57 protein-coding genes, 1 other RNA gene and 1 other annotated feature (2 of these 59 only partly in view) are annotated in these 57,384 nt (G+C 51.4%); of the genes, 31 read left to right on the plus strand and 27 right to left on the minus strand.

Annotated features, from left to right (window positions below; all coding sequences use genetic code 11):
- Positions 1–13: the final stretch of a murein lipoprotein Lpp gene (gene lpp, locus HV334_RS13555; RefSeq protein ID WP_003029373.1), read on the plus strand. Its footprint begins 224 nt before the window's first position; the window shows 13 of its 237 coding nt (coding positions 225–237); the start codon falls outside the window, past its left edge; its stop codon occupies positions 11–13.
- A gap of 68 nt (positions 14–81) precedes the next feature.
- Here the strand turns inward: lpp and HV334_RS13560 are convergent, their stop codons facing one another.
- The 7 genes from HV334_RS13560 to sufA form a co-directional block, all read right to left on the minus strand.
- Entirely contained in the window at positions 82–1,086 is a 1,005-nt protein-coding gene (locus HV334_RS13560) for a L,D-transpeptidase family protein (protein ID WP_181220488.1), read from the minus strand.
- Between the two features lie 118 nt (positions 1,087–1,204).
- Entirely contained in the window at positions 1,205–1,621 is a 417-nt protein-coding gene (gene sufE / locus HV334_RS13565; protein ID WP_103766237.1) for a cysteine desulfuration protein SufE, read from the minus strand.
- Positions 1,622–1,633: 12 nt separating this feature from the next.
- A complete protein-coding gene (gene sufS / locus HV334_RS13570; protein WP_016156370.1) occupies positions 1,634–2,854 on the minus strand; it encodes a cysteine desulfurase SufS in 1,221 nt (406 codons plus the stop codon).
- Positions 2,851–4,122 (minus strand): Fe-S cluster assembly protein SufD, encoded by a 1,272-nt coding sequence (gene sufD / locus HV334_RS13575; protein WP_181220489.1) that lies wholly within the window; start codon positions 4,120–4,122, stop codon positions 2,851–2,853. Before sufD ends, sufS begins: the two co-directional genes overlap by 4 nt.
- Positions 4,097–4,843: a Fe-S cluster assembly ATPase SufC gene (gene sufC / locus HV334_RS13580; protein ID WP_019076682.1), complete on the minus strand. Its 747-nt coding sequence runs from the start codon at positions 4,841–4,843 to the stop codon at positions 4,097–4,099. The genes sufD and sufC overlap by 26 nt, the downstream gene beginning before the upstream one ends.
- Before the next feature lie 16 nt (positions 4,844–4,859).
- On the minus strand, positions 4,860–6,347 hold the full coding sequence (gene sufB, locus HV334_RS13585) for a Fe-S cluster assembly protein SufB (protein WP_016152906.1): 1,488 nt from the start codon (positions 6,345–6,347) through the stop codon (positions 4,860–4,862).
- A gap of 8 nt (positions 6,348–6,355) precedes the next feature.
- The gene (sufA, locus tag HV334_RS13590) at positions 6,356–6,724 is read right to left on the minus strand and encodes a Fe-S cluster assembly scaffold SufA (RefSeq protein ID WP_016152905.1); all 369 of its coding nucleotides are present in this window, start codon (positions 6,722–6,724) and stop codon (positions 6,356–6,358) included.
- 724 nt (positions 6,725–7,448) lie between these two features.
- Between sufA and HV334_RS13595 the strand changes: the two genes are divergently transcribed.
- Positions 7,449–7,931, plus strand: a complete 483-nt coding sequence (locus HV334_RS13595; RefSeq protein ID WP_016156368.1) for an Hcp family type VI secretion system effector — start codon at positions 7,449–7,451, stop codon at positions 7,929–7,931.
- A complete protein-coding gene (locus HV334_RS13600; protein ID WP_181220490.1) occupies positions 7,928–8,407 on the plus strand; it encodes a DUF2778 domain-containing protein in 480 nt (159 codons plus the stop codon). The genes HV334_RS13595 and HV334_RS13600 overlap by 4 nt, the downstream gene beginning before the upstream one ends.
- Positions 8,408–9,109: 702 nt before the next feature.
- On the opposite strand, the gene HV334_RS13605 is transcribed toward HV334_RS13600, so the two are convergent.
- Positions 9,110–9,997 carry a LysR family transcriptional regulator gene (locus HV334_RS13605; protein WP_029139523.1) on the minus strand — a complete coding sequence of 296 codons (888 nt, stop codon included), beginning with the start codon at positions 9,995–9,997 and terminating at the stop codon, positions 9,110–9,112.
- Between the two features lie 122 nt (positions 9,998–10,119).
- Here HV334_RS13605 and HV334_RS13610 point away from each other — a divergent pair, with 122 nt between their 5' ends.
- A complete protein-coding gene (locus HV334_RS13610) occupies positions 10,120–10,971 on the plus strand; it encodes a Vmh family MBL fold metallo-hydrolase (protein WP_181220491.1) in 852 nt (283 codons plus the stop codon).
- Between the two features lie 67 nt (positions 10,972–11,038).
- Here HV334_RS13610 and HV334_RS13615 read toward each other — a convergent pair whose 3' ends face one another.
- The 3 genes from HV334_RS13615 to HV334_RS13625 all read right to left on the minus strand — a co-directional run bounded on the left by HV334_RS13615 (position 11,039) and on the right by HV334_RS13625 (position 14,768).
- Positions 11,039–11,227, minus strand: coding sequence for a YdiH family protein (locus HV334_RS13615; protein ID WP_029139522.1), 189 nt, complete (start codon positions 11,225–11,227; stop codon positions 11,039–11,041).
- 77 nt (positions 11,228–11,304) lie between these two features.
- Positions 11,305–11,715 carry a 1,4-dihydroxy-2-naphthoyl-CoA hydrolase gene (menI, locus tag HV334_RS13620; protein ID WP_016152900.1) on the minus strand — a complete coding sequence of 137 codons (411 nt, stop codon included), beginning with the start codon at positions 11,713–11,715 and terminating at the stop codon, positions 11,305–11,307.
- Positions 11,712–14,768: an FAD-binding and (Fe-S)-binding domain-containing protein gene (locus tag HV334_RS13625; RefSeq protein WP_181220492.1), complete on the minus strand. Its 3,057-nt coding sequence runs from the start codon at positions 14,766–14,768 to the stop codon at positions 11,712–11,714. The genes menI and HV334_RS13625 overlap by 4 nt, the downstream gene beginning before the upstream one ends.
- A 213-nt stretch (positions 14,769–14,981) precedes the next feature.
- Here HV334_RS13625 and ydiK point away from each other — a divergent pair, with 213 nt between their 5' ends.
- The 9 genes from ydiK to HV334_RS13670 all read left to right on the plus strand — a co-directional run bounded on the left by ydiK (position 14,982) and on the right by HV334_RS13670 (position 24,243).
- Complete coding sequence (ydiK, locus tag HV334_RS13630; protein ID WP_016156362.1) at positions 14,982–16,091, plus strand: AI-2E family transporter YdiK; 1,110 nt, start codon at positions 14,982–14,984, stop codon at positions 16,089–16,091.
- Between the two features lie 184 nt (positions 16,092–16,275).
- An RNA gene (gene rprA, locus HV334_RS13635) (antisense sRNA RprA) lies at positions 16,276–16,383 on the plus strand.
- A gap of 158 nt (positions 16,384–16,541) precedes the next feature.
- A complete protein-coding gene (locus HV334_RS13640; protein WP_016156361.1) occupies positions 16,542–16,898 on the plus strand; it encodes a YdiL family protein in 357 nt (118 codons plus the stop codon).
- 48 nt (positions 16,899–16,946) lie between these two features.
- Positions 16,947–18,167: an MFS transporter gene (locus tag HV334_RS13645; protein WP_181220493.1), complete on the plus strand. Its 1,221-nt coding sequence runs from the start codon at positions 16,947–16,949 to the stop codon at positions 18,165–18,167.
- A 240-nt stretch (positions 18,168–18,407) separates the two neighbouring features.
- Positions 18,408–19,643, plus strand: a complete 1,236-nt coding sequence (locus tag HV334_RS13650; RefSeq protein WP_047417810.1) for an MFS transporter — start codon at positions 18,408–18,410, stop codon at positions 19,641–19,643.
- 21 nt (positions 19,644–19,664) lie between these two features.
- Positions 19,665–20,531, plus strand: coding sequence for a quinate/shikimate dehydrogenase (ydiB, locus tag HV334_RS13655; RefSeq protein WP_181220494.1), 867 nt, complete (start codon positions 19,665–19,667; stop codon positions 20,529–20,531).
- 36 nt (positions 20,532–20,567) lie between these two features.
- Entirely contained in the window at positions 20,568–21,326 is a 759-nt protein-coding gene (gene aroD, locus HV334_RS13660) for a type I 3-dehydroquinate dehydratase (RefSeq protein WP_019076674.1), read from the plus strand.
- Positions 21,327–21,482: 156 nt separating this feature from the next.
- Positions 21,483–23,078 (plus strand): acyl CoA:acetate/3-ketoacid CoA transferase, encoded by a 1,596-nt coding sequence (locus HV334_RS13665; RefSeq protein ID WP_181220495.1) that lies wholly within the window; start codon positions 21,483–21,485, stop codon positions 23,076–23,078.
- Between the two features lie 13 nt (positions 23,079–23,091).
- On the plus strand, positions 23,092–24,243 hold the full coding sequence (locus tag HV334_RS13670) for an acyl-CoA dehydrogenase (RefSeq protein WP_003836610.1): 1,152 nt from the start codon (positions 23,092–23,094) through the stop codon (positions 24,241–24,243).
- 54 nt (positions 24,244–24,297) lie between these two features.
- Here HV334_RS13670 and HV334_RS13675 read toward each other — a convergent pair whose 3' ends face one another.
- The gene (locus HV334_RS13675; protein ID WP_016152891.1) at positions 24,298–25,188 is read right to left on the minus strand and encodes an AraC family transcriptional regulator; all 891 of its coding nucleotides are present in this window, start codon (positions 25,186–25,188) and stop codon (positions 24,298–24,300) included.
- Between the two features lie 505 nt (positions 25,189–25,693).
- On the opposite strand from HV334_RS13675, the gene HV334_RS13680 reads away from it, so the two are divergent.
- The 5 genes from HV334_RS13680 to fadK all read left to right on the plus strand — a co-directional run bounded on the left by HV334_RS13680 (position 25,694) and on the right by fadK (position 30,778).
- On the plus strand, positions 25,694–26,458 hold the full coding sequence (locus HV334_RS13680; protein WP_181220496.1) for an electron transfer flavoprotein: 765 nt from the start codon (positions 25,694–25,696) through the stop codon (positions 26,456–26,458).
- Between the two features lie 21 nt (positions 26,459–26,479).
- Positions 26,480–27,415 (plus strand): electron transfer flavoprotein subunit alpha, encoded by a 936-nt coding sequence (locus HV334_RS13685; protein ID WP_016152889.1) that lies wholly within the window; start codon positions 26,480–26,482, stop codon positions 27,413–27,415.
- 53 nt (positions 27,416–27,468) lie between these two features.
- Positions 27,469–28,758, plus strand: coding sequence for an FAD-dependent oxidoreductase (locus HV334_RS13690; protein ID WP_181220497.1), 1,290 nt, complete (start codon positions 27,469–27,471; stop codon positions 28,756–28,758).
- Entirely contained in the window at positions 28,755–29,048 is a 294-nt protein-coding gene (locus HV334_RS13695; protein WP_016152887.1) for a ferredoxin, read from the plus strand. Before HV334_RS13690 ends, HV334_RS13695 begins: the two co-directional genes overlap by 4 nt.
- Positions 29,049–29,131: 83 nt before the next feature.
- Positions 29,132–30,778 (plus strand): medium-chain fatty-acid--CoA ligase, encoded by a 1,647-nt coding sequence (gene fadK / locus HV334_RS13700; protein ID WP_181220498.1) that lies wholly within the window; start codon positions 29,132–29,134, stop codon positions 30,776–30,778.
- Positions 30,779–30,873: 95 nt separating this feature from the next.
- Here the strand turns inward: fadK and ppsA are convergent, their stop codons facing one another.
- Positions 30,874–33,252, minus strand: a complete 2,379-nt coding sequence (gene ppsA, locus HV334_RS13705) for a phosphoenolpyruvate synthase (protein WP_019076667.1) — start codon at positions 33,250–33,252, stop codon at positions 30,874–30,876.
- 328 nt (positions 33,253–33,580) lie between these two features.
- Here ppsA and ppsR point away from each other — a divergent pair, with 328 nt between their 5' ends.
- The 8 genes from ppsR to HV334_RS13745 all read left to right on the plus strand — a co-directional run bounded on the left by ppsR (position 33,581) and on the right by HV334_RS13745 (position 41,663).
- Positions 33,581–34,414 (plus strand): posphoenolpyruvate synthetase regulatory kinase/phosphorylase PpsR, encoded by an 834-nt coding sequence (gene ppsR / locus HV334_RS13710; RefSeq protein WP_016152884.1) that lies wholly within the window; start codon positions 33,581–33,583, stop codon positions 34,412–34,414.
- A gap of 126 nt (positions 34,415–34,540) precedes the next feature.
- Positions 34,541–35,587: a 3-deoxy-7-phosphoheptulonate synthase AroH gene (aroH, locus tag HV334_RS13715; protein WP_181220499.1), complete on the plus strand. Its 1,047-nt coding sequence runs from the start codon at positions 34,541–34,543 to the stop codon at positions 35,585–35,587.
- Between the two features lie 178 nt (positions 35,588–35,765).
- Positions 35,766–35,942, plus strand: a complete 177-nt coding sequence (gene hemP, locus HV334_RS25495) for a hemin uptake protein HemP (RefSeq protein WP_137367684.1) — start codon at positions 35,766–35,768, stop codon at positions 35,940–35,942.
- Between the two features lie 74 nt (positions 35,943–36,016).
- Positions 36,017–38,002, plus strand: coding sequence for a TonB-dependent hemoglobin/transferrin/lactoferrin family receptor (locus tag HV334_RS13725; protein WP_047500312.1), 1,986 nt, complete (start codon positions 36,017–36,019; stop codon positions 38,000–38,002).
- A gap of 47 nt (positions 38,003–38,049) precedes the next feature.
- Entirely contained in the window at positions 38,050–39,081 is a 1,032-nt protein-coding gene (chuS, locus tag HV334_RS13730) for a hematinate-forming heme oxygenase ChuS (protein WP_131345459.1), read from the plus strand.
- The gene (locus HV334_RS13735; protein WP_101700822.1) at positions 39,078–39,899 is read left to right on the plus strand and encodes a hemin ABC transporter substrate-binding protein; all 822 of its coding nucleotides are present in this window, start codon (positions 39,078–39,080) and stop codon (positions 39,897–39,899) included. The genes chuS and HV334_RS13735 overlap by 4 nt, the downstream gene beginning before the upstream one ends.
- A complete protein-coding gene (locus tag HV334_RS13740) occupies positions 39,899–40,891 on the plus strand; it encodes an iron ABC transporter permease (protein ID WP_032947022.1) in 993 nt (330 codons plus the stop codon). Before HV334_RS13735 ends, HV334_RS13740 begins: the two co-directional genes overlap by 1 nt.
- The gene (locus HV334_RS13745) at positions 40,884–41,663 is read left to right on the plus strand and encodes a heme ABC transporter ATP-binding protein (RefSeq protein WP_181220500.1); all 780 of its coding nucleotides are present in this window, start codon (positions 40,884–40,886) and stop codon (positions 41,661–41,663) included. Before HV334_RS13740 ends, HV334_RS13745 begins: the two co-directional genes overlap by 8 nt.
- Here the strand turns inward: HV334_RS13745 and selO are convergent.
- The 6 genes from selO to btuC form a co-directional block, all read right to left on the minus strand.
- A complete protein-coding gene (gene selO, locus HV334_RS13750) occupies positions 41,660–43,102 on the minus strand; it encodes a protein adenylyltransferase SelO (RefSeq protein WP_181220501.1) in 1,443 nt (480 codons plus the stop codon). The genes HV334_RS13745 and selO overlap by 4 nt on opposite strands.
- Before the next feature lie 61 nt (positions 43,103–43,163).
- Positions 43,164–43,877, minus strand: coding sequence for an EAL domain-containing protein (locus HV334_RS13755; protein WP_181220502.1), 714 nt, complete (start codon positions 43,875–43,877; stop codon positions 43,164–43,166).
- Between the two features lie 319 nt (positions 43,878–44,196).
- Positions 44,197–44,661, minus strand: coding sequence for an NlpC/P60 family protein (locus HV334_RS13760; RefSeq protein WP_003832591.1), 465 nt, complete (start codon positions 44,659–44,661; stop codon positions 44,197–44,199).
- A 77-nt stretch (positions 44,662–44,738) separates the two neighbouring features.
- The gene (btuD, locus tag HV334_RS13765) at positions 44,739–45,488 is read right to left on the minus strand and encodes a vitamin B12 ABC transporter ATP-binding protein BtuD (protein WP_181220503.1); all 750 of its coding nucleotides are present in this window, start codon (positions 45,486–45,488) and stop codon (positions 44,739–44,741) included.
- The gene (locus tag HV334_RS13770) at positions 45,488–46,039 is read right to left on the minus strand and encodes a glutathione peroxidase (protein ID WP_181220504.1); all 552 of its coding nucleotides are present in this window, start codon (positions 46,037–46,039) and stop codon (positions 45,488–45,490) included. The genes btuD and HV334_RS13770 overlap by 1 nt, the downstream gene beginning before the upstream one ends.
- Before the next feature lie 59 nt (positions 46,040–46,098).
- Positions 46,099–47,079, minus strand: a complete 981-nt coding sequence (gene btuC, locus HV334_RS13775; protein WP_032931198.1) for a vitamin B12 ABC transporter permease BtuC — start codon at positions 47,077–47,079, stop codon at positions 46,099–46,101.
- A 304-nt stretch (positions 47,080–47,383) separates the two neighbouring features.
- On the opposite strand from btuC, the gene HV334_RS13780 reads away from it, so the two are divergent.
- The 5 genes from HV334_RS13780 to HV334_RS13800 all read left to right on the plus strand — a co-directional run bounded on the left by HV334_RS13780 (position 47,384) and on the right by HV334_RS13800 (position 51,822).
- Positions 47,384–47,542 carry a DUF1427 family protein gene (locus HV334_RS13780; RefSeq protein ID WP_049268801.1) on the plus strand — a complete coding sequence of 53 codons (159 nt, stop codon included), beginning with the start codon at positions 47,384–47,386 and terminating at the stop codon, positions 47,540–47,542.
- Between the two features lie 86 nt (positions 47,543–47,628).
- A complete protein-coding gene (locus HV334_RS13785; RefSeq protein ID WP_181220505.1) occupies positions 47,629–48,843 on the plus strand; it encodes a PfkB family carbohydrate kinase in 1,215 nt (404 codons plus the stop codon).
- Between the two features lie 31 nt (positions 48,844–48,874).
- Positions 48,875–49,609 (plus strand): outer membrane protein OmpK, encoded by a 735-nt coding sequence (locus HV334_RS13790; RefSeq protein ID WP_047500289.1) that lies wholly within the window; start codon positions 48,875–48,877, stop codon positions 49,607–49,609.
- Between the two features lie 17 nt (positions 49,610–49,626).
- Positions 49,627–50,589, plus strand: a complete 963-nt coding sequence (locus HV334_RS13795) for a nucleoside hydrolase (protein WP_080858713.1) — start codon at positions 49,627–49,629, stop codon at positions 50,587–50,589.
- A gap of 3 nt (positions 50,590–50,592) precedes the next feature.
- On the plus strand, positions 50,593–51,822 hold the full coding sequence (locus HV334_RS13800) for a NupC/NupG family nucleoside CNT transporter (protein ID WP_047500286.1): 1,230 nt from the start codon (positions 50,593–50,595) through the stop codon (positions 51,820–51,822).
- A gap of 40 nt (positions 51,823–51,862) precedes the next feature.
- Here the strand turns inward: HV334_RS13800 and ihfA are convergent, their stop codons facing one another.
- The 8 genes from ihfA to thrS form a co-directional block, all read right to left on the minus strand.
- On the minus strand, positions 51,863–52,162 hold the full coding sequence (gene ihfA, locus HV334_RS13805) for an integration host factor subunit alpha (RefSeq protein ID WP_003030571.1): 300 nt from the start codon (positions 52,160–52,162) through the stop codon (positions 51,863–51,865).
- Positions 52,163–52,166: 4 nt separating this feature from the next.
- The gene (pheT, locus tag HV334_RS13810; protein WP_181220506.1) at positions 52,167–54,554 is read right to left on the minus strand and encodes a phenylalanine--tRNA ligase subunit beta; all 2,388 of its coding nucleotides are present in this window, start codon (positions 54,552–54,554) and stop codon (positions 52,167–52,169) included.
- Between the two features lie 15 nt (positions 54,555–54,569).
- Complete coding sequence (gene pheS, locus HV334_RS13815) at positions 54,570–55,553, minus strand: phenylalanine--tRNA ligase subunit alpha (RefSeq protein ID WP_016152865.1); 984 nt, start codon at positions 55,551–55,553, stop codon at positions 54,570–54,572.
- A 167-nt stretch (positions 55,554–55,720) separates the two neighbouring features.
- Positions 55,721–55,845 (minus strand) — a sequence feature (Phe leader region).
- Positions 55,796–55,840, minus strand: a complete 45-nt coding sequence (pheM, locus tag HV334_RS25175; RefSeq protein ID WP_001386830.1) for a pheST operon leader peptide PheM — start codon at positions 55,838–55,840, stop codon at positions 55,796–55,798. (Overlaps the previous feature by 45 nt.)
- 120 nt (positions 55,846–55,965) lie before the next feature.
- Positions 55,966–56,322 carry a 50S ribosomal protein L20 gene (gene rplT / locus HV334_RS13825; RefSeq protein ID WP_003030578.1) on the minus strand — a complete coding sequence of 119 codons (357 nt, stop codon included), beginning with the start codon at positions 56,320–56,322 and terminating at the stop codon, positions 55,966–55,968.
- A 55-nt stretch (positions 56,323–56,377) separates the two neighbouring features.
- On the minus strand, positions 56,378–56,575 hold the full coding sequence (rpmI, locus tag HV334_RS13830; protein WP_003030583.1) for a 50S ribosomal protein L35: 198 nt from the start codon (positions 56,573–56,575) through the stop codon (positions 56,378–56,380).
- Between the two features lie 96 nt (positions 56,576–56,671).
- A complete protein-coding gene (gene infC, locus HV334_RS13835; protein ID WP_181221898.1) occupies positions 56,672–57,214 on the minus strand; it encodes a translation initiation factor IF-3 in 543 nt (180 codons plus the stop codon).
- A gap of 3 nt (positions 57,215–57,217) precedes the next feature.
- On the minus strand, positions 57,218–57,384 hold the 3' end of the coding sequence (gene thrS, locus HV334_RS13840) for a threonine--tRNA ligase (RefSeq protein WP_047500283.1). The gene runs 1,762 nt beyond the window's last position; 167 of the gene's 1,929 nt are visible here — the last part of the coding sequence; its start codon lies beyond the right edge, outside the window — the gene reads right to left on this strand; its stop codon occupies positions 57,218–57,220.

The raw sequence follows: 57,384 nt of genomic DNA on the forward strand, positions 1-57,384 counted from the left end.
ATACCGCAAGTAATAGTATCTGTGTAATAAAAATGGCGCACATTGTGCGCCATTTTTTTTGCTCTGAATTTCCCTTCCCTGTTATTGCGTAGCGCGCACCTCTGCATCCTCTCCCGGCACGCCATTCTGTGCAGACTTCACTTCCGTGCCATTGCTTACGACCGACGCTTGCCCGGCCGTTACGGTGACCGGATAGCCCGCACGACGATACAAGGCTCTTTCCACCAAACTGTTATCCACGGCTTTATTGTCTTTAAACTGGGTAAAACCGGCTGGCAGCACATACGGCATGGTCTGGACGTTTTGCTCCTCTTCCGGCGACAGCGGTCGATGCACCTCGACATAGCGCATTCCGTTCGGCTCTATCGAATATTTTATCGGCTCATTAATCACCCGAACCGGCGTTCCTGTCCGGACCTGAGCAAACAGTGCTTTGATGTCCGGCGCGTTCATGCGAATACACCCAGAACTTACGCGCAGTCCCACGCTGTCAGGCGCACTGGTGCCATGGATCAGATATTCACCGTTTCCATGCGCCAGACGCAGTGCAAAGCGTCCTAACGGGTTATTTGGCCCGGCAGGTACTACCGGCGGTAATGTTATGCCGCGCTCCAAAGAGCGTTTACGGATGCCTGCTGTAGGGGTCCAGTTCGGATTCGGGATTTTCTGCCCAACCCGGGTTTCCATTACTGGCGTTTCCAGCCCCTGCAAACCGATACCAATTGGGAAAACCTGAACAATATTCTCTCCCGGCGGGAAGTAATACAGACGCAATTCCGCCAGATTCACAATAATGCCTTCTCGTGGTGCATCCGGTAGCAGTAATTGCGAGGGAATAGTAATCAGCGTTCCGGGTTTAGGTACGGGGGCAATAGTATTATTGGCTTCAAGGATCAGCATTGCGGCGGTATCAAACTTACGGGCAATCGCCTGTAGGTTTTTATCGCCTTCCTGCACGGTGTAAGTTTGATTTTGCCCAACAAGACGGCTGTTCGCCTGAGGCAAAGGATAATCGACCGCCCATGCGGCCTGAATAGCGCTGTAAGCGCCGATTAGCATTAACGTAATAACAGACGCGCGTTTCATACTCACCCCCCTGGCGTTCCTGCCGGACGGCGTCGAGCGCCCGATCCGGCCTACGAGTCACTGCGTTGCACTACCTCACTCTTTCACGTCGAGCTGAAAATTGACGTGTTTTATCAGTTTAGCTAAGAGTTGCGGCTTTGGTGCGAATAGCCCGAATCATCGCCTCCAGCCCTTGTGAACGAGACGGTGTGAGATGCTGTGCGAGCGCCATTTTTTCAAACCACGGACGCACATCAAAATTCACAATATCCTGGGCGGTCATGCGGTCATATAAAATGAATACGACAGCGATAAGCCCTTTCACAATTGCCGCATCGCTGTCGCCCTGTAATTCAATAATTCCTTCAGCATTCTGACGCATGACAATCCATACCTGACTTTGACAGCCCTGGATGCTATTTTCCGTATTACGATCGACGTCGTTTAATTCCGGCAAACGCTGACCCAGTTCAATAATGTACAGGTATTTCTCTTCCCAATTAGCGCAACGCAGAAAATTACGCAACAACTTTTCTTTATCCGGTAGCGCAGCCATAAGGCCTCCCTGTTATCCCAGTAAGTGATGAATACGCTTGAGGCCCGTTACCAGGCGATCCACTTCTTCGTGGGTGTTGTACATGGCAATCGACGCCCGGCACATCGCAGGAACGTTATAGTAGGCCATCAGCGGCATGGCGCAGTGATGCCCTGTCCGCACGGCGATGCCATAGTTATCAAGAAAACTCCCGACGTCATAGGCGTGATGTTTGCCGAGGTTAAACGCAATCACCCCCAGACGATTATCCGGCCCGTAGAGCGTTAAATCCGGCACATCCGCCAGCTGTTCCAGCGCATAGCGCATCAGGAATTGTTCATATTCGCTGATTTCAGTAAGCCCCAGCGCGGAAACATATTCAATAGCCGCGCCGAGTCCAATAATTCCCCCGGTGTTTGGCGTTCCGGCTTCAAACCGCCAGGGGGCTTTGGCCCACGTCGTCCCCTGGCTCAGGCTCACCGTCGCAATCATCGACCCACCGCCTTCCCACGGCGGCATCTCCTGCAGCAACGACTCTCTGGCATACAGAACGCCAATACCGGTTGGCCCGTAGAGCTTGTGCCCAGAGAAAACATAGAAGTCGCAATCCAGCGCCTGCACATCCACCTGATGATGCATAACTGCCTGTGCGCCATCCACCAGCACTTTCGCGCCGTATTGATGCGCCAGCTCAATCATCTCAACCAATGGGTTTTCCGTGCCCAACACGTTAGACACATGGGTAATCGCCAGCAGTTTCGTGCGATCGTCAAACAGCGTCGGCAGCGTTTCCAGTTGCAACGTACCTTCTGTATTGAGCGGAATAACGCGCAGTTCTGCACCTACGCGAGCGCACAACATCTGCCAGGGCACAATATTGGCGTGGTGCTCCATTTCGCTGATGATAATGTTATCGCCCGCCCGCACATTGCTGCCGCCCCAGCTGTTAGCCACCAGGTTAATACCTTCCGTTGTGCCGCGAACAAACACCAGTTCTTCAGCTGAACGGGCGTTGATAAACAGCGAGGCGAGCTTGCGTACATTCTCCATTTTTTCCGTGGCCTGCGCGCTCAACGTATGGATCCCGCGGTGGACCGCGGCATAGCCGTGACGGTAAAACTCGGCTTCGGCATCAATCACCTGGTTGGGCTTTTGCGCGCTGGCGGCGCTATCCAGATACGCCAACGGTAAACCGTTCACTTCACGCGTCAGGACCGGAAAATCAGCCCGCACTTTTTCAATGGGAAATGTCATGCTACGCCTCCCGGCAAGCGTTGGGCGATCCGTGCCATGACCTGTTGTTTCAGCGTTTCCTCGCCCAGGGCTTCAGTCAGCTCAGCGGCAAACGCATAGAGAATCATTTGTTGGGCATCCTGCTGGCCGATCCCGCGCGAACGCAGATAGAACATCTGCTCGTCGTCGATCCGCCCTACCGTCGCCCCGTGGCTGCATTTCACGTCGTCGGCGTAAATTTCAAGCTGCGGCTTGGTATCCACTTCCGCCAGTTTTCCGAGCAGCAAATTATTGTTGGTCATCTGACCGTCGGTTTTAATGGCGTGCTGAGCGACGTTGATCAGGCCATTGAATACCGCGCGCCCCTTATCGCTGACAATCGTTTTATGCAGTTGTCGACTGTTGCAATATCCCTTGTTGTGCGCAAGCCAGGTGCGGGTATCGCAGACTTCATTTTTCACCGGCATCGCCAGGCTGTTAAGCCGAAGCGTGGTGTTTTCGCCGTTAAGCTGGGTGCTGGTGTTATGGCGCAACACCGCATCACCGAGTAAAAAGCTGTGGCTGGCGGCCGTGGCATCAGCGCCCAACTGAATATCATTATGCGCGAAGTGGTGGCTGAGCGGATTCTCAAACGCCAGTTTGATGTGGCGCAAGTGTGCGTTTGCCGCGACGTTCATCGTTAATCGTGCACCGGTAAAATGGCGATATTCGCTGAGGCTGACATAGTGTTCAATGACGGTGGCTTCTGCGCCTTCTGCCAGATCCAGATGGTGGCGATAGTGCGCCGTGTTCACCTCATCACCCGCCAGCCCCTGGGTAATGTGCAGCAGCAGCAATGGTTTTGCCGGTCGCTGGTTACGCTTCACCTGAATGTGCGTTACGCTGCGGGAGAGGCTTTCGGTCAGGTGCAGAAAGACTTCCGGTTGGATAGCCGCCGGTAGCGACTGGCGCACATCATCAACGGTAATGTTAAACCCGCTACCTTCTGCGCTGTCGCTGAGCGTTGGACAGAATTGCCCGTCAACAAACACCAGGCGGACAGCATCAATAGCCGGCGCTAACGCTTCACACTGGGCGGACGTTATCTCAGTGACATGACTGACAAACTGGCTGTTGGTTAATCCTTCCAGCGGTGTGTATTTCCAGTCCTCATGCTTACGCGTTGGCAGTCCCAGACGCAGCATCTGCTGCAGGTGCTGCTGGGCATGGTGCGAGCGCGTCTCCCCTTGCGTTTCAAACAGATGATGCCACTGTTGCAGCACGTTACTGCTGTTCGCTAAGCCAGCCATAACCTTGCTCCTCCAGTTGTTTGACCAGCGTGAAATCGCCGGATTTCACAATTCGCCCTTGGTAGAGAACGTGCACATAATCGGGTTTGATGTAATCCAGGATGCGCTGATAGTGGGTGACAATAATGAATGAACGTTGCCCGTCGCGCAGCGAGTTCACGCCATCCGCAACGACTTTCAGCGCGTCGATATCCAGCCCGGAGTCCGACTCATCAAGAATGCACAGTTGAGGTTCCAGCACCGCCATTTGCAAAATGTCATTACGCTTTTTCTCGCCACCGGAGAAACCAACGTTGACCGAACGCGTTAACAAATCTTCCGGCATCTTCAATAACGCGATTTTCTCTTCCATCAGATCCTGGAAGTCAAACCTGTCCAGCGACTCTTCGCCACGGTAGCTGCGCACCGCATTCAGTGCCGTTTGCAGGAAAAACTGATTACTGACGCCGGGGATTTCTACCGGATACTGAAATGCCATAAAGATCCCTTCACCGGCCCGGTCTTCGGGTGACAGTTCCAGTAAATCCTTACCGTTGAATTCTACCGTCCCGCCGGTGACTTCGTAGTCATCGCGCCCGGCGAGCGTTGCGGAAAGCGTACTTTTCCCGGAACCGTTCGGCCCCATAATGGCGTGCACCTCACCTGGGCCAATATCCAGGCTCAGCCCACGCAGGATCGCCTTATCTTCCACACTGACCTGTAAATCTTTAATGCTTAACATGTGCTTTCCTTAAATTTTAACCGACGCTGTGTTCAAGACTTATGGCGAGAAGTTTTTGCGCTTCAACGGCAAATTCCAGCGGCAGTTCAGAGAACACGTCTTTACAGAAACCATTAACGATCATCGAAATGGCATCCTCTTCGCTGATGCCGCGCTGCAAACAGTAAAACAGCTGGTCTTCACCAATGCGCGAGGTCGTGGCTTCATGCTCAAGCTGGGCGCTGTTGTTACGACACTCCACATACGGGAAGGTGTGCGCTCCACAATCCGCGCCAATCAGCATCGAGTCGCATTGGGTATAGTTGCGGGCGTTGGTTGCGGTTGGCATGATCTTCACTAAGCCGCGATAGCTGTTTTGACTGTGTCCCGCGGAGATCCCTTTCGAGATAATGGTCGATTTGGTGTTCTTGCCGATGTGGATCATCTTGGTGCCGGTATCGGCCTGCTGATAACCACTGGTCAGCGCGACGGAGTAGAATTCGCCGATAGAGTTGTCGCCGCGCAGAATACAGCTTGGGTATTTCCAGGTAATGGCCGAGCCGGTTTCCGACTGCGTCCACGACATTTTGCTGTTTTCGCCTTCGCACAGAGCGCGCTTGGTGACGAAGTTCAAAATGCCGCCGGTGTTACCGTCACCAGGGAACCAGTTTTGTACCGTCGAGTATTTCACTTCGGCATCTTTGTGGATAATGACTTCCACCACCGCGGCATGCAGTTGGTAGCTATCGCGTACCGGGGCTGAACAGCCTTCGATATAGCTGACGTAACTGCCCTCATCCGCAACCAGAATGGTGCGTTCAAACTGACCGGTTTTTTCCGCATTTATACGGAAATAGGTCGACAGTTCCATTGGGCAACGCACACCTTTCGGGACATAAATAAACGTGCCGTCGGAGGCCACCGCCGCATTCAGCGCCGCAAAGAAATTGTCATTACCCGGGACAACCGTACCCAGATATTGTTTTACCAGCTCAGGGTGATCGTGAATCGCCTCACCAAACGAACAGAAAATAATGCCCTGTTCCGCCAGTTTATCGCGATAAGTTGTCGCCACCGACACCGAGTCAAAAATGGCATCAACCGCCACCTCTTTGCCTTCGCGGACCGGCACGCCAAGCTGCTCGAATGCGTCCTCAACTTCTTTACTTAAAAACGCATTCGCCCCCGTTTGCTGCACCGCGCCCGGCTCAGACGCGCAGGTTTCATCGCAATTACCGCAGGACGGCGCGGAGTAATAACTGTACTCCTGGTAGTTCAGCTTATCGTAATGCGCTTTTAGCCAGTGCGGCTCTTCCATGGTCAGCCACGCTTTAAAGGCATTCAGGCGAAATTCCAGCATCCAGTCGGGTTCATTACGTTTTGCCGAAATCGCGCGCACGACATCTTCGTTAATCCCTTTCGCCAGCTCATCGGTTTGTAGATGGGTGAAGAAGCCCTCTTTGTAATTAAGGTGCCCGCCAGCCCAGGTGTTGACATCGTCAGTTGCTTCAGTATTACGAGACATAGTACCGCCTATACCCCAAAACTTTCGCCACAGCCGCATTCGTTCTGGGCTTTCGGGTTATGAAATTTAAATAGCTGATTTAATCCTTCGCGCACGAAATCGACTTCTGTGCCGTCGATGAACGGCATCGCCTGTAACGGTACATAAAGTCTGGCCCCCTCCGTTTCAAACAGCAGATCGTCTTTTTCCGCCTGGCGAACGGTGTCCAGCACGTAGCCAAATCCCGCGCATCCCGTTTGCTTCACGCCTAAACGCACGCCTAACATGTCGGGTTGCTTTGCCACCAGCTCGCGGATGTGCGCCGCAGCCGCTGGCGTTAACGTCAGACCACGCCAGGCAAAATCGTCCGGGTTAAATGTTCCTGAATGCAATTCCATAGGGTTACCTCGAGTCACTAGCTTTCAAGCTATAACAACATGTTAGTGATAATGATTATCACTTCAACCCCTCAACAGCAGGGGCATTCGGGTTAATCGCCCTTTTTGCCCCCTTTTACTAAGCATAGACCCTGCTGCGTGGGTTAACAGGGATGGATTTTTTTGTTCAATGCATTGATTAATAATGGATTTTAACAATTGAATCGTACAGACAGGTCAAAGGCTAAAAGATGTATAGATAATGTCTATTTAAGTGATAAGTTTTAAAAATTTCATGAAATCATACGACTATTGTATAATCATTAACTTAATCTCTTCTTGTTATAGACAAAAACGGACTAGTTAATCCTCTAAATTGCGCCCCAGCGCGTTTTTGCCCCCCAAACTTCACCCTTTTTCATGCGCCCTCTGCGCGTGATTTATCCAAAACACCACAACGCCTTCCGAACAAAATCGACAGTACGGTTTGCGCGTCTACTTTTAAGATCCTGCTTGATAGCATTACAAAGACTTTCTCAATATCAGAATTAAGCAATATATTTCGCTTCAAAATCTCACTATTCTTATATGTGCACCATTACTATTCTTTTTTAATTCTAAGCTTTTTATTTCTCTCATAAATATCAATAAAACATAATAAAAATGTATGACATTTATTGCCTTGCGTATTCATGCGTCATGTCGTTTATTACAGTTTCCTTGCGTATGTGAAATGGAGTTTTAAATGGCTATACCTGCGTATTTGTGGTTAAAAGATGATGGAGGAGCAGACATCAAGGGTTCTGTAGATGTTCGCGACCGTGTGGGGAGCATTGAGATCTTAGGGTTTAGTCATGGCCTGCACCTCCCTACCGACAACAACACAGGGAAAATAACAGGAACACGAGTACACACCGCTCTTATATTTGAAAAGGAGTTTGATAGCTCCAGTCCATATTTTTACAAAGCAGTAGCCACTGGACAAACCCTTAAAGAGGCCGAATTTAAATGGTACAAAATCAATGATGCAGGACAGGAAGTTGAATACTTCAATATGCTACTCGAAACAGTGAAGGTGGTTTCAATTTGTCCTCTAATGCATGACGTGAAAAACGCAGCCACTGAAAAACACAATCACCTTGAAAGTATTGCTCTTAGATATGAACGAATAACCTGGAAACACTGCGACGGGAATATAATATTTTCTGATTCCTGGAGTGAACGGTGATTCGTTGCACATTTCATTTAAACGGTGGGCAGCTATCAAATCTTAGCTGCCCCGGAGTTGGCTTCTTCCCTGCATATTCAGGTAACAGTGGGGAGCATAGAAACAACCCTGAATCGGTAGCAATTAAGGATATCGGGCCGCTTCCTCCCGGTAAATACTATATTGTTTCGCGTCCGAAAGGCGGGATTTTCAGCGCAATTAAAGATTATACTGCGTCAGAGATTAGCGGTTCAGACCGCGATATCTGGTTCGGATTATTCAGAGAGGATGAAAAATTAGATGACGTTACGTTCTATAACAAGGTCAGCCGTGGGTATTTCAGATTGCACCCAGCGGGGTATAATGGCGTCAGTAATGGCTGTATAACTCTTCCCAGTAGAGCTCATTACAACATACTCCGGGAAGCACTTTTAAGTACTCCACAAATGCTGATTACCCCCAGCCTTCGTGCATACGGCACTATTCAGGTGTATTAATGAAACATATTAAAAAAGTCATCACATGGTATTTATTTGCAATATCTTGGGTTTGTTTTTTTCTATTTATTTTCAAATATTTACCTGAAAATAAATTATTTGATTTAATCTATCCCGATGTGAAAGAGATGGACCCCAGCGTCTGGGACAATACACACATGACCGTTATCTTTATGGGCGCATTATTATTGAACGGAATTTTTATATTGTTCATGTCGATGATAATGGAAAGATGCAAAAATTAAATGAAAATGCTTAACAGTGGGACTTCAGTCCCACTGTTTTCAGTATCGAACCTACCCCACTGCCAATTTAGGCGAGTTCACATTCCACAACTCTACTGGCTGGCAACAAGGTCATCCAGTCAGTATGCGTCGTTGATAGCCAGTTGGCTACAGTACTGTCCTCAATCGCAAGGCTGGTTAAAGAAAATTCTTTAGATTTAGATATATACTCATTTTACAGAATTACTATCTATTTAGAGATACGTAGGAATGACGGGAGGGAAAAAATTCAAATTATGAACAAACAACAAAAAACCCTTAAGGCTGCTTGCTGGCAGGCTTAAGGGTTCCGGCCCCATCCGGCGCTTATCTCCGGCACTCACGATGGCTTAGCTCTTGAAGGGGCGATAAGAATAATCTCACTTCCGGATATGTTTTGTTTAACACAAATTGCGATTTGACTATTTTATAAGCGTATTCAATCAATTATTAGGCGCTGTTTTTCACTGAGCGCGTCCAGCAACAGGCGCAGTCCTGCAGGCTGATGCTCCCGCGAAAGATATAAACCATAAATTGGCAGGCTTTTTGGTTGAAGCTCGGGCAAGAGTCTAACCAGCTTTCCCTGTGCCAGCCCTTCCCGCGCCTCCAGTTCCGGCACCAGCGCAATACCCGTTCCCGCCAACGCCGACTCACAGAGCAACGAAGAGATCCCGGCGCTCAAATTGCCTTTAATCGCAACAGCGGCAGCCCGCCCCTGGGCATCCAGAAAGTGCCAGGATTTTCCGGCAAACCCGCTGTAGTAGAGACAATTATGCCGCGTAAGGTCGTCGATAGTCTCAGGAGTGCCATGTTGATGCAGGTACTCGACAGACGCGCACAGTACCGATTTACAGTCGCCAAGGCGACGGGCAATAGTTCCAGGTTCAGGGTTTTCCGTTATACGGATCGCCACATCAATGCGTTCTCCCACGAGGCTTACCGGTTGATTATTGATCTCCACCTCGATACGCAGTTGCGGATACTTCGTCAGAAACGCGGGCAGTACCGGCGCTAAAATATGCATAGCTGTAAAATGCGCACAGGCCACACGTAGCGTGCCAGAGGGAGTTTGCGCGGCGCTGGCGGCACCAATATCCAGCGAAAGCTGCGCCAGAGAACGCGTTTTCACTAATGCCTCTTCACCCGCTGGCGTGATCGTCAGACGGCGCGACGAGCGATGGATAAGCCTTGCACCCGCCCATTTCTCCATCTCGTCGAGGTAACGACTGACCATCGGACGGGAAAGCCCCAGCGCACGCGCGGCGGCGCTCAGACTGCCCAAATCACAGATATGGTTGAATACCGTTGCCGCCATCACTCTGTCCATTGCATCCCATCCGATCGTTTTATGAAACTCAGCATGTCCTAATAAGGGAATTCTAACAGATCCGAATTTCCTTAAAATACAGGAACTATCAAAAGACAATTTCCTGCACAAGGATACCTGACATGAAAGTTAAAACGCTGGCCCTGCTGTTACCTCTGTTCGCCTCTTCAGCCTTTGCCGCGACGCTACAGCTGGACGTCTACAATCCACAGGACAAGGCTATTTTCCCGGTCTCTTCAACGCTGGTTTCAGGACCGAAAGAAGCAATATTGTTTGACGCACAGTTCAGTACTAAAGATGGTGAACAGCTGGTGCAGATGATTCGCGCCAGCGGTAAAACGCTGAAGGCCATCGTGATCACCTCCGGCGATCCGGATTTCTATTTCGGACTGCAGCCTATCGTCAAAGCTTTCCCACAGGTAAAAGTCCTGGCAACACCGCACGTAGTAGACCATATCCGTGCCACCAAAGAGGCCAAACTGCAATTCTGGGGTCCGCAAATGAAGGATGGCGCGCCAACATCGCTCACCGTTCCGCAAGCGACAACGCAAACGCATTTCACGGTTGATGGTGAAACGCTGGAACTGCGCCACCCTAATGATTATGCAGCCTATGTCTGGATCCCGGCGAACCGTGCCATTATTGGCGGTACCGGCGTGGCGTCTGGTATACACGTCTGGACGGCGGATACGCAATCTGCAGAACAGCGTAGCGCGTGGCGTAGCGTACTGGGCGAAATGCAGAAGTTACAACCCACCCAGGTGGTCCCGGGGCATTACATCGGCGAACGCCCTGCGGGCGATAAAGCGATTCGCTTCACACAGGGCTATCTGCAATCGTTTGAGCAGGCGTTAGGGGCGAAGAAAGGTTCGGATTATGTGATTAAAACCATCACCGCGGCATGGCCAGGTCTTGCAGACGCAAGTTCTCTGGAGCTAAGTGCGAAGGTTAATACTGGTGAGATGAAGTGGTGATTGAGATTTAACGCAAAAAATAACCCCGAACGCGTGTCGGGGTTTCATTACGATAAGCATACCGGAATCAATGAACGCCCATGCGCCAGGCAAAATAGATCTCTTCTTTTAGTTCAGTCGAAGAAAGCGTCAATAAATCCGCGAACTCCAGCTCTAACTGTTTCAGTCTTTTCAGGTACTGAGCTGGTGAAAGATCGGTTTTATCACGACGTAAAAACTCTATTGCCAGTTGGGCCGGGTCTAATTGGGTAGACATATCATCCTCGCTTGTGTTCAAAACCTGCACAGTATAACACCATTCCCTGTGCAGATAATGACCAAAAGCAATATGCATCACAAAATTGCTGTCGTCAGACGCGACGTGCAGCACAATCGTCCCTGCTCATCGAAGATTTCGATTTGCCATACCTGATGACGGGAGCCGGTATGCACCGCGCGACATACCCCTCTGACGCGCCCTTCCCGCGCCGAGCGAATATGGTTGGCGTTGACCTCCAGGCCCACCACTTTCTGCTCACCCTGAGTACACAGGTAGCCAGCCACCGAACCAATGCTCTCAGCCAGCACTACGGACGCGCCGCCGTGCAGCAAACCAAAAGGTTGTTTAGTACGGTGGTCTACCGGCATTGTGGCTTCCAGCGTGTCATCGCCAATGTGCACAAAACGAATATCGAGCAGCCCAACCATATTTCCTTCACCCATGGCGTTGAGCGCTTCGAGTGTGACTTCACGTTTCCAGATCATCCTATAATCTCCAGCAGTGCCTGTAATGGATGGCGAACGCCCGTGCCTTCAACGCGTTTAACCTGACTGCGACAGGAGTATCCGGTAGCCAGACAACGGTTACGCGGCAATCGTTGCATTGCCTGGTGCCATGATAGCTCATAGATCCCCAGTGAGTTCTGATGATTCTTCACTTCGTGGCCATAGGTGCCCGCCATACCACAGCACCCTACGCTGATGTTCTCCAGCTTTGCACCAAAGCGGGCAAAAATAGCCGCCCACTGAGCAGGCGCGCCCGGCAGGGCCGTCACTTCGGTACAGTGTCCAAAGAAGTACCACGGTTCACCGCCCACAGCGACTGGCGGCTGTGACTCTACAACTGTCGATAACCATTCGTTGGCGAGTAACACATGGAAATCGCCCCGCTGTTCCCCGAGCGCCAGTTTGTATTCATCGCGATAGCAAAGCACCAGCGCCGGATCGACACCCACCATCGGAATATTCAGCTTCGCCACCCGATTGAGAAACTCAGATGTTTTCTTTGCGGTTTTAGCAAAACGGTTTAAAAAGCCCTTAATATGCTGGGCCTTGCCGTTTGGCGAAAACGGCAACAGTACCGGCTGCAAACCCAGCTTTTCAACCAGACGTATAAAATCAGCCACCACCTGTGCATCGTAATAGCTGGTGAACGGATCCTGCACCACCAGCACCGTACGGGCTTTTTGCTCAAGGCTGAGTAATTCGAGCTGTTCCAGCGTCATATTGGCGGAACGATGGCCAACTAACTGACGTTGAAGCGAGGGCGCAGACAGCAGCGGTAAGTCGACCATGCCGATGTGCTTTTTAGCCAGATTACGCACCAGCGGCTGGTTGATGAAGAAGTTAAACGTGTTGGGCGCCCGCGCCATTAACGGCGCATAACTCTCAACGGTCGCCACCATGTGATCGCGCAACGGCCGCAGATAACGCGTGTGATACAACTGCAGGAAGCGTGAGCGGAACTCCGGCACATCGATTTTAATCGGGCACTGTGTGGAACAGGCTTTACACGCCAGACAACCCGACATTGCCTCTTTCACTTCGTGCGAGAAATCGTATTCGCCTTTGCGCGCATGCCAGCTATTGCGGGTACGGGCAATCAGCGTACGTAAACTGGCACGTTTTTCCGGTAGCTCTTTTTCCAGCTGTAGCGGGTCAATCCCGCGATCTGCCAACAGACGCAGCCATTCACGCACCAGCGTAGCTCGCCCTTTCGGTGAATGGATGCGGTTGAGGCTGATTTTCATCGACGGACACATCGGGCTTTTCGCATCAAAGTTAAAGCATAACCCGTTGCCGTTACACTCCATCGCCCCACGCCACTCCTGGCGTACGGTCAGCGGGATCTGACGGTCATACGTTCCGCGCTTCACCGCGTCCACTTTCATCATCGGCGCATCAACATCCTCCGGTGGACAGATTTTGCCAGGATTGAGCCGGTTTTGCGGATCAAACACCGATTTCACTTTACGCAGTTCACGATACAGTTCCTCACCGAAGAACGCCGGGCTATATTCTGCACGAAAACCTTTCCCGTGCTCGCCCCACAGCAGACCGCCATATTTTGCCGTCAGCGCGACAACATCGTCAGAAATGCGTTTCATCAGCACTTCCTGCTGCGGGTCGCACATATCCAGCGCCGGTCTGACGTGCAGCACGCCTGCATCCACGTGACCAAACATGCCGTAACTCAGGCCGTGGCTATCGAGCAGCGCGCGGAACTCGGCAATATAGTCAGCCAGATGTTCCGGCGGAACGCAGGTATCCTCAGCAAACGGAATCGGCTTCGCGGCCCCTTTCGCATTCCCCAGCAGACCGACAGCTTTTTTACGCATCGCGTAAATGCGCTCGACGCCTGCCAGCTCGGTACATAGCTGCCAGCCTATAACACCCGCTTCCTGACGCGCGATTAAGCCATCCAGCCGTTCGCACAGTGCGCTGACTTGCGAATCAATCAATGCTTCATCGTCACCGGCAAACTCCACAATATTCAGACCCAGCATCTCTTTATCCGCCACATCGGTAATCAATTCACTTACCGAGTGCCAGACAATATCTTCCCGTGCCAGGTTAAGCACTTTGGAGTCGACGGTTTCTACCGACAGCGCGCGCGCTTCCACCATCACCGGGGCATTACGCAATGCCGAGTCGAAAGAGTCGTACTTAACGTTAACCAGTTGTCTGACTTTGGGTAGTGGCGTGATATCCAGACGGGCTTCGGTGATAAACGCCAGCGTACCTTCAGAGCCAGTAAGAATGCGGGTTAAATCAAATTCGGTCATCTCATCATTAAAGACGTGCCGCAGATCGTAACCGGTCAGGAAGCGATTAAGTTTCGGGAATTTATCAATGATCAGCTGTCGGTTGTCGCGGCAACGCTCATAAACCGTCTTGTAAATGCGGCCAATAGTGGTGTTGCTATTACCCAGCGTTTGGGCAAGTTCGACCGGCATTGGCTGGGTATCAAGAATATCGCCGCCCATTAGCACCGCGCGGATACCCAGCACGTGATCGGAGGTTTTACCGTAAACCAACGAGCCTTGTCCAGATGCGTCGGTATTGATCATCCCACCCAGCGTTGCCCGGTTACTGGTGGATAACTCGGGGGCAAAGAAATAGCCGTAAGGCTTCAGAAACTGGTTGAGCTGGTCTTTTATCACCCCGGCTTCGACCCGCACCCAACCTTCCTGCGCATTGATTTCAATGATGCGGCTCATATAGCGGGACATATCAACAATAATGCCCTGATTCAGCGCCTGACCGTTGGTTCCGGTGCCGCCGCCGCGTGGGGTAAAAATCAACGAAGAGAAAAGAGGTTCCGCCGCCAGACGAGCGATGAGCGCCACATCTGCGGTTGAACGAGGGAATACGACAGCATCAGGAAGCAGCTGATAAATACTGTTATCCGTCGACATTGTCAGACGATCGGCATAGCTCGTTGCCGTATCGCCCGTAAATCCTTGCTGCTCCAGTGCCTGCAAAAAATTGAGCACCAGTTGAACGACACCTGGCGCCTGAGAAATTTGTGGAATCATTATAGTGACCCTTTCCTGCGGTCTGTGTTGTGAATTTAATCGTTTGCGTGTTGCTTTGTTTGTTGTATCACATTTTTTTCTAATACGCTCAGCAGATTTACAGGCAGAATCCGCCTGTTAAAAACCGCTGAAATTGCTCATCATTACAGGGTGTCATTTAAGTGTTCACGTCGCGTCAACGTTCTGGCGCAAAGACAAAGGTGAAAAGTATTTATGGTAAATTTCCGCCAGCCCAAGGATATTGCACAAGTGCTGCTATCGGCGCTGTTTTTAGCCGTCATGATTGTGGCCTGTCTTTGGATTGTTCAGCCCTTTATCCTCGGTTTTGCATGGGCGGGGACGGTGGTCATTGCGACCTGGCCGATCCTGCTACGCTTACAAAAATTGCTCTGGGGCCGTCGCTCGCTGGCCGTGCTGGTGATGACCCTGCTGCTGGTGCTGTTGTTCATCATTCCTATCGCGCTACTGGTCAATAGCATTGTTGATGGCAGCGGGCCATTGATCCATGCCGTAACCGCAGGCGATATGACCCTGCCGGATCTGGCGTGGCTGAACAGTATTCCGTTGGTCGGCGCAAAATTGTATGCCGCGTGGCACAGTCTGCTGGATATGGGCGGCGCGGCCATCATGGCCAAGGTTCGTCCTTATATCGGCACGACGACGACCTGGTTTGTTGGCCAGGCTGCACATCTTGGCCGCTTTATGATGCACTGTGGTCTGATGCTGCTGTTCAGCGCCCTGCTGTACTGGCGCGGTGAACAGGTGGCGTTAGGTATTCGCCACTTCGCTTGTCGCCTGGCATCCAAACGTGGCGATGCCGCCATTCTGCTGGCAGCACAAGCCATTCGCGCCGTCGCATTAGGCGTTGTGGTCACCGCGCTGGTGCAGGCAGTGCTCGGTGGCATTGGTCTGGCGGTAACCGGCGTGCCGTACGCCACGCTGCTGGCGGTATTGATGATCCTGTCTTGTCTGGTGCAACTGGGGCCATTGCCGGTGCTGGTCCCGGCCATTATCTGGCTGTACTGGACGGGCGATTCAACCTGGGGCACGGTGCTGCTGGTGTGGAGCGGCGTGGTCGGAACGCTGGATAACGTTATTCGCCCGATGCTGATTCGCATGGGGGCCGATTTGCCGCTGATCCTGATTCTCTCAGGGGTCATCGGCGGACTGATTGCCTTCGGCATGATTGGTCTGTTTATCGGCCCGGTGGTACTGGCCGTGTCCTGGCGTCTGTTCTCCGCCTGGGTAAACGAAGCCCCTGCGCCAGGTAGCGATCCCGACGAAATCCTCGAAGAAATTGCTGAAATCGAACGCAATAAGTAATCCCACGTCAGGCGGCACCGCCGCCTGATTGTTTAACAATACTAATCAATTCCGCCCGCTTACTGAATAAGACCCAACGTTATCCTTCTTTAAATACTCATTTGCATCGCAAATTATTTACAGTTTTTAAACTATTGAGATGAATCTGATCGACGTAAAAAATCAGTATGCCTACTATTAGCCCATGGCTTTAGATCAACACATTGATTTATAAGCATGGAAATCCCCTGAGTGAAACAACGAATTGCTGTGTGTAGTCTTTGCCCATCTCCCACGATGGGCTTTTTTTTGTCCTTCGCGCGCCTCGCCACCAGCCTTACCGCACCACAGCTCCCCTCTTCCCCGTTGATAAACAAATAATATTGCACAAGATACTGTGACTCTCTTCAAGCCGAAATATCCACAGCAATGTTATTACTATTCCACCGTCTTTTATGAGGTGATCAAATAATGAACGCATTAGAACTCCAGGCTATCCGCCATATTTTTGCTATGACGGTAGAAGAAAGCGCTATGTATATCTCGCGGGATCACAATGTTGCCGCCTGGCAACAATGGGAGAATGGCGAAAGGGAAATCCCGGAAGACATCACGCGCATTTGTGCAGAAATGAAAGCCAGACGAAAGTTAAGAATTAACGCCATTATCGAAAAAATAAATAACCGTATCGGTAATAACACCATGCGTTTCTTTCCCGATCTGATCTCTTTTCAGGCGGTTTATCAGCACGATGATTTTCTCGACTGGAAAATCTATCAATCGGCCGCTGTTGAACTGTATGCCCACGACCTTGAGCGTTTGTGTTAAGAGACCGCAGCGCCACACTCATTTAGCCTTTTCGCTGAGTAACATATTATGAAAAACACCTATTTCTCCACTGCGATAGGGCTGTACTTTAATTACCTGGTACACGGCATGGGGGTCATTCTGATGAGCCTCAATATGTCTTCACTGGAACAACAGTGGCACACCGATGCCGCAGGGGTCTCAATTGTTATTTCCTCACTCGGCATTGGCCGTTTAAGCGTGTTATTGGTGGCGGGCATGCTTTCCGATCGCTATGGCCGCAGACCGTTTATTATTTTCGGCATGGTCTGCTACCTGCTGTTCTTTGTAGGCATCATCAATACTCACAGCATTTATATTGCCTATGCTTTTGGATTTTTAGCCGGAATGGCAAACAGTTTTCTTGACGCCGGAACCTACCCCAGCCTGATGGAGGCGTTTCCCCGCTCTCCCGGCACGGCTAATATCTTAATTAAAGCGTTTGTTTCCATCGGTCAGTTTCTGCTGCCGATGATTATCAGTCTGCTGGTGTGGGCAGAACTTTGGTTTGGCTGGTCCTTCCTTGTGGCGGCCGCGGTAATGCTAATCAATGGCGTATTTTTGTTTCGCTGTCGATTCCCGGCCCATCCTGGGCATCAAGCCCCCCTCAAGGCATTACCCGTTGAACAGAAAAGCATACAATCTGAACATCGTTGTTCTCTTCTCGATCTCGCCAGTTACACTCTGTACGGCTACATCGCCATGGCGACATTTTATCTGATAAGCCAGTGGTTAGCACAATACGGACAGTATGTCGCCGGGATGTCCTACACTTTATCGATCAAGCTGTTAAGCATTTACACCTGCGGTTCTCTACTGTGTGTGTTGATCACCGCGCCACTGGTACGAAAGACAGGGCGCGCAACCTCTCTGTTAATGCTGTACACCTTTATCTCATTTATCGCATTGCTGATGGTCTGCCTGCATCCGTCGATCTACATGGTGATCGTCTTCGCATTTGTCATCGGTTTCTCTTCAGCCGGAGGCGTTGTACAAATCGGTTTAACGCTGATGGCCGCACGCTTTCCCGATGCGAAGGGCAAAGCCACCGGGATTTACTACAGCGCGGGCAGCATTGCGACCTTCACCATCCCACTGATAACGGCAAGACTCTCGCAGACCAGCATTGCTCACATCATGTGGTTTGATACCGGCATAGCCGCGGTAGGCTTCCTGTTAGCATTGTTTATTGGCTATCGCAGCCGTATCGCGACAAAGCAGCAACTAAACATGGCGACGGTCGTAAAATAATGCGGATGCAATATTGTTCTCCCCCGCTGCAAAATAATTGGTCGCGGTTTTAAAACTTCAGCAAAATGTTGGTTGAAAGAATTAAGTTTCACAGTTGAGCATGCAACATACCTGGTAACTTAAACGCCATGCTATGTAGGCACAATATCAGCACCCCGGTATATTAATCACAAGGTCGCCGCAATTTAAACAATATCGACGAGCACAGAACAATTTTAAAATCCGCAAGGAGTTGTGAACATGTCTCAAAATAAGACCTTTAATACGCCATTCCTTTTGGCGATAATCTGTATTTATTTAAGTTATTTTTTACACGGCATTAGCGTCATTACACTGGCGCAAAATATGAGCTCTCTCGCAGAAAAATTCTCTACCGACAATGCTGGGATAGCCTATTTAATTTCCGGCATTGGTCTTGGCCGCCTGGTCAGTATTTTATTCTTTGGCGTGCTCTCAGATAAATTTGGTAGACGGGCTATCATTCTGTTAGGGGCAATTCTGTACATGCTGTTTTTCTTCGGCATTCCCGCCAGCCCGAATCTGATGATTGCCTTTATTCTCGCTGTTTGTGTCGGCGTCGCTAACTCGGCCCTGGATACAGGTGGCTATCCGGCTTTGATGGAATGCTTCCCTAAGGCGTCTGGGTCAGCGGTTATCCTGGTTAAAGCGATGGTCTCATTCGGGCAGATGATCTACCCCATCGTCGTCAGCACCATGCTGCTTAACCATATCTGGTACGGCTATGCGGTCATTATCCCGGGAGTACTGTTCGTCGTCATAACGTTGATGCTGCTCAAAAGCCGCTTCCCCAGCCAGATGGTGGATGCGGGCATTGCAAAAGAGCTACCACAGATGAACAGTAAACCGCTGGTCTGGCTGGAAGGCGTAGCCTCCGTTATGTTTGGGGTGGCCGCATTTTCGACCTTTTACGTCATCGTAGTCTGGATGCCGAAATACGCGATGGCATTTGCCGGCATGGCAGAAGCCGACGCGCTGAAAACCATCTCTTACTACAGTATGGGATCGCTGGTCTGCGTGTTTATTTTTGCTGCACTGCTCAAGAAAATGGTTCGACCCATTTGGGCGAATGTGTTTAACGCCGGGCTGGCAACCCTCACCGCAGCGGTTATCTATTTATATCCATCCCCATTGGTGTGTAACGCCGGTTCATTTCTTATCGGGTTTTCTGCCGCAGGCGGTATTTTACAGCTCGGCGTTTCGGTGATGTCAGAGTTTTTCCCCAGGAGCAAAGCCAAGGTCACCAGTATTTATATGATGATGGGGGGCGTAGCCAACTTTATTATCCCATTAATCACCGGATACCTTTCAAACATTGGCCTGCAGTACATCATTTTGCTGGACCTCGCATTTGCTTTGCTGGCCTTCATCACCGCCATCATCGTCTTTATTCGTTACTACCGCGTATTTGATATTCCCAAAAATGATGTGCGGTTGGGCGAACGTTATTTTCAATAAATTGCTTAGAAGGAGTATCAAATGGACGTAACTGCAAAATATGAACTGATTGGTCTGATGGCCTACCCTATCAGACACAGCTTGTCGCCTGAAATGCAAAATAAGGCATTAGAAAAAGCGGGATTACCTTTTACCTACATGGCATTTGAAGTTGATAACTCCACGTTTGCTAATGCGATTGCCGGGCTGAAGGCCTTAAAAATGCGCGGTACCGGAGTCTCAATGCCCAACAAGCAACTGGCATGTGAATATGTTGATGAATTAACGCCTGCAGCCAAACTGGTCGGCGCGATTAATACTATCGTCAATGATGATGGTTACCTGCGCGGCTACAATACTGATGGCACGGGGCATATTCGCGCCATCAAGGAAAGCGGTTTCGATATCAGGAGTAAAACCATGGTACTGTTGGGCGCAGGCGGCGCGTCAACGGCCATTGGCGCCCAGGCGGCGATTGAAGGCATCAAAGAAATCAAACTCTTTAACCGTCAAGATGAGTTCTTTGCCAAAGCGCAGGAATTCGCCAAACGTGTTAATGAAAATACCGATTGCGTGGTCACCGTTATCGATCTCGACGATCGACAGGCTTTTGCGGACGCACTGGCCAGCGCGGATATTCTGACCAACGGTACGAAAGTGGGAATGAAGCCGCTGGAGAACGAATCTCTGGTGACCGACGTTTCCCTGCTACGCCCGGATCTGCTGGTGACTGAATGCGTCTACAACCCGCATATGACCAAATTATTGCAACAGGCACAACTTGCCGGTTGCAAAACGATTGATGGTTACGGCATGTTGTTATGGCAAGGGGCTGAACAGTTTAAACTCTGGACCGGGAAAGATTTCCCTCTTGAGTATGTGAAACAGGTTATGGGTTTTGCAGCCTGATGGGCAAGCATTTGTAAAATATTTAAAGGGTAATCGATGAAAACCGTAACCGTAAAAAACCTCGTCATTGGCGAGGGTGCGCCGAAGATCATTGTCTCACTGATGGGTAAAGACATCGCAACGGTAAAAAGCGAAGCGCTGGCCTATCGCGAGGCGGATTTCGACATTCTGGAATGGCGCGTTGACCATTTCACCGAGGTGTCCTCCGTTGATGCCGTACTGGAAGCTGCACGCGCCATCCGCGAGGTGATAGCTGACAAACCGCTGCTGTTCACCTTCCGTAGTGCCAAAGAAGGTGGTGAACAGGCGCTGGCTGTCGAAAACTATATTGCGCTAAACCGTGCGGCGGTAGATAGCGGTCTGGTCGATATGATTGACCTGGAGCTTTTCACCGGTGACGAACTGATTAAAGCCACCGTCGAATATGCACATGCAAAAAATGTCGCCGTCATTATGTCGAATCATGATTTCCATAAGACGCCAGCGGCACAAGAGATTGTCCTGCGCCTGCGTAAAATGCAGGAGCTTGGCGCTGATATCCCGAAAATCGCCCTGATGCCGCAAAACAAAACGGATGTATTGACCCTGCTTGGCGCAACTCTGGAAATGCAGGAACGCTATGCCGATCGCCCGATCATTACTATGTCGATGGCTAAAACAGGGGTGATTTCACGTCTGTCCGGTGAGGTTTTCGGTTCAGCGGCAACCTTTGGCGCGGTGAAAAAAGCCTCTGCCCCAGGGCAAATTTCGGTCACCGACCTACGTACCGTTTTGACCATATTGCATCAGGCGTAATAGTACCGTTTATCCATATTAATATCAGTAATGCCCTGCCCCAGATATTCGCTTAATCACGAATATCGGGCAGATGGCCGGACATTATTAAATAACTCACATTATTATTGTCGAATATAGCGACAGGTAGTCGCACGCATATAATCTGGAGTTCATATGAAATTACCAAGACCAAAACGCATTGATGGTCGGGTCCCCGTATTATCCGCAGCGGATGCCATTAATTATATTCCTGATGAGGCAACGCTCTGCGTATTAGGCGCAGGCGGCGGTATTCTCGAAGCAACAACATTAATTAACGCGCTGGCTGAAAAATATAAAAACGCACACTCTCCCCGAAACTTATCATTGATTAGCCCAACGGGATTAGGTGACCGTGCTGACCGTGGAATTAGCCCGTTAGCACAAGAAGGTTTAGTCAAATGGGCATTATGCGGCCACTGGGGACAATCACCACGAATTTCCGACCTCGCTGAACAGAATAAAATTGCCGCCTATAACTATCCTCAGGGCGTATTAACCCAGACCCTGCGTGCCTCGGCAGCCCACCAGCCGGGTATTCTGAGTGAGATCGGTATCGGAACATTTGTCGATCCCCGCCAACAGGGCGGAAAGCTGAATGAAGTGACTACCGAAGATCTGATCAAGCTGGTGGAAATTGATAACAAAGAGTACCTCTACTACAAAGCCATTGCGCCAAACATCGCCTTTATTCGCGCCACCACCTGCGACAGCGAAGGTTACGCCACGTTTGAAGATGAAGTTATGTATCTCGACGCGCTGGTGATTGCTCAGGCCGTTCACAACAACGGCGGTATCGTCATGATGCAGGTGCAAAAAATGGTGAAGAAAGCCACACTGCACCCAAAAGCCGTGCGTATTCCGGGCTATCTGGTCGATATTGTGGTCATCGATCCCGATCAAACTCAATTGTACGGCGGTGCGCCGGTTAACCGCTTTATCTCGGGCGATTTTGTCCTTGATGACAGCCAGCAGACTGCCCTGCCGCTCAATCAGCGTAAACTGGTGGCCCGACGCGCCCTGTTCGAAATGCGTAAAGGCGCGGTCGGCAACGTTGGCGTGGGTATCGCCGATGGTATTGGTCTCGTTGCACGCGAAGAAGGCTGCGCTGACGACTTTATTCTGACGGTCGAGACCGGCCCGATTGGCGGAATTACCTCCCAGGGCATCGCTTTTGGCGCCAACGTCAACACCCGCGCGATTCTGGATATGACCTCCCAGTTTGACTTCTACCACGGCGGTGGGCTGGATGTATGCTACTTAAGCTTCGCCGAAGTGGATCGCCACGGCAATGTCGGCGTACATAAATTCAATGGCAAAATTATGGGAACTGGCGGTTTTATCGATATTAGCGCCACCTCGAAGAAAATAATATTTTGCGGCACCTTAACTGCCGGAAGCCTGAAAACGGAAGTTGCCAATGGCAAATTAAATATCGTGCAGGAAGGCCGGGTGAAAAAATTCGTCAACGCATTACCTGAAGTCACTTTCAGCGGAAAAATTGCACTCGAGCGCGGACTGGATGTGCGTTACATCACCGAGCGTGCTGTATTTACGTTAAAAGAAGATGGTCTTCATTTAGTCGAAATTGCGCCAGGAGTCTCTTTACAGGAAGACATTCTGGACAAAATGGATTTCCCTCCGGTTATTTCTCCGGAACTGAAACTGATGGACGAAAGATTATTTATCGATGCTTCGATGGGTTTTATATTGCCCGATGCCGCCAATTAAAAGGAGTACCCTGATGGATTTTTCATTAACTGAAGAACAAGAGCTGCTGCTTGCCAGCATTCGCGAACTGATTACCAGCAATTTCCCGGAGGAATATTTCCGTACCTGCGATCAGACGGCGACCTATCCGAAAGAGTTTATGCGCGCCCTTGCGGACAACGGTATTTCAATGCTGGGCGTTCCGGAAGAATTTGGCGGCATCCCGGCAGATTACGTCACACAGATGCTGGCACTGATGGAAGTTTCCAAATGCGGCGCACCCGCTTTTTTAATCACGAACGGTCAGTGTATTCACAGTATGCGTCGTTTTGGCTCCGCCGAGCAGTTACGTAAAACAGCAGAAAGCACCATGGAAACGGGCGATCCGGCTTATGCGCTGGCATTAACCGAACCAGGAGCAGGTTCAGACAATAACAGCGCTACCACCAGCTACACCCGCAAGAACGGCAAGGTATATCTCAACGGGCAAAAAACCTTTATCACCGGCGCTAAAGAGTATCCTTATATGCTGGTACTGGCTCGCGATCCGGAGCCGAAAGATCCGAAGAAAGCCTTTACGCTGTGGTGGGTGGATTCGAAGAAACCCGGCATTAAGGTTAATCCGCTGCATAAAATCGGCTGGCACATGCTCAGCACCTGCGAAGTCTATCTTGATGATGTTGAAGTAGACGAAAGCGATATGGTCGGCGAAGAAGGCATGGGGTTCCTCAACGTCATGTACAACTTTGAGATGGAACGGTTGATCAACGCCGCGCGTAGTACCGGTTTCGCCGAGTGCGCCTTCGAAGATGCCGCCCGTTACGCTAACCAGCGCATCGCATTTGGTAAACCGATTGGCCATAACCAGATGATCCAGGAAAAACTGGCGCTGATGGCGATTAAAATTGAAAACATGCGCAATATGGTGTTGAAAGTGGCCTGGCAGGCCGATCAGGAACAGTCGCTGCGGACCAGCGCGGCGTTGGCAAAACTGTATTGCGCCCGCACGGCAATGGAAGTGATTGATGACGCCATTCAGATCATGGGCGGGCTGGGTTACACCGATGAAGCGCGCGTTTCCCGATTCTGGCGCGATGTTCGCTGCGAGCGCATTGGCGGCGGCACCGACGAAATTATGATTTACGTCGCCGGACGCCAAATCCTGAAAGATTATCAGAATAAGTAAGCGGTAATTCGTGCCGGATAGCGCACAAGCGTTTTCCGGCACGAGCCAGGATAATCAGACCTCTGGCATCAAACATTCCTGCTCAACAAGATTATTTTTAAACTGCTTGCGATAATCACTGGGGGTACAACCCACATGCCGCTGAAAGAGTTTGGCAAAGTGATCGACATTTTCATACCCTACCCGCCAGGAGATTTCCGCTAACGAAGCTTCCGTATTCGTCAGGGCAAATTTCGCCTCGGTCATTCGTCGCTGAATCACATAATTGATCGGCGAAATTCGATACTCCTTAGTAAATTCATGGCAGATATAACTCACGCTGGCCCGGAATTTTTTGGATAACTGATCGAGAGTAATTTTTTCACGGAAGTTATTATTTAAATAAACCAGCACATCTTTAATTAAGACATCTTTTTTAATATAACCTTGCTCAGAACGATAGGCATTTTTAAAGTTTTCGTAAAATAAAACGGTTAGAGCATAAGCAAAAGCGTCGTAGGCTGAAGATGTCAGGTTATTTTTGCTCTGGGGGAGCATAACCCCCAACTCATTAAAGATACTCTTAATAACCTCCTTCCCCTGAGTAACGCTAATCACCGGACACGAGTGCATCTGCAATAGCTGATTATCCTGCCAGCCGTTGAAACGAAAACCGTAGAGCGCGCAGGTGTAAGTCGTTGCAGGTGCGCTACTATCCGAAGCAACCGCATGAAGTCGCCCTTGCTCTATCACCACGATATCCCCGGCATGCGCGACATACAGCGACGAATCGATAATTAATCTTGCGACCCCTTTTTTGACATAAATAAGCTCTGTTTCATTATCGTGAACGTGATGACCCGACTCCCAGTTAGGGTCATCACTGATGACGAATCGCGAGAATCTCGGGGTTTTTCCCTGTTCAAAAAGGGTCTCCACGGCATTATCAAAGCAGCGTTGATACATGACAACCTCCACCTAAAGGCAGCAATTTTGGGATTATTAATATCAGAAAATAAAAATGATAATGACGTTATACAACGTTATTCCTTCCCGGCGAAACAAAATTATTTGCGCCGTCTGCAAGATGACACCTTTTGCTTTGGTACATTGCTGCAATTGATTATTTGCGTTTAATAATAATCAAAAAGAATAAATGTTATTAAGTCTGCATTAATAATTTACATATAAGAAACAAATTCAGCGCAGAGGCGATTAAAAACATGACGCATTTCGCAATTATTTTCACTGTCTTTGTGTTCCCGTTTTTTCCTCTGGTACGCACCGTCTGATTATTGCTGATAAACCAGGCATTCCCGGGACGTTTTTTTTGCAAGATTGTTGGCAATGAAAACAGATTTCCCCGTCGAAAACAGCCCTCCCTCTGTCGCACACTATTTTCAGTCAATTTTCCCTACTGTCGATAATGACGCACCACGTCATCATCCACACGAGAATCACTGGAGATGCCATGAAAATAATAACCTGCTTTAAGTTGGTGCCTGAAGAACAGGACATTGTTGTTACCCCACAGCGCTCGCTTAACTTTGACCGGGCCGATGCCAAAATCAACCAGTTTGACTTAAATGCGATAGAGGCCGCAGCGCAACTTAGCGCGGAGGGTGATGAAATCGTCGCCTTAACGGTGGGCGGGTCGCTACTACAAAACTCCAAAGTGCGTAAAGACGTGCTGTCCCGCGGGCCGGACAGTTTGTATATGATGCAGGATCCACAACTGGAGCATTCATTACCCCGGGATACCGCTCAGGCGCTGGCCTGTGCGGCCAACAATATGGATTTCGACCTGATGCTGTTCGGTGAAGGATCGGGGGATATCTACGCGCAGCAGGTCGGCTTACTGGTTGGGGAACTATTACAGCTCCCGGTGATTAATGCCGTCAGCAGCATCCAACGTAACGGCGATCGCCTTGTGGTTGAGCGCACACTTGAAGATGAAGTCGAAGTAATTGATCTGCCGCTCCCCGCCGTACTGTGCGTGACGTCGGATATCAACACACCGCGTATTCCCTCGATGAAGGCGATTCTGGGCGCGGGTAAAAAACCGGTCACCCCGTGGCAAGCCAGCGATATTGGTTGGATACCTGCTTCACCGTTAGCGGAGCTGGTGAGTCTTACCGTGCCGCCGCAAACCGAACGTCAGCACATCATTCTGGAAAATGACTCGGCAGAAGCCATTGCCGAACTGGCTGAACACCTGAAAAAAGCCCTGAACTAAGCCCAACGGAGAGAAATCATCATGAGTAAATTAGCCAACGTCTGGGTGTTCAGCGATAACGTAGAACGCTATGCAGAATTAATGGCCGGCGCTCGCCTGTGGGGTGAGCAGGTACACCTTATCGTACAAGGCAGCGACCAGGCCAATCAGTTGCAAGCCCTGGGCGCCGATAAGATAGTCGTGCTCGACGCAACCTCCGGTTTACAGCGTGTTGAAAATTACGCTGAGACCATCGCCGCCCTGATGCAGGAACACGCCGGGCTGCTGCTGATGTCCGCGACTAAACGAGCCAAATCCCTTGGCGCACGCTTAAGCATTCAGCTCAACGCAGCGATGGTGAACGACGCCACATCGGTAACGCTGGATGCAGGCATTTTGTTCGCCGAACACCGGATGTATGGTGGTCTGGCATTTGGCAAAGAAAAAATCAAAAGTACGCTGGCGATTATCACACTTGCTCCAGGCCAGCTTGAACCGGTCGCGGAAAATGCCTCGCACAACTGCCCGGTTGTCTCAGCAACGTACATCGCGCCGCACCATGAAGTGATGTGCCTGGAGCGTCGTGCCAAATCCGTGAGCAGCGTGGATCTCAGCAAAGCCAAGCGCGTGGTGGGTGTGGGTCGCGGTCTGGTGGCGCAAAACGATCTGGAAATGGTGCGCCAACTGGCATCGGTGCTGGGTGCTGAAGTGGGTTGTTCACGACCGATTGCCGAAGGCGAAAACTGGATGGAACGCGAACGCTACATTGGCGTTTCTGGCGTGTTATTGAAATCAGACCTGTATCTCACGCTGGGCATCTCAGGACAAATTCAGCATATGGTCGGCGGTAATGGCGCGAAAGTCATTGTCGCCATCAACAAAGATAAAAAAGCCCCTATTTTCAATTACGCCGATTACGGTCTGGTGGGCGACATCTACAAAGTGGTTCCGGCCCTTATCGACCATCTCAGCCGCTAATCCCGTTAACGCACATCTCCCGCTGCCCTCGCGGCGGGAAAGGAGCATAAAGCATGTCAGATGAAAAATTTGATGCCATTGTGGTCGGTGCTGGTGTAGCGGGTACAATGGCAGGTTACGTTATGGCCCGGGCCGGACTGGACGTACTGGTCATCGAGCGCGGCAACAGTGCGGGCAGTAAAAATATGACCGGCGGGAGACTCTACGCGCACAGCCTTGAGCGCATCATGCCCGGATTCGCGCAGGAAGCGCCTCTCGAACGTAAAGTCACCCGCGAAAAAATCTCCTTCCTGACCGAAGAGAGCGCCGTTACCCTCGACTTCCATCGTGAAAAAGACAACGCGCCAGCGCAGGACTCTTATACCGTTTTGCGCAACCGGCTTGACCCATGGCTAATGGAAAAAGCGGAACAGGCTGGCGTGCAGTTCATCCCCGGCGTGCGCGTCGACGCGCTAATTCGCGAAGGCAATAAGGTCACCGGAGTGCAAGCCGGGGACGATATCCTTGAAGCCAATATTGTCATCCTAGCCGATGGCGTTAATTCTATGCTGGGACGGTCGCTGGGAATGGTTCCCCCCTCTTCTGCACAGCACTATGCCGTTGGCGTAAAAGAGCTGATCGGCTTACCGTCGGCGGTGATTGCGGATCGGTTCAATCTGTCAGGCAACGAAGGTGCAGCCTGGCTGTTCGCAGGCTCACCGTCTGATGGACTGATGGGAGGCGGATTTCTGTATACCAACCAGGATTCCATCTCTCTGGGCCTGGTGTGTGGTCTGGGGGATATTGCCCATGCCACGAAAAGCATTCCGCAAATGCTGGAAGACTTTAAGCGACACCCGACTATTCGTCCGCTGATTGCCGGCGGTGAACTGCTGGAGTATTCCGCACATATGGTACCGGAAGGCGGTCTGGCAATGGTTCCGAAGCTGGTTGATGACGGGGTAATGATCGTCGGCGATGCCGCTGGTTTCTGTCTGAATCTGGGTTATACCGTGCGCGGCATGGATTTGGCGATAGCTTCCGCAGAAGCCGCCGCCCAAACAGCCATTGCAGCAAAAGAACGCCAGGATTACTCGGCCAGTAGCCTGATGGATTACAAACGCGCCCTCGAACAGGGCTGTGTGATGCGTGATTTACAGCATTTTCGCAAGATCCCGGCGCTGATGGAAAACCCGCGCCTGTTCACCCAGTATCCCCGCATGGTGGCCGATATCATGAACGATATGTTTACCGTCGACGGAAGCCCAAATCAGCCCGTTCGCAAGATGATCATGTCCCATGCCAGGCAAATTGGGCTGATAAACTTACTGAAAGACGGCATCAAGGGGGCCACCGCACTATGAATCAGGACACTAACGTTAACGTCGACGTCAAACTGGGCGTCAATAAATTTAATGTTGATGAAGGCCACCCGCACATCATTCTGGCTGAACATCCCGACCTTAATGAATTTCGCAAGTTGCTGAAAGCCTGCCCCGCCGGACTGTATAAACAGGATGAGAGTGGAAATATTCATTTTGATTCCGCAGGCTGCCTGGAGTGCGGCACCTGCCGGGTGCTGTGCGGTGACACGATCCTCACACAATGGGAATACCCGCTCGGAACATTTGGCGTTGATTTCCGCTACGGCTAACGGATTTTGCATGTTTTACGCCGGATTGGCCCCGCCTGGCCATCCGGTCAGATGTATGCCGAAATAATCCTGGGAATAACTTCATGAGTATCACACTTACGTTTAACGCCGAACGTCGCCAGGCCTGGCGACAACTGGGTTTATGGGGAGATGCTTCGCTTGGCGATTACTGGCACCAAACCGCCAGAGCCATGCCGGATAAAATCGCCGTGGTTGATAATCATGGCGCTTCATATACCTACGCTGCACTCGACGATGCTGCCAGCAGTCTGGCAACCTGGTTTGTAGCCTGCGGGATCCAACCCGGCGATCGCATTGCCTTTCAGTTGCCTGGCTGGTGCGAGTTCACCATTATCTATCTGGCCTGCCTGAAAACCGGAGCCGTTTCCGTACCACTGCTGCCTGCCTGGCGCGAAGCGGAACTGGTGTGGGTACTGAACAAATGCAAAGCGAAGATTTTTTTCGCACCGACGTTGTTTAAACAGACCCGACCGGTTGATCTGATCCTCCCCTTGCAAAACCAGTTGCCGCATCTGCAACAGATTGTCGCCGTAGATAAACTGGCACCGGCCACCGCCTCGCTGGCGTTCAGCCAACTGCTTCAGGCTCCGCCATTAACCCAGGTTATTAACGTTCACGCCGATGAACTGACTGCCGTGCTGTTTACCTCCGGGACCGAGGGAATGCCGAAAGGCGTAATGTTAACCCACAACAATATCCTTGCCAGCGAACGCGCCTACTGTGCCCGACTCAATCTCACCTGGCAGGATGTGTTTTTGATGCCCGCCCCACTGGGACACGCTACCGGTTTTTTGCATGGCGTTACCGCGCCGTTTTTAATCGGCGCACGCAGCGTATTGTTGGATATATTCACCCCAACCGCCTGTCTTGAACTGCTCGAGCAACAACGCTGTACCTGCGTGCTCGGTGCAACCCCCTTCGTCTACGACATGTTGTGTAGCCTGGAAAAACGGCCCTGTGATCTCACATCACTACGTTTTTTCTTATGCGGTGGCACCACTATTCCGCAAAAGATTGCCCGTGACTGCCAACAGCGCGGCATTAAATTGTTAAGCATCTATGGTTCGACGGAGAGCTCGCCGCATGCGCTGGTCAATCTCGACGATTCACTTTCACGCATGATGAACACCGATGGATATGCCGCCGCAGGCGTTGAAATTAAAGTCGTCGATGAAGAGCGCAATACGTTGCCTGCAGGGATCGAAGGTGAAGAGGCCTCGCGTGGTCCCAATGTTTTTATGGGCTACCTCGATGAGCCTGAACTAACCGCCCGCGCGCTGGATAAAGATGGCTGGTATTACAGTGGCGACTTATGCCGCATGGACGAAGCGGGATACATCAAAATAACTGGGCGTAAAAAAGATATTATTGTGCGCGGTGGGGAAAACATCAGCAGCCGCGAAGTGGAGGATATTTTATTACAGCATCCGCGCATTCATGATGCCTGCGTTGTCGCGATGCCAGACGATCGGCTAGGTGAAAGGTCGTGCGCTTATGTGGTACTGAAACCGCCGCATCATTCGCTGTCGCTGGAATCAGTGGTGGCCTTTTTTAGCCGCAAACGGGTGGCAAAGTATAAATATCCGGAACACATCGTCATTGTCGAAACGTTACCGCGCACGGCGTCAGGCAAGGTACAAAAATACCAGCTGCGTCAGGATATCATTCAGCGTTTAAGCGTGGAGAGTGTGGAAAGCGTTGAAGGGTAAAGTACCGGATGGCGATGCTAACACCTCTAATCCGGCCTACGTTGCATACTAACCGTAGGCCGGATAAGGCATTTACGCCACCATCCGGCATGATGTTACTTCTTCAGTTCAGCCAGGCTCAGCCAGGTCTGCACGACGGTGTCCGGGTTCAGCGACAGACTGTCGATCCCCTCTTCCATCAGCCAGGCGGCGAAGTCTTCGTGATCGGATGGACCCTGACCGCAAATACCCACGTATTTGCCCTGCTTCTTGGCTGCACGAATCGCCATCGACAGCAGCGCTTTCACCGCGTCGTTACGCTCATCAAACAGTTCAGATACCACACCAGAGTCACGGTCCAGTCCCAGCGCCAGCTGCGTCATGTCGTTTGAACCGATGGAGAAGCCGTCAAAGTACTCAAGGAACTGCTCGGCCAGCAAGGCGTTGGACGGGATCTCGCACATCATGATGATCTTCAGTCCGTTCTCACCGCGTTTCAGCCCCTGACGCGCCAGCTCTTCCACTACCGCTTTCGCCTGGGCAACGGTACGTACAAACGGGACCATCACTTCAACGTTAGTCAGGCCCATATCGTTACGGACACGTTTCACTGCGTCACATTCCAGCGCGAAACAGTCGCGGAAGCTATCAGCAATGTAACGGCCCGCCCCGCGGAAGCCCAGCATCGGGTTCTCTTCATGCGGCTCATAACGCTCACCGCCGACGAGGTTGGCATATTCGTTGGACTTAAAGTCTGACATACGCACGATAACGCGTTTTGGATAGAACGCTGCACCCAGCGTGGCAATCCCTTCCGTCAGACGACCAACGTAGAATTCACGCGGGGAATCAAAACCTTTCATCATGCCGCGGATTTCGTTTTGCAGCTCAGGCGTCTGGTCATCGAACTCCAGCAACGCACGCGGGTGTACGCCAATCATGCGGTTGATGATAAATTCCAGACGCGCCAGGCCGACACCTTCGTTTGGCAGACAGGCGAAGTCGAAAGCCCGGTCCGGGTTACCCACGTTCATCATCACCTTCAACGGCAGATCCGGCATGGTTTCCACGCTGGAACTCTTCACGCTGAAGTCGAGCATCTCAGCATAAACATAACCGGTATCGCCCTCGGCACAGGAGACAGTGACTTTCTCACCGTCCTTCATACGCTCGGTGGCATCACCACAGCCAACCACGGCCGGGATCCCCAGTTCACGGGCAATGATCGCCGCGTGGCAGGTACGACCGCCACGGTTGGTGACAATCGCCGCCGCTTTCTTCATGATCGGTTCCCAGTCCGGGTCGGTCATGTCGGTAACCAGGACGTCGCCAGGTTCGATACGGTTCATTTCGCTGATGTCCTGAATGACTTTGACCGGACCCGCGCCAATGCGGTGACCGATAGCACGACCTTCAGCAATAATTTTACCCTGAGCATGCAGCGTATAACGCTCCATCACCTGGCCGCGCGAGCGCACGGTTTCCGGACGCGCCTGCACAATGAACAGCTTGCCGGTATGACCGTCTTTCGCCCATTCGATGTCCATCGGACGACCGTAGTGCTTCTCGATCTGTACCGCCTGCTTCGCCAGCTCCTGCACTTCTTCGTTGGTCAGGGAGAAAATGTCGCGCTGCTCCTGCGGTACATCTTCAATCGTCACCTGCTTGCCATGTTCCTGGGTTGGCGCGTAGACCATACGGATTTTTTTCGAACCCATTGTGCGACGGACGATCGCCGGACGGTTTGCCGCCAGAGTCGGTTTGTGCACGTAGAATTCATCCGGGTTAACGGCACCCTGCACTACCATCTCGCCCAGGCCCCATGCGGAAGTGATGAACACCACCTGATCGAAACCGGATTCGGTATCGATGGAGAACATTACGCCGGAAGACGCGAGGTCTGAGCGCACCATCCGCTGAACGCCAGCAGAGAGCGCCACGCCACGATGGTCATAACCCTGGTGAACGCGATAAGAGATTGCTCGGTCGTTAAACAGCGAGGCAAAGACGTGTTTGATAGCAACCAGTACGGCATCAAATCCCTGGACGTTGAGGAAGGTTTCCTGCTGACCAGCAAATGACGCATCTGGCATATCTTCTGCGGTGGCGGAAGAGCGCACGGCAAAAGAGGCATGGGCATCGTCTGCTGACAGCTGCGCGTAGGCATCGCGGACGGCATTTTCCAGCTCCGGCTGGAAAGGAGTGTCGATAATCCACTGGCGGATCTGTGCGCCGGCTTTCGCAAGCTCGGTGACATCGTCAATATCCGTTTTATCCAGCAGCTCATAAATGCGCTGGTTTACACCGCTCTGGTCCAGAAACTGGTTAAACGCATCGGCGGTCGTTGCAAAACCATTCGGTACGGAAACACCCATACCGGAAAGGTTAGTAATCATTTCACCCAGGGAGGCATTTTTGCCCCCAACTCTGTCTACATCATTCATGCCGAGTTGGTTATACCAAAGCACCAGCGGTGACGAGCCATTGTTGGACATCGAACAATCCTTATATATGAACGAGGTTAGGAAACTCAATTTTGCGTAATTATCTTTGCATATTTACTTCAGCGAAAAAAACGGTGAATCGTTCAAGCAACTTTATTTTTTATTTTTTCAGATTGTTTCCGCATTTGCGCAAACCCGCGAGCCACAGGGGATCACCACAAAAACTACCGGTATAAACATTTGTTCCGAAAAATGAAATGTACTTTTCAGTAAATATAAAAATACCGTTTCATTTTACAAAATAGATGCAGCAATATTCGCTTCTGGCGAATTTTAATTTATGCTTTCAGAGAATTATGTCAGCCCCAGGATGAGCAAAATGGATAATGCTGTTGATCGTCACGTATTTTATATTTCTGATGGTACGGCCATCACCGCCGAGGTATTGGGCCACGCGGTAATGTCGCAATTTCCGGTTACGATCAGCAGCATTACGCTGCCGTTTGTGGAAAATGAGAGTCGTGCGCGAGCGGTTAAAGACCAGATTGACGCGATCTATCAACAAACTGGCGTGCGCCCTTTGGTGTTTTACTCTATCGTTTTGCCGGAAATTCGCTCGATCATTTTGCAAAGCGAAGGATTTTGTCAGGATATCGTGCAGGCGTTGGTTGCCCCACTGCAGCAAGAGATGAAGCTCGATCCTACGCCGATCGCCCATCGTACCCACGGCCTGAACCCCGGCAACCTTAACAAGTACGACGCGCGCATTGCCGCCATTGATTACACCCTCGCCCATGACGACGGTATTTCGTTGCGCAACCTCGATCAGGCGCAGGTGATCCTGCTTGGCGTTTCCCGTTGCGGTAAAACCCCGACCAGTTTGTATCTGGCCATGCAGTTTGGCATTCGCGCGGCCAACTACCCCTTTATTGCCGATGATATGGATAATCTGGTGCTGCCAGCGTCCCTGAAGCCGTTACAGCATAAATTGTTCGGCCTGACCATCGACCCTGAGCGCCTGGCAGCCATCCGCGAAGAGCGCCGGGAAAACAGCCGCTACGCCTCGATGCGCCAGTGCCGGATGGAGGTTGCTGAGGTGGAAGCGCTATACCGGAAAAACCAGATTCCATGGCTGAACAGTACCAATTATTCGGTAGAAGAGATTGCTACCAAGATCCTCGACATCATGGGGCTGAATCGCCGCATGTACTAGAATGCTAGTACATTGGTTCGATTTTTTGTTATTATGCTCGCCACCAGGCAGGATGAGTATGATATTGTGATATACATCACTTCCCGGTAGTCCTGCCGTTGAAGCAACAAATTTCTGAGACAAGTAATGAACAGAACCGATGAACTCCGTACTGCGCGTATTGACAACCTGGTCACTCCAGCAGAGCTTGCGCAACGGCATCCTGTTTCGTCCTCCGTCGCCCGTCATGTTACGGACTCCCGACGCCGGATAGAAAAAATATTAAATGGTGAAGACGCTCGTTTACTGGTGATCGTAGGTCCCTGCTCGATTCACGATCTTGATGCCGCCATGGAATACGCGACGCGTTTACAGGCGCTGCGCGAAAAACATCAGGCGCGTCTGGAAATCGTGATGCGCACTTATTTTGAAAAACCGCGCACCGTAGTGGGCTGGAAAGGCTTAATTTCCGACCCAGATTTAAACGGCAGCTACCGCGTGAACCACGGCATTGAACTGGCGCGCAAACTGCTGTTGCAGGTCAATGAACTGGGCCTACCCACGGCAACAGAATTCCTCGACATGGTGACCGGTCAGTTTATTGCCGATTTAATCAGTTGGGGAGCCATTGGCGCACGCACCACCGAAAGCCAGATCCACCGTGAAATGGCCTCTGCGCTTTCCTGCCCGGTCGGCTTTAAAAACGGTACGGATGGCAATACGCGTATTGCCGTCGATGCGATTCGCGCCTCCCGTGCCAGCCATATGTTCCTCTCTCCGGATAAAACCGGCCAGATGACCATTTATCAGACCAGCGGTAATCCTTACGGGCATATCATCATGCGCGGCGGTAAAAAGCCGAATTATTATGCTGAAGATATTGCCGCCGCCTGCGATACCCTGCACGAATTTTCCCTGCCTGAACATCTGGTGGTCGATTTTAGCCATGGCAATTGCCAGAAGCAGCATCGTCGTCAGTTGGACGTTTGTGATGATGTGTGCCAGCAAATTCGCAATGGTTCGACGGCGATTGCCGGGATTATGGCGGAGAGTTTCCTGCGTGAAGGTACGCAAAAAATCGTTAGCGGCCAGCCGCTGGTTTACGGCCAGTCCATTACCGACCCGTGCCTGAACTGGGAAGATACTGAACTGCTGGTTGAAAAACTCGCCTCTGCGGTTGATAGCCGTTTTTAATGCTGTTCGCCGGGTAACATCACGTTGCCCGGTGCTAATCCTTTGTTTTCCCCCTCCTTATTGTACAAAATCTATTCTCGTCACAATTATTTCACAAAAAGGCTTGCCGCAATTTTGCAGTTTGATGATAATGATTATCATTGTTAAATTGATTGTTATTTTTAAACACTATTCACGTATGGATAACACAACAACGCCCGCAAAAGAAAAAACACCGCCTGCCGTCGCGCCAAACGAGCGCCGAATTGACAGTAAAAGTCTGCTGGGCAAAGAGGGGCGCGTGATCATAGAACACGATGGTCAGCTCTATCTGCTGCGCCAGACACAAGCCGGAAAACTCATTCTGACCAAATAAACACCACTTTTCGCCAGCCACCCAGGTAGTACCCAGGCAGCCAGCGCTTTTCGATTTCCTAATGGAGAGTTGCTATGCCACACCTGCACACTGCATCCCTGCGCCCTTCGCTCTTGGCGCTGGCGATTATCAGTAACCTGCCCGCCGTCGCGTATGCGGCGGTAGAAGATATGACCGTCACCGCTACCGGCAATGCCCGTAGTGCTTTTGAAGCACCGATGATGGTCAGCGTGATTGATGCCACCGCGCCGGAAAACCAGACCGCCAGCTCAGCAGCCGACCTGTTGCGTACGGTTCCGGGCCTGACCCTTGACGGCACCGGTCGCACTAACGGCCAGGACGTGAATCTGCGCGGCTACGATCGACGTGGCGTTCTGGTGCTGGTTGATGGCGTTCGTCAGGGAACCGACACCGGACACCTGAACAGTACCTTCCTCGATCCGGCGCTGATCAAACGCATCGAGGTCGTCCGTGGCCCTTCTGCACTGCTGTACGGTAGCGGCGCGTTAGGTGGTGTGATCGCCTATGACACTGCGGATGCCAAAGATCTGCTGGAAGCCGGACAAAACAGCGGTTATCGCGTGTTCGGTACCGCGGCAACTGGCGATCACAGCCTCGGTATGGGCGCCAGCGCGTTTGGTCGCAGCGATACGCTGGACGGACTGCTTGCCTGGTCCAGTCGCGATCGCGGTGATTTGCGCCAGAGCAACGGTACCACGGCACCAAACGACGAAGCGATTAACAATATGCTGGCGAAAGGCAGCTGGAAAATTGACAGCGCCCAGACGCTGGCCGGCTCGCTGCGTTACTACAACAATGACGCCCGTGAACCTAAAAACCCGCAAACCAGCGCGGCGGATGCCACCAGCAACCCGATGACCGATCGCTCAACCATCCAGCGCGACGCGCAACTGACCTACTCGATTGCTCCAGCCGACAATGACTGGTTGAACGCGGATGCCCGCGTCTACTGGTCCGAAGCACGCATTAATGCGCAAAACACGGATAACACCGGCGAGTTTCGCAAACAAACCACCAAAGGCGGCAAAATCGACAACCGCAGCCGCCTGTTTACCGACTCTTTTGCATCTCATTTGCTGACCTACGGCGGGGAATACTATCGTCAGGAACAACAGCCAGGCGGCGCAACCACCGGTTTCCCGGAGGCAAAAATCGATTTCAGCTCCGGTTGGTTACAAGATGAAATCACCCTGCGCGACCTGCCGGTTACGCTGCTGGGCGGTACCCGTTATGACTCTTATCGCGGCAGCAGCGACGGCTATGAAGATGTCGATGCCGATAAATGGTCGTCCCGCGCCGGGCTCACCGTTGCGCCAACCGACTGGCTGATGCTGTTCGGTTCATACGCTCAGGCCTTCCGTGCGCCGACCATGGGCGAGATGTATAACGATGCGAAACACTTCTCGATTGGCCGTTTTTACACCAACTACTGGGTGCCGAACCCTAACCTACGCCCTGAAACCAACGAAACCCAGGAATACGGATTTGGCCTGCGCTTTGACGATCTGTTGATGGCGAGCGATGCGCTCGAATTTAAAGCCAGCTATTTCGACACCAAAGCGAAAGATTACATCTCCACCAGCGTCGACTTTGCCGCCGCGACAACCATGTCCTATAACGTCCCCAACGCCAAAATCTGGGGCTGGGACGTGATGGCGAAATATTCCGCCGATCTGTTCAGCCTCGACATGGCCTATAACCGTACGCGCGGCAAAGATACAGACACCGGCGAATACATTTCCAGCATTAACCCGGATACCGTCACCAGCAAACTGAACGTGCCGGTTGCGCACAGCGGTTTCTCCGTTGGCTGGATAGGTACCTTTGCTGACCGTTCAACGCATATCAGCAGCAGCTACACGAAACAGCCCGGTTATGCGGTAAACGATTTCTACGTGAGCTATCAGGGCCAACAAGCGCTGAAAGGCATGACCACCACGCTGGTACTGGGCAACGCCTTCGACAAAGAGTACTGGTCGCCGCAGGGCATTCCGCAGGATGGTCGTAATGGCAAAATTTTCGTGAGTTATCAGTGGTAATCACTTTTCCCCGGTTCGCCGGGGCAGCAATCTGGAAGGAAGAGACAATGAATCATTACACACGCTGGCTGGAACTGAAGAAAGAAAATCCTGGCAAATACGCACGTGATATTGCGGGATTGATGAATATTAGCGAAGCCGAACTGACCTTCGCGCGCGTTGGTCATGACGCCTGGCGCTTACGGGGCGAAGTGCGTGAAATCCTCGGCGCACTGGAAGCCGTCGGCGAAACCAAATGTATATGCCGCAACGAATATGCGGTGCATGAGCAGGTTGGTGCGTTTACCAATCAGCACCTGAACGGTCATGCCGGACTGGTACTCAATCCGCGCGCCCTCGACCTGCGCCTGTTCCTCAATCAGTGGGCAAGCGTGTTCCATATCAGCGAAACAACCGCCCACGGTGAGCGTCAGAGCATTCAGTTCTTTGACCATCAGGGGGATGCGCTGCTGAAGGTCTATGCCACACAGAATACCCTCATTGAGGAATGGGCTGCGTTGCTGACCCGTTTCATCTTCGCTGAAAACCCGCCTCTGGCGCTGCAACCCGCCCCCCCTTCTACTCCAGCTACCGTCACGGTCGATGCGCAGACCGTGGATCAAGAGTGGCGAGCCATGACCGATGTACACCAGTTCTTCGGTCTGCTGAAACGCCACGATCTCACCCGCCAACAGGCGTTTAACCTGGTGGGCGACGATCTGGCCTGTAAAGTCGCAAATAGCGCATTGGCGCAGTTACTCGACACCGCGCGCCAGGATGGCAATGAAATTATGGTCTTTGTGGGTAATCGTGGCTGCGTACAGATTTTCACCGGTGTGATAGAAAAACTGGTGCCGATGAAAGGCTGGCTGAATATATTCAACCCGACATTTACCTTACACCTGCTGGAAGAGAGCGTGGCAGAAACATGGGTAACGCGCAAACCGACCGCCGATGGCCACGTCACCAGCCTGGAACTGTTTGCTGCCGACGGCACGCAAATCGCCCAGTTGTATGGTCAACGAACGGAAGGCGAACCGGAGCAGACGCAATGGCGCGCGCAAATTGACGCACTGACGCCGAAAGGGCTGGCCGCATGAAAAAACTGCTGGTCCTGATTGCGCTACTGCCCATCGTCGCGATGGCTGCGTCCAGGGAACGGGTTGTTGCTCTCGGTGGCGATGTCACCGAGATTGTATACGCACTGGGAGCACAGTCTTCCCTTGTGGCGCGAGACAGCACCAGCCAGTGGCCTGAAGCAGCAAACGCCCTACCTGATGTCGGTTATTTGCGCCAACTCAACGCCGAAGGGATCCTTGCCACCCGTCCTACGCTGGTCCTTGCCAGCGCGCAGGCGCAACCCTCTCTGGCGCTAAAACAGCTCGAACAGAGCAACGTCAGGGTTGTGACGATCCCGGCAAGCAACGCGCTTAATGTGATTGATGAAAAAATTCGCGTCATCGCCGAAGCCACCCATAGGGAGGCCGATGGCGAAACGCTGCGCACCCGCTTACGTCAGGAACTGGCGGCGTTGCCGTCATCTGAACTTAACAAACGAGTGTTGTTTATTCTCAATCATGGCGGGATGACCGCGATGGCAGCGGGCCAGCAAACCGCAGCCGATGCGGCTATTCGTGCCGCCGGTTTGCGCAACGCAATGCAGGGTGTTAACCGCTATCAGCCGCTGTCGCAGGAAGGTGTCATTGCCAGCCAGCCCGATCTGGTGGTGATTTCACAGGACGGCGTTAAGGCGATGGGTGGCGAAGATAACCTGTGGGCGCTGCCGGGCCTGGCGCAGACGCCTGCCGGACGAAATAAACAGGTATTGCAGGTTGACGATATGGCGCTGCTCGGCTTTAGCGTACGCACCCCGCAGGCCATTTTGCAGCTTCGCGCTAAAGCTGAGCAATTGCCCTGATGTCGCGACGTATCCGTTGTTCTTTGTGGACACTCGCACTCATGTTGGTCGTGATGACAATTATGGCTACCGGTTTTGGCGCGTTGCGCCTGCCGGTAAGTTTGCTGTGGCGTGATGGCGATGAGGCACTGCGTCAAATCTGGCTCACCATTCGCCTGCCCCGCGTCCTGCTGGCGCTGGTGATTGGCGGTTCTCTGGCGCTCGCGGGCTGCGTGATGCAGGGCCTGTTTCGCAATCCGCTTGCCGATCCGGGATTACTGGGGATAAGCAGCGGTGCCGCCTGCGCCGTCGCCCTGTGGGTAGTGCTGCCGGTCTCTTTGCCCGCGCTGTTGATGCTGTACGCCCCCATGCTGGCCGCTTTTCTCGGTGCGCTGGCAGCTACGGTGGTTATTTTTATCCTTAGCCAACAGCGCGACGCTTCACTCTCACGTCTGCTGTTGGTCGGTATTGCCATCAACGCGCTGTGCGGGGCGGCGGTTGGCGTTCTGTCGTGGGTCAGTAATGACGCGCAACTGCGCCAGCTGTCGCTATGGGGGATGGGCAGTCTGGGGGCCGCGCAATGGTCCACGCTGCTGGCTGTCACTTCATTGACTGTACCGACGGTGCTGATCATCTGGCGTCTGGCACCGGCGCTGAACCTGCTGCAGTTAGGTGAGGAAGAGGCGCATTACCTCGGCGTAGATGTGCGTACCGTTCAGCGTGTTTTGCTACTTTGTAGCGCATTGCTGGTTGCCGCAGCCGTGGCGGTAAGCGGCGTAATAGGCTTCATCGGGCTGGTTATCCCGCATCTGATGCGCATGTGGCTCGGCTCAGACCATCGGGCCGTTATCCCAGGTTCCGTGCTGGCGGGCGCATTTTTATTGCTGATAGCCGACACGCTGGCCCGTACGGCGGTTGCGCCTGCGGAAATGCCGGTCGGTTTGCTAACCAGTCTTCTGGGCGCACCGTGGTTTTTATGGCTTATTTTTCGTCAACGAGGACCGCATGGCTGAACATTTCATCGCTGAAGGGCTTCACTATCGCGTCGCGGGCAGAGCGGTGATTGACGACGTCTCTCTTGCTCTCGAAAAAGGTGAACTGGTGGCGCTCATCGGCCCAAATGGTGCGGGGAAATCCACCCTGCTGCGCCTGCTGACCGGTTTTCTGAAACCGGCTACAGGGCGCTGCGTGCTGGCGGGTAAACCGCTGGATGAATGGCATACCCAAACACTGTCGCGGCATCGGGCGGTGATGCGCCAGCAAACGCAACTGGGATTTGACTGGCCGGTAGAGGCCGTCATCGCGATGGGGCGTGCGCCCTGGACCTCGCGGTCGGAACCTCGACTTATCGCTCAGGTGATGGAAATGACCGGATGTACACCGCTGGCGGGCCGGCAATACGCCGCGCTTTCCGGCGGCGAGCAACAGCGAGTACAGTTAGCCCGTGCATTGGCGCAACTTTGGTGCGACGGCGCGCCTCGCGGCTGGTTATTCCTTGATGAACCGACCTCTGCGCTGGATCTTTACCACCAGCAGCATCTGTTGCGCTTGCTGAAGACGCTTACCGCTTCACAAGAGCTGCATGTGTGCATTGTGCTTCACGATCTGAATCTCGCCGCACTGTGGGCAGACAGAATAGTGTTGCTGCACAACGGCAGGCTGGTGTCGCAGGGAACGCCAGAGGCCGTGTTACAGGCCGATGACCTGAAGCGCTGGTATGGCGCGCAGGTACACGTTGGCCAGCATCCGGCCAACGGATCCCCGCAGGTGTTTCTGGCCCCTTAGCTTGAACAGCTCACCTCCAGCCGTTTGCCCCAGTCAGGTGGACGGCTGACATAGTCATCATCACGATCGACAAATGGGGTACGCAACGCTTCGTGTAACCGATGCAGCTCAGCGTAATCCCCCTGCTCTGCCTGATTAATCGCCCGTTGCGCCAACCAGTTACGTAATACCATCGCCGGATTAGCCGCCTTCATCTGCGTTTGTCTGACTACGTCGGCAATGTTGTCTTGCTGCAGGCGTGAGCGATACCGCGTGAACCAGTCGTCAAACGCTGCGCGGTCGATAAACTCATCGCGCAGCGGGGATTGCGCGCTGTGTTGCTCCGTCTGACTGAGCATGCGAAACGTTCGGGTATAGTCGCTTCTTTCCCGCGCCATCAGGTTAAACAGTTCACTAAGCAGTTCGTTATCGTTTTTTTGCTCGCTAAAGAAGCCAAGCTTTTGTCGCATCCGCTGACCGTAGCGAGTTAACAGCGCCAGTTGATAACTGTCCAGCGCATCATTAAGCGCCTCGACCGGGATAAATGGCGACAGAGTCTGCGCCAGACGTTGCAGGTTCCAAAGCGCCGCGGCCGGTTGATTATCGAAACTGTATCGCCCCTGGTTGTCTGAGTGGTTGCAGATAAAATCGGGCACGTAGTCATCAAGGAAACCGAATGGGCCGTAATCCATCGTCAGTCCCAGAATCGACATGTTGTCCGTGTTCATGACACCATGCGCAAATCCCACCGCCTGCCAGTCTGCGATTAACGTCGCAGTACGCGTGACAACATCGTTAAACCACAGCTGATACTTATCGGCTTCTTCCTGCCATTGCGGCCAATAATAGCGAATCGCAAAGTCAGCCAACTGGCGCACTTTTTCCGGCTCGCGGCGATAGTAAAAATGCTCAAAATGGCCAAAGCGCAGATGGCTTTGCGCCACGCGAATGAGCATCGCCCCTGATTCTACCGTTTCGCGATACACCGGCGTGTCGCTGGTAACAATCGACAATGCCCGCGTGGTCGGTATTCCCAGGTAATGCATCGCTTCGCTGGCCAGGCTTTCGCGAATTGTCGAGCGCAGTACGGCGCGACCATCCCCCATACGGGAATAAGGCGTAAGTCCGGCGCCTTTCAGGTGCCAGTCACACGTTGAGCCGTCAGCGAGCTGTTGTTCGCCCAACAGGATCCCGCGTCCATCGCCAAGCTGGCCCGCCCAGACGCCAAATTGATGTCCGCTATAAACTTGCGCTAAAGGCGACATCCCGGGAAGCAACGATTCACCGCCCCAAACACCGGCTCCGGTTGGAATATCAAATAGTGTCTCTGGAATAGCTAATTGCTCCGCCAGCGCATCGTTATGCCAGATCAGGCGCGCGTTTTTCAGGGGAGTGGGTGAAAGTGCTGTATAGGTTGCTGGTAATTCATCACGCCAGCGGGTGGTAAAAGACAGGGTCATAGGGCCTCCTGTCTCTAGTGTAGACGGTTAAAAGCCTGTTAAACACCAGCAAATATGAGGGTTATATCTTCACGAGCGAAATTATCTGCGCGGGAGGCACAGCAGGCCACAGCGCGCCCTGCATGGCGCTGAATCCCAGAGGCAGTACGCGCGCTAACATCTCGGGTGTATCAATACCGCTAATGATAATTGACTCACTGCTGGGAAATAGCTGTGCCAGGATAGCCCGCATAAATGGCTCAAACGAAATATGTGTAATCCTTTGTTGAACAAAGTTTTTATCGAGCACGACGCGTTTGAACAGCCCATCAAAAATTGCCCGGTTTGATATGCCGCCAGCACCATAGTTTGTCAGTACTAATGGAAATCGCGCCGCCAGTGCAGCCAGCGTTGGATTCGCTTTTCCATTATTTAACTCTGGATAGTTTTCATTAATAGCCAGTTCCAGAAATGACAATCGTTCAACTTGTGAAGCAAATTTAGCATCTGATAATAAAGTATTAGCAATTGCCGGCGTTAAATTAATCCAGGCAGAAACCTTTCGTTGAATAAAAAAATGTAGGCACGTTTCGATTAATTCAAGCTTTTCGGTAAATAAGCGACATTGCTCTTCGTCCGACATCCGAGGTAGGACCAGCTCGGTGGGTATACGCACATCCCCCTGCGCACTGGCAAAACTGGTAATGATATCTACGTATTCAAGATCGCCTTTTTCGTTTCTCGCAGGGAGAAAAGAGAACTCTGAATGGTAAAGAGTATCCATTGAAACAATCATCGTGCCAGCCCCTCTGCATAGGTGTTATCCGGCATCCTGTAGCAAAGGATGGAGAAATACGTTATTGCTGATGCAAGTAGAGGCCCTTTCATTTTTCCCTTTATAGCCAGTAAATCGAATCCCTTTTTTTTAGCTTATCCTGATTATAAGCGAATATCCAGCTTTGCACTTTTTAATATCTCGGAATAAATCATATTTTTAGCAAGATACGCTCTTAATGTTCAGGGGTATTGTCCGGCTGGCGGCAGAAATAAGAAGTTACTAACAAATGGAAATGTCGAGGCTGCTCAGCCGTAGGCAGCCTCGTGACTGATGAGGATTAAATACGTCGCGCCTGCCAAAAGTTTTTGCGCCAGTAAACGTTGTCCAGTGATGAGCGCATCACACCACGGCTGGTTGAGGCATGAATAAATTGATTATTGGTATCGTAAATTCCGACATGCAGACCGCTTTCCCCAGACCCGGTTTTAAAGAACACCAGATCGCCGGGCAGCAAATCATCTTTATCAATTTCGGTACCAATCTTTGATTGCGTGCGCGTATCACGCGGGAGTTGCAGATCGAATTTATCGCGCATTGTCATCAATACAAATCCAGAACAATCCACTCCGCTACGGCTCATGCCGCCATAACGATAGGGTGTGCCATGCCAGGTTTGTAGCTGGTCATTAAGCCCGGCGATAACGGCGATAGAATCCGACAAGCGGGCATTTGGCGCAGGAGCACGATGGCTGCTGCAGCCCGCCAAAAACAATGCTGTGATGAAAAGAAGCCAAAAGCGCATTCAGGACGAATCCTCTGAATTATATTTTTATGCCAATTTAGCGTGGAAATTATATGATTTTCAAGAACCCATTTAACTTAAGTGGTTGATATGAGCATTCTGTGGCCTTCAATATCCAAACGACGGAAGTTCACGCCATAAGCCGCAGCCAGATTGGCTGGCGTTAGTACCGTATCACGAGCACCACTGGCAAGCAGCTTCCCGCGTTTGAGGAGCCAGGCCTTGTGCGCATGACGTAAGGTATGATTAAGGTCATGGCTGCTCATTACAATCGCGATGCCCTGTAAACACAGCTGACCCAGCATCCGGTCCAGCGCATTTTGTTGCGCCACGTCCAGGCTGTTCATCGGCTCATCCAGCAGTAAAAGCTGGCCGAATGGATTCGCTTGTGGGCAAATCTGCAGGATAACCGCAGCCAGGCGCACGCGCTGCCACTCACCGCCGGAGAGCTGATTCACGCTGCGTCCCAGCTTATCCCCAAGCCCAAGCGCATCGGCGACTTCTTGTAACAAATCGGTGCGTGCTTTATCGGGTTGATGCAGCGTCAGAAAATGCCAGACCGGCATCGCAAACGGCGGGTTTTGCTGTTGCGCAAGATAAGCGCGATATTGCGCCAGCTTTGCTGCCGGCCATTCCTCCAATGACACATCACCAAAGGTGATGCTGCCCTTGCCGGTCGTCAGCCCCGCCATTCGCGCCAACAGCGTGCTCTTTCCTGCGCCGTTAGGTCCCACTAAATGCAAGATCTCCCCTGCTTTTATCTCACCAGAAAGCGGGCCGAGTCGGGTCGATTCTGCTACGTCCTGTAGCTGCATCAATCGAGACATTAGTTTGCCAGCGCCGTCTTGATGGATTGCACCAGAACAGGATCCTCAGGCGTCATATCGGGTGAAAATCGTTGCAGTACCTGACCATCCCGACCCACTAAAAACTTCTCGAAATTCCACAGAATATCGTCCGGGTAGAGCGGCGCCCGACCTTTACTCGCCATACGCTCATAGAATCCACTATCCGCAGGCGCGACGGCGGTTGGCGCGGCATCAATCAGTTTCTGATACAGCGGATGGCGTCCCTCGCCGTTGACCTCAATTTTGCTGAACATCGGGAAGGTAACGCCCCAGGTGGTACTGCAGTACGTTTTTATTTCCTCTTCACTGCCCGGCTCCTGGCCCAGAAACTGGTTGCAGGGGAACCCAAGAACGATAAAGCCCTGCTGATGCCAGGCTTTCTGCAGATTCTCCAGTTGCTCATATTGCGGCGTTAGCCCACATTTTGAAGCAACGTTGACGATTAACAGCACATTTCCGGCATACGGCTGTAGTGAGGTCACCTCGCCGTCGATGGTCGTCACGTCTGTATCGAGGATAGTGTTTTGCATAGCATCTCCAGAACAACAGGTGGATTTTAGTTTTTAATCATAGACCGAATCAACGCGTTCTAGCGCGCGGCTTTTAACAATAGCCAGATAAATACCGGTGCGCCCATGGTGGCTGTCACCACGCCAATTGGCAGCTCAGCCGAGGCCAGCACCAGACGCGCGACAACATCAGCCAACAGTAATACGATAGCGCCAGCCAACGCGCAGCCCGGCAGTAACACGCGATGATCGGTTAAGCCGCACAGCCGCAGAATATGTGGGATCACAAGCCCAATAAAGCCAATCGCTCCCGCTAGAGCCACGCTTACGCCAACCATCCAGCCTGTGGCGACCACCAGCAGGTTGCGCCAGAACCATAATGGCAATCCCAACTGACGTGCAGAAGTCTCCCCCAGCGCCAGCATATTCATCGGCTGCGACTGACAGCATATCCACACCAGCACCGGAATCAACGCCACCATGAGCCAGGCCTGATGCCAGTCAACGCCGCCAAAGCCCCCCATCATCCAGTACATTAGCTGTCGCAAATCAAAAGAAGTGGAGAAGTAGATGGCCCATGTCATCAGCGCGCTACAGATAATGCCCAGCGCCACCCCCGCCAACAGCAGACGGCTGGTAGACAAATGACGGCGGGCAAAACGGAGCAGAATAAGCGTGATAATCAGCGCCCCAGCGATGGCGCATAAACCCAACGCCCAGCCGGGGAGCTGACCCTGCCCCAGCAGCACCGCCGCAATGAGCCCGACTCCCGCGCCATTAGACACGCCCAGTAATCCAGGCTCTGCGAGCGGGTTTTCAAAGAGAGCTTGCATCACTGCGCCAGATAAGGCCAACGCAGCACCTACCAGCAAAACGGCGAGGGTACGGGGAAATCGGATTTGCCAGACGAACAGATCGCCGCGGGCGCTGAACCAGTCGCCGGGGGCGATCCACTGTTCTCCTGCGCATAAGCTAATCACGAGCATGACCAATAGCAACAGCGATAAAGTGCCTAACCAGTATCGGTCTCGCCGACGTTGTAATTGTGCAAAAGGTTGCATGTTTATACTTTTTTTATGGGTTATCTCATTAATTTTACGATGAAAGCAAAAAACATGGAAGGAAGCTCTACCGCAAATGAGGCAATGGCCCAAAACAACATGAACCTTAGTCTTTTGCATAATGCAATGCTGGCAGCAATACCAGGTAGTCGCTGTCATTATTAATATCGTTCCTGAGATTAAATAAATAACCACAACCGGACAAGATGTCCGGTTGCAGAAGTTTTGTGTGATTGTCTTCTCATCAATACGTAAATATATTGTGTAGTCTTCATATCATCATAACACCCTCAGGAATTATCTTATGGATATAATTCTTTCGCTTATTGCTGGTGCAATTATTGGTTTCATATTTACATTAATAAAACTCCCCATTCCAGCCCCTACTGTCTGGCCTGGTGTATTTGGTATCATCGGTGTACTTAGTGGTAATCAGATCTTTAACTATTTATTCAACAAATAAATTCATTCACCAAAAAAAATTAACGCATAGACAAAATAAAATTATTACATGGACCTCTCATCACATTCATGAAAAGTGAGGATTAGATGCCCTGTCGTTACAAAAAACAGCGTCTTCGCTATATTTTAACACTACTCAAAAAACAAGGAAGTGTAAAAATATCATCTCTTGTTAAGGTACTTGATGTTACGGAAAGAACACTCCGCCGCGACATCAATGACCTCGTAAAAACAGGACATGTCCGCTCATGCTATGGAGGTGCTGTATATAATCACGACAATGCATTCCCATTATATGAGAACAACTCTCTTTATTTGCACCAAAACATCATCATTAACCAATCAAAGATCGAACGAGAAATATCAATGAACGAAAACAATGGGAAAGTTTACATCCTGGGTTCATTTAATACCGACTTAGTCTATCGGCTTCACCGCTTTCCTATTTCAGGGGAAACCACGCGCGCGCTTTTTTCCTGTTGTTTACCCGGAGGAAAAGGCAGCAACCAGGCGATATCATCCGCACAAGCCAATGCTCGCACTTATTTTACAGTCAAATTAGGTGAAGATGAGTTTTCAACTAAAGCCCAGCATTTTTTAAATGGCGTAGGATTAGAAAAGCTAACCATCTTTACCAAAAATGATGCACCAACCGGCAGTGCCGTAGTGATGATATCCGAAGAGGCTGGCGATAATGTAATCGTTATTAATCCAGGGGCTAATCAGGAAATAACAAGTGAAGAAATTATATCCTGTTATGACGAGATTGGCACCGCCAATGTTTTTTTGACGCAGATGGAAAACAATCCTGACGCTACAGCTCAAGCTATTAAGTTCGCACATGCCGCAGGAGTGATGACAATCCTGAATCCAGCGCCATGGCGCAAGGAGGTGACAGACCTTCTCCGCTGGACACACATCCTGACCCCAAACCTCACAGAAGCAGAGGCGATTATTGGCAAGGCTATTCGTACGCCAGACGATATTCGTCTGGCCGCCGAAACCATGCACCAAATGGGACCACAATATATTCTAATTACGTTAGGCAAAGATGGGTGCTGGTTATTTGATGGTTCTACTCACCAACAGTTCCCGGCATATCCCGCCGTTAATATTGATACATCCGGCGCCGGTGATGCATTTAATGGTGCACTCGCGGCACGACTTGCCTGTGGAGAAAATATTGCCAGCGCAATTCATTACGCCTGTGTATTTGCAGCACTGGCCGTAGAGCGTGAAGGTGCAGCCAATATGCCATCCCATGAACTCGTATTAAAACGATTAGCTTGTACTAAATACTGATATTTACCTACCACCAAAATAGGGATATAAAATGAAAACAATCGCCTTCGGGGCTTTATTATCGTGCGTAGCTTTTTCCTCATTAGCTGAACAACAATACGGCTGGGGAAATATACATTTTGACTATCAATCTTGGGATGCCGGTGTTAAAGACCTCGAATATGAACAAGCCTTAATTGGTATTGAGGGAGGTATTGGTTTTGATTGGGGTGAAATGTACGGTTTTTATGATTTTGAAAATATTCTAGACGACGAGGGAAATCAGGGGCAGACTGCGAATGGTGAAATTCATACCTACCTCTGGAAAACGGGTGCCAGCCTATTTACAAAAGTCTATAATTCGCAAAGCCCTAATTTTAAAGAGACGAATCAATTTATTGGGCTTGGCTATACCGACCTGAAAGGTGATGGATGGTGGTTTAAACCCTGGATTGCTCGACAGTACATTACCGCGCACAGTAATTTTGGCCCAGCTTATGATATTAATGGACTCAATGGTTTCTCAATCGGATGGAACGCTGGCTATGCTTTCAATCTTCTCAACCAGGACTTCTTACTGTCCAATTGGAATGAAATAGAACTTGACCGTAATGATGACTATACCGCAAACAATCATGGTAGCAATGGTTTAAACGGCGGCCTGAATATTACCTGGAAAATCATGCCTCATATATCCACCACATTAATGTATCGGTACTTTTATAACAAACTTGGTGCGGATGGATATGGCGATATTCTCATTTATCGACTGGCCTACGACTTCTAACTTAAGGAGCATTAACGATGTTAAGTATCCACTGGCCTGAATTAACTTCAGCGCAGCGTATTGCCTTAATTACGCCACCTAAGTATGGCAAAGTGCCTATCGTTATTGACAGCGATACCTACAATGAAATTGACGATCAGATGGCCATTGCCTGGGCATTCTTGCACCCAGAGCGCCTCGATCTGCAAGCTGTTTACGCCGCTCCGTTTACCAACCACTATTTTGGTAAAGAGGGCTCGCACACATATGTTGACGATCCCGCAGTAGGCATGCAACTGAGCGTCGATGAGATCTATCGCGTATTTAACAAACTCCCCCGCCGCGAAAACATACCGCAAATATTCCAGGGTTCAACACGCTATCTGAAAGATAGCAATCAGCCGGAGATGTCAGCAGCAGTACAGGATTTGATTAACCGGGCAAGAACGGCTGAGCAAACATTACATGTACTCGCAATCGCCGCGCCGACCAATATCGCTAACGCACTGCTCCTCGCGCCGGACATCGTCACAAAGATTCATGTCATCTGGCTTGGGGGTAACAGTTATGCCTGGAAAGATAATCATGAATTCAACCTGATGCAGGACATTGCGGCGAGTCGGGTACTTTTTGATAGCGGCGTAGCGCTCACCCAAATCCCCTGCTTTGGCGTGGCTAACACTATGGCCTCATCGGTCCCAGAGATGCAGCACTATTTTGCAGAGACCAGCCGCATTGGTAGCTACTTTGCTGAAATTGCCCCGCGATGCCCCTGGATTGGTTTTGCATCCCGCAAAGTCATTTGGGATATCACTACGGTTGGCTATGTCCTGAATCCTGACTGGTTCACCTGTGAATACCGTACATCCCCTTTGATCAATGACAATCTGAGCTGGAGTTTTGATAACCGCCGTCACGTCATTCAGGTCGCAAAATTTATTGAGCGGGATGCTCTCTTTAAAGATCTTTTCCGTAGCATCATTGATGCCGATGAGGGATAAACCATGCAGATACTCATCGTCATACTTGGCATTGTTGTCCTGTTACTCGTTGCCTGGCTATGTTCAGAAAATCGCAAAGCTATCCGGTTTCGCACCGTTGGCGGCGCCTTTGCAATCCAGGCTCTTTTTGCTGCATTTATCCTGTATGTCCCCTTAGGGGAAAAAATCTTACTCGCCATATCAAACAGTCTGTCAGGCATGCTGAACTATTCGTCGGAAGGGATTAACTTTCTCTTCGGTAATCTCGGACAGTTCAAAATGGGGTTTGTATTTGCCGTGCATGTTCTGCCGATTATCATTTTTATGTCGGCATTGTTCTCCGTGCTGTACTACCTGGGCATCATGCAGTGGATTATCCGTCTCATCGGTACGGGTATCCATAAACTGCTGCGCACCAGCCCGGCAGAATCCATGGCTGCAACGGCCAATATTTTTGCGGGCAATACTGACGTCTTCGTCCTGATGAAGCCTTATGCGCCACGCATGACGCGCTCAGAACTGTTTGCCCTCATGACAGGTGGTGTGGCCTCTATCGCAGGCTCAGTGCTGGTTGGCTATGCCAGTATGGGGATCGAAATTCGCTATCTGGTAGCCGCCTCTTTTATGTCAGCACCAGGCGGTCTGTTAATGGCGAAAATGCTGTTTCCAGAAACGGAACCCGAAAACACTGCCGACGTGACGGGCGATATGCTTGGTCAAGATGAACAGCCTATCAACATCGTTGAAGCGGCGACAAATGGCGCGACTATCGGGCTGAAGCTCGCCGCTAACGTGGGGGCAATGCTTCTGGCACTGATTGCATTAATTGCTATGGTGAACGGCTTGTTGGGCTGGTTTTGTAGCTTTTTCGGCTATGGTAACGTCACGCTACAATTTATCTTCAGTTACCTCTTTGCTCCGGTTGCCTGGCTGTTGGGCATTCCCACTAACGAAGTCTTGCAAATTGGCAGCCTGTTAGGTCAAAAATTGGTGCTGAATGAGTTCGTCGCGTATACCAGCTTTATTCCAATGAAAGACCAACTGTCGGAATATTCGCAGATAATAACGATCATGGCGCTGGCTGGGTTTGCCAATTTGTCCTCTCCTGCCGCATTGATTGGCGTACTGGGGGGGATTGTGCCGGGGAAAAAAAGTTTCATTGCTAAAATGGGGCTTAAAGTGATCCTGGCGGGCACGTTGTCTAACCTACTGAGCGCAGCACTGACCGGGCTGTTTTTCCTTCTGGCCCACTAAGAAAAAAGGCCGCATTCGCGGCCTTTTTAGTTAGTTCAGATTACTCTTCTTTCGGCGTTGCGTTTTCAACCCGGCTTTTTAACTTCTGTCCGGGTCTGAAGGTCACCACGCGCCGTGCTGTAATGGGAATATCTTCGCCCGTTTTCGGATTACGGCCCGGACGTTGATTCTTATCACGCAGATCGAAGTTACCAAAACCAGAGAGTTTTACCTGCTCACCATTTTCCAGAGCACGACGGATCTCTTCGAAAAACAGCTCGACCAGTTCTTTGGCATCCCGCTTGCTAAGCCCAAGCTTATCAAACAGATATTCTGACATTTCAGCTTTTGTAAGCGCCATAGGTTCAATCCCTCAATGATGCCTGGAATCGCTCTTTTAATGCCTCTACACATTTGGCGACGGTAGCGGCAATCTCCTCTTCTTCAAGTGTACGGCTGGTATCCTGAAGGATCAGGCTGATAGCGAGGCTCTTATAACCCTCCGCAACACCCTTACCGCGGTACACGTCAAACAAGTTTACGCCAACTACCTGATTTACGCCAACTTTCTTACATTCGGATAAAATATCCGCAGCGGGAACGTTTTCTGCCACAACGACTGCGATGTCGCGACGGTTCGCCGGGAAGCGAGAAACTTCACGCGCCTGAGGCACCACGCGGTCTGCGAGCTTGTTCCACTCCAGTTCAAACACCAGAGTGCGACCGTTCAGATCCAGTTTACGTTCAAGTTCAGGATGAACAACCCCAATGAAACCAATGCGTTCACCTTTCAGATAAATCGCCGCAGACTGCCCCGGATGCAGTGCTGGATTCGCTTCAGCTTTGAATTGAATATCCGCCAGCTTGCCGGTCAGGTCGAGAACCGCTTCCAGATCGCCTTTCAGATCATAGAAATCAACAGTCTCTTTTGCCAGATTCCAGTGTTCATCATGACGGTTACCGCAGATCGCGCCCGCCAGCATCAGATCCTGACGGATCCCGAGATTGGCCTGCGTGTCCGGTACGAAACGTAAACCCGTTTCGAAAATACGCACGCGGTTTTGCTGACGATTCTGGTTGTACACTACCGTAGACAGCAAGCCGGTCCACAGGGATAAACGCATTGCCGACATATCAATCGAGATTGGGCTTGGCAGCAACAGCGCTTCTTCACCCGGGTGCAGCAGCGCCTGGACTTTCGGGTCGACAAAGCTGTAGGTAATAACTTCCTGGTAGCCTTTGTCATTCAGCATGGTTTTTACGCGTTTCAGCGACAAATCCGCTTCACGATGCGTACCCATGATAAGACCCGCCTGAATTGGCGTATTCGGGATATTGTCATAACCGTATACGCGGGCGACTTCTTCGACCAGGTCTTCTTCGATCTCCATATCGAAACGCCAGCTCGGTGCTACCGCTTTCCACTCATCTTGCCCTTCCGTGACATCACAACCCAGACGGCGCAGAATATCGCTCACCTGCTCATCTGCAATATGGTGTCCGATCAGACGCTCCAGTTTGCTACGGCGAAGCGTAATGGTTGCGCGTTTTGGCAGCGAGGCTTCGTTCGTCACGTCAATGATTGGACCCGCTTCGCCGCCGCAGATATCAATCAGCAAGCGCGTAGCACGTTCCATGGCTTTATGTTGCAGCGCCGGATCGACACCACGCTCATAGCGGTGAGAGGCATCGGTGTGCAGACCGTGACGACGCGCGCGACCGGTAATAGACAGCGGGCTGAAGAACGCGCATTCCAGCAGGACGTTTTGCGTTTCATCATTCACACCGGAGTGCTCGCCACCAAAGATGCCGCCCATTGCCAGCGCTTTGTTATGGTCCGCAATCACCAGCGTATCCGCATTCAGCTTCGCTTCACTGCCGTCCAGCAATACCAGGGTTTCACCTTCTTTTGCCATGCGGACAACAATCCCGCCTTCAATGCGGTCTTTGTCGAATGCGTGCATCGGCTGGCCCAATTCGAGCAGCACATAGTTAGTCACGTCAACCACGGCATCGATCGAGCGGATGCCGCAACGACGCAGTTTTTCTTTCATCCACAGCGGGGTTGGCGCTTTAACGTTAATGCCTTTCACCACGCGGCCCAGATAGCGTGGGCAGGCTTCCACCGCGTCGACCTGAATCGGCAGGACGTCGCTAATGGTTGCGGCTACTGGCGCTATTTCCGGCTCAACCAGAGGGGCTTTGTTCAATACAGCTACGTCACGTGCCACACCGATAATGCCTAAGCAGTCGGCGCGGTTCGGAGTGACGCTGATTTCGATAGTATTATCGTCAAGCTTCAGGTATTCACGGATATCGGTACCAATTGGTGCATCGACAGGCAGTTCGATAATACCGTTGTGATCGTCGGAAATGCCCAGCTCGGAGAACGAGCACAGCATGCCTTCAGACGGCTCACCGCGCAGTTTTGCGGCTTTGATTTTGAAATCGCCCGGCAGAACGGCACCAACGGTTGCTACAGCCACTTTCAGCCCTTGACGGCAGTTTGGCGCACCGCAGACGATATCCAGCAGGCGGTCGCCGCCGACATTCACCTTGGTGACGCGCAGTTTGTCAGCGTTCGGATGCTGAGCGCACTCAACCACTTCGCCCACCACAACGCCGTTGAACGCGCCAGAAACAGGATCCACACCGTCAACTTCCAGACCCGCCATCGTGATTTGGTTTGACAACGCATCGCTATCAATCGCCGGGTTTACCCATTCGCGTAACCACAGTTCACTGAATTTCATTGTTTTATCCTGCCTTTATTTAAACTGTTTGAGGAAACGCAGATCGTTTTCGAAGAAAGAACGCAGATCGGTTACGCCGTAACGCAGCATGGTCAGACGCTCCATACCCATACCGAATGCAAAGCCAGAGTAGATTTCCGGATCGATACCGACGTTACGCAGCACGTTAGGGTGAACCATTCCGCAACCCAATACTTCCAGCCATTTGCCATTTTTACCCATCACATCGACTTCCGCAGAAGGTTCGGTGAACGGGAAGTAGGAAGGACGGAAACGAACCTGCAGGTCTTCTTCAAAGAAGTTGCGCAGGAAATCGTGCAGCGTGCCTTTCAGGTTGGTGAAGTTGATGTTGGTATCAACAATCAGCCCTTCCATCTGATGGAACATTGGGGTGTGCGTCTGATCGTAGTCGTTACGATATACGCGGCCCGGAGCGATAATACGGATCGGCGGCTGTTTTTCTTTCATGGTGCGGATCTGCACGCCGGAAGTCTGCGTGCGCAGCAGACGCGTCGCATCAAACCAGAAAGTGTCGTGGTCAGCGCGCGCCGGGTGATGGCCAGGAATGTTCAGCGCATCGAAGTTATGATAGTCATCTTCGATTTCCGGACCGGTCGCCACGGTAAAGCCCAGCTCACCAAAGAAACTTTCAATGCGATCGATAGTCCGCGTTACCGGATGCAAACCGCCGTTCTCGATACGACGCCCAGGCAAGGAGATATCGATCGTTTCTTCAGCCAGACGAGCATTCAGCGCGGCATTTTCTAATTCGGCTTTACGCGCGTTCAGCGCTTGCTGAACCTGCTCTTTGGCTTCGTTTATCACCGCACCTGCTGCCGGGCGCTCTTCTGCCGGCAGTTCACGCAGGGTAGTCATCTGAAGGGTCAGGTGCCCTTTCTTGCCCAAATATTCGACGCGGACATTGTCTAACGCGGCAACATCTGAAGCCTGGTTAATGGCGGCCGTTGCACTGGCAACCAGCTCTGCGAGATGTGACATGGTTTTCCTCGTTATGTTGCGATATTCACTAGTCGCTCGTATATACACAAAATCATTCTGGCTGAGTCAAGGCAGCAGTAAAGCGCTAATCCTCAGGAGCGTACACAAGTACGAGACTGGGGGAAGCGACTGCAGCCAATGCAGAGGCAGCCTGAAGGATAACGTGTATAAAAAAAGCCTCCACCAGGGAGGCTTTTAGGCGCTGTTTTCCGTTTCTTCTTTCACGCGCAAGCCTCCTGAGTTCAGGTGCTAAAGTAAAAGAAGAAGCGGAAAATAGCAGCATTCATGCTTGCGTTACCTTGTGTGGTAAAAACCGGACAACCTTTATTGAAAAGGCTTACGGATAAATTGTCAACCAATTGATTGCACTACAAATAAAAGAGAGGGAGCCAGGCTCCCTCTTTTCACCGGCTTATGCCAGAGCTGCTTTCGCTTTTTCGACCAGAGCGGTGAACGCTACTTTGTCGAATACTGCGATGTCAGCCAGGATCTTACGGTCGATTTCAACAGAGGCTTTTTTCAGGCCGTTGATGAATTTGCTGTAAGAAATACCGTTCTGACGTGCTGCTGCGTTGATACGCGCAATCCACAGTTGACGGAACTGACGCTTTTTCTGACGACGGTCACGATAAGCGTACTGACCAGCTTTGATAACAGCCTGGAAGGCAACGCGGTATACGCGAGAACGCGCACCGTAGTAGCCTTTAGCTTGTTTCAAAATTTTCTTGTGACGTGCACGGGCAACTACACCACGTTTTACGCGAGCCATATGTGCTCTCCTGTATCTATATTCTTAGTAAAAAAATTAATTAAACGTTAACGGCTTATGCGTACGGCAGGCACGCGATAACCAGACCCAGATCGCCTTTAGAAACGAGGCCTTTTGGACGCAGGTGACGTTTACGCTTAGTAGATTTTTTGGTCAGAATATGACGCAGGTTTGCGTGCTTACGCTTAAATCCACCACCACCGGTTTTTTTGAAGCGCTTAGCAGCACCGCGTACGGTCTTAATTTTTGGCATTTTAATAACTTCCACTTCGCATTGTTAATAAACGAAACGTAGGCGAACAACGGCTGTGGAACCCGCAGGCTCCACAGACATTGCTACTTGAAGGCCTTACTGTTTCTTCTTAGGAGCGAGCACCATGATCATCTGGCGGCCTTCGATCTTCGTAGGGAAGGATTCGACTACTGCCAGTTCACTCAGATCGTCACGGACGCGGTTGAGCACTTCCATACCGATCTGTTGGTGGGCCATCTCACGACCGCGAAAACGCAGCGTGATCTTAGCCTTATCGCCATCTTCCAGAAAGCGTACCAGGCTGCGGAGTTTTACCTGGTAATCGCCATCGTCGGTGCCAGGACGGAATTTAATTTCCTTAACCTGGATAACTTTTTGCTTTTTCTTCTGTTCCTTAGAAGACTTACTCTTTTCATAAAGGAACTTGCCGTAGTCCATAATACGACAAACTGGCGGTTCGGCGTTAGGGCTGATTTCAACTAAATCTACTCCAGCTTCTTCAGCTTTTTCGATCGCTTCTCTCAGACTCACAATACCCAAAGCTTCGCCTTCCAGACCTGTTAAGCGAACTTCCAGGGCGCGAATCTCGCCATTGATACGATTCGGACGTGACGTTTGAACTCGTTTTCCGCCTTTAATACCTTATTCCTCCAGTTGTTGAAGACTGCGGCTGCGAATCTCTTGTTGCAGCTTCTCAATCACTTCATTTACGTCCAGGCTGCCCAAGTCTTTGCCACGACGGGTGCGCACGGCAACTTTGCCTGCTTCTACCTCTTTGTCGCCACAGACCAACATATAAGGGACACGAC

Origin of the sequence: Citrobacter sp. RHBSTW-00944 (genome assembly GCF_013615435.1) — a bacterium.
In the GTDB taxonomy this organism is placed as follows: domain Bacteria; phylum Pseudomonadota; class Gammaproteobacteria; order Enterobacterales; family Enterobacteriaceae; genus Citrobacter; species Citrobacter braakii.

Excerpts from the sequence above, each read along its gene's own strand:
- ydiK (WP_016156362.1), top strand. The coding sequence starts at position 14,982 with ATGGTAAATTTCCGCCAGCCCAAGGATATTGCACAAGTGCTGCTATCG.
- HV334_RS13680 (WP_181220496.1), top strand. The coding sequence starts at position 25,694 with ATGAAAATAATAACCTGCTTTAAGTTGGTGCCTGAAGAACAGGACATT.
- HV334_RS13800 (WP_047500286.1), top strand. The coding sequence starts at position 50,593 with ATGCAGATACTCATCGTCATACTTGGCATTGTTGTCCTGTTACTCGTT.
- btuD (WP_181220503.1), bottom strand. The coding sequence starts at position 45,488 with ATGTCTCGATTGATGCAGCTACAGGACGTAGCAGAATCGACCCGACTC.
- ihfA (WP_003030571.1), bottom strand. The coding sequence starts at position 52,162 with ATGGCGCTTACAAAAGCTGAAATGTCAGAATATCTGTTTGATAAGCTT.
- HV334_RS13670 (WP_003836610.1), top strand. The coding sequence starts at position 23,092 with ATGGATTTTTCATTAACTGAAGAACAAGAGCTGCTGCTTGCCAGCATT.
- HV334_RS13790 (WP_047500289.1), top strand. The coding sequence starts at position 48,875 with ATGAAAACAATCGCCTTCGGGGCTTTATTATCGTGCGTAGCTTTTTCC.
- HV334_RS13685 (WP_016152889.1), top strand. The coding sequence starts at position 26,480 with ATGAGTAAATTAGCCAACGTCTGGGTGTTCAGCGATAACGTAGAACGC.
- sufC (WP_019076682.1), bottom strand. The coding sequence starts at position 4,843 with ATGTTAAGCATTAAAGATTTACAGGTCAGTGTGGAAGATAAGGCGATC.
- selO (WP_181220501.1), bottom strand. The coding sequence starts at position 43,102 with ATGACCCTGTCTTTTACCACCCGCTGGCGTGATGAATTACCAGCAACC.
- HV334_RS13745 (WP_181220500.1), top strand. The coding sequence starts at position 40,884 with ATGGCTGAACATTTCATCGCTGAAGGGCTTCACTATCGCGTCGCGGGC.
- HV334_RS13795 (WP_080858713.1), top strand. The coding sequence starts at position 49,627 with ATGTTAAGTATCCACTGGCCTGAATTAACTTCAGCGCAGCGTATTGCC.
- HV334_RS13610 (WP_181220491.1), top strand. The coding sequence starts at position 10,120 with ATGAAAGTTAAAACGCTGGCCCTGCTGTTACCTCTGTTCGCCTCTTCA.
- btuC (WP_032931198.1), bottom strand. The coding sequence starts at position 47,079 with ATGCAACCTTTTGCACAATTACAACGTCGGCGAGACCGATACTGGTTA.
- HV334_RS13785 (WP_181220505.1), top strand. The coding sequence starts at position 47,629 with ATGCCCTGTCGTTACAAAAAACAGCGTCTTCGCTATATTTTAACACTA.
- chuS (WP_131345459.1), top strand. The coding sequence starts at position 38,050 with ATGAATCATTACACACGCTGGCTGGAACTGAAGAAAGAAAATCCTGGC.
- sufA (WP_016152905.1), bottom strand. The coding sequence starts at position 6,724 with ATGGAATTGCATTCAGGAACATTTAACCCGGACGATTTTGCCTGGCGT.
- ppsA (WP_019076667.1), bottom strand. The coding sequence starts at position 33,252 with ATGTCCAACAATGGCTCGTCACCGCTGGTGCTTTGGTATAACCAACTC.
- sufB (WP_016152906.1), bottom strand. The coding sequence starts at position 6,347 with ATGTCTCGTAATACTGAAGCAACTGACGATGTCAACACCTGGGCTGGC.
- HV334_RS13780 (WP_049268801.1), top strand. The coding sequence starts at position 47,384 with ATGGATATAATTCTTTCGCTTATTGCTGGTGCAATTATTGGTTTCATA.
- hemP (WP_137367684.1), top strand. The coding sequence starts at position 35,766 with ATGGATAACACAACAACGCCCGCAAAAGAAAAAACACCGCCTGCCGTC.
- HV334_RS13725 (WP_047500312.1), top strand. The coding sequence starts at position 36,017 with ATGCCACACCTGCACACTGCATCCCTGCGCCCTTCGCTCTTGGCGCTG.
- ydiB (WP_181220494.1), top strand. The coding sequence starts at position 19,665 with ATGGACGTAACTGCAAAATATGAACTGATTGGTCTGATGGCCTACCCT.
- menI (WP_016152900.1), bottom strand. The coding sequence starts at position 11,715 with ATGATCTGGAAACGTGAAGTCACACTCGAAGCGCTCAACGCCATGGGT.
- aroH (WP_181220499.1), top strand. The coding sequence starts at position 34,541 with ATGAACAGAACCGATGAACTCCGTACTGCGCGTATTGACAACCTGGTC.
- rplT (WP_003030578.1), bottom strand. The coding sequence starts at position 56,322 with ATGGCTCGCGTAAAACGTGGTGTAGTTGCCCGTGCACGTCACAAGAAA.
- aroD (WP_019076674.1), top strand. The coding sequence starts at position 20,568 with ATGAAAACCGTAACCGTAAAAAACCTCGTCATTGGCGAGGGTGCGCCG.
- ppsR (WP_016152884.1), top strand. The coding sequence starts at position 33,581 with ATGGATAATGCTGTTGATCGTCACGTATTTTATATTTCTGATGGTACG.
- pheS (WP_016152865.1), bottom strand. The coding sequence starts at position 55,553 with ATGTCACATCTCGCAGAGCTGGTTGCCAGTGCAACGGCCGCCATTAAC.
- HV334_RS13645 (WP_181220493.1), top strand. The coding sequence starts at position 16,947 with ATGAAAAACACCTATTTCTCCACTGCGATAGGGCTGTACTTTAATTAC.
- HV334_RS13740 (WP_032947022.1), top strand. The coding sequence starts at position 39,899 with ATGTCGCGACGTATCCGTTGTTCTTTGTGGACACTCGCACTCATGTTG.
- sufD (WP_181220489.1), bottom strand. The coding sequence starts at position 4,122 with ATGGCTGGCTTAGCGAACAGCAGTAACGTGCTGCAACAGTGGCATCAT.
- rpmI (WP_003030583.1), bottom strand. The coding sequence starts at position 56,575 with ATGCCAAAAATTAAGACCGTACGCGGTGCTGCTAAGCGCTTCAAAAAA.
- HV334_RS13615 (WP_029139522.1), bottom strand. The coding sequence starts at position 11,227 with ATGTCTACCCAATTAGACCCGGCCCAACTGGCAATAGAGTTTTTACGT.
- pheT (WP_181220506.1), bottom strand. The coding sequence starts at position 54,554 with ATGAAATTCAGTGAACTGTGGTTACGCGAATGGGTAAACCCGGCGATT.
- HV334_RS13640 (WP_016156361.1), top strand. The coding sequence starts at position 16,542 with ATGAACGCATTAGAACTCCAGGCTATCCGCCATATTTTTGCTATGACG.
- sufS (WP_016156370.1), bottom strand. The coding sequence starts at position 2,854 with ATGACATTTCCCATTGAAAAAGTGCGGGCTGATTTTCCGGTCCTGACG.
- HV334_RS13665 (WP_181220495.1), top strand. The coding sequence starts at position 21,483 with ATGAAATTACCAAGACCAAAACGCATTGATGGTCGGGTCCCCGTATTA.
- HV334_RS13560 (WP_181220488.1), bottom strand. The coding sequence starts at position 1,086 with ATGAAACGCGCGTCTGTTATTACGTTAATGCTAATCGGCGCTTACAGC.
- HV334_RS13695 (WP_016152887.1), top strand. The coding sequence starts at position 28,755 with ATGAATCAGGACACTAACGTTAACGTCGACGTCAAACTGGGCGTCAAT.
- HV334_RS13650 (WP_047417810.1), top strand. The coding sequence starts at position 18,408 with ATGTCTCAAAATAAGACCTTTAATACGCCATTCCTTTTGGCGATAATC.
- HV334_RS13595 (WP_016156368.1), top strand. The coding sequence starts at position 7,449 with ATGGCTATACCTGCGTATTTGTGGTTAAAAGATGATGGAGGAGCAGAC.
- HV334_RS13755 (WP_181220502.1), bottom strand. The coding sequence starts at position 43,877 with ATGATTGTTTCAATGGATACTCTTTACCATTCAGAGTTCTCTTTTCTC.
- HV334_RS13760 (WP_003832591.1), bottom strand. The coding sequence starts at position 44,661 with ATGCGCTTTTGGCTTCTTTTCATCACAGCATTGTTTTTGGCGGGCTGC.
- HV334_RS13770 (WP_181220504.1), bottom strand. The coding sequence starts at position 46,039 with ATGCAAAACACTATCCTCGATACAGACGTGACGACCATCGACGGCGAG.
- fadK (WP_181220498.1), top strand. The coding sequence starts at position 29,132 with ATGAGTATCACACTTACGTTTAACGCCGAACGTCGCCAGGCCTGGCGA.
- HV334_RS13690 (WP_181220497.1), top strand. The coding sequence starts at position 27,469 with ATGTCAGATGAAAAATTTGATGCCATTGTGGTCGGTGCTGGTGTAGCG.
- HV334_RS13625 (WP_181220492.1), bottom strand. The coding sequence starts at position 14,768 with ATGATTCCACAAATTTCTCAGGCGCCAGGTGTCGTTCAACTGGTGCTC.
- sufE (WP_103766237.1), bottom strand. The coding sequence starts at position 1,621 with ATGGCTGCGCTACCGGATAAAGAAAAGTTGTTGCGTAATTTTCTGCGT.
- HV334_RS13735 (WP_101700822.1), top strand. The coding sequence starts at position 39,078 with ATGAAAAAACTGCTGGTCCTGATTGCGCTACTGCCCATCGTCGCGATG.
- HV334_RS13675 (WP_016152891.1), bottom strand. The coding sequence starts at position 25,188 with ATGTATCAACGCTGCTTTGATAATGCCGTGGAGACCCTTTTTGAACAG.
- HV334_RS13605 (WP_029139523.1), bottom strand. The coding sequence starts at position 9,997 with ATGGACAGAGTGATGGCGGCAACGGTATTCAACCATATCTGTGATTTG.